Origin of the sequence: Caulobacter sp. KR2-114, from assembly GCF_049446115.1 — a bacterium.
Classification (GTDB): Bacteria; Pseudomonadota; Alphaproteobacteria; order Caulobacterales; family Caulobacteraceae; genus Acaudatibacter.
Genome location: NZ_JBMSEC010000002.1, coordinates 1,208,308 through 1,262,432 on the forward strand (window position 1 = coordinate 1,208,308; position 54,125 = coordinate 1,262,432).

The window sequence follows — 54,125 nt, forward strand, 5'->3', positions numbered from 1 at the left end:
CCGGCGGTGATCTCCAGCCTGGACCTCACCGGCCCGTTCGCGACACGCACGCCCTGGCGGTTCGTGGCGACCCAGGGCCCCAAGGTCCCCGATCCCAACTTCGACGGCGAAACCGCGCCGGGGGCGGTCAGCCTCTGCCTGGCCAGGCCGTCCGGCGGGGCGTGCGTCGCGCCGCTGCCGAACCTGACCGACGCCTACTGGAACGCGCACAATCTGGATGACGCCCGCATCGTGCGCGCCGGCGCCACGCCGCTGCTGTGGCTGCGCACCTCCAGCCTGCCCGGGGCCAACGGCGACCAGGCGGTGCTGTACCAGCTGCTGGCCTATCGCCGCGCGGCCGACCGCTTCGAGCCGGTCTATGCGCTGCAGACCGGGCGCAACAACAACCAGGACGCCCGCTTCGTGACGCGCGGGCCGCTGGCCGGGGCGGTGATCTCGGCCGAGCCGACGCCGAACGCGCCGTTCGGCTTCTGGGTGACGGTCAGCCGGCTATCGCCCGGCGGCGGCGCCTTCCGTCCGGTGCTGCGCTATCGCAGCGCCACCCGCTATGGCGATGGCAACCCGCTGGCGGTGATCGATTCCGAGATGCCCAACATCCTGCAGCGCCTGGGCCTGTGGCTTCCCGGCCAGCCCCTGCCCCTGCCGGCCGGCCCCTGCCCGAAGCCGCGGCTGGTGAAGGGCGCGCTGTGGTGCGGCTGACGGCGGTTCTCCGCGGGAGCCCCCATCCCCGGATTCGCCGGTACTTCCCCCAGAGGGGGAAGAGAACCGTTCTCCTCCCCCTCTGGGGACCCTCTGGGGGAGGGGGACCCCCGAAGGGGGTGGAGGGGGCCGCCGCCGCCGCTGGCCGACGCGGCGTTGGCCGTGGCAGGATCGCCGCCGATGAGCGCCGCCCCCGATGACCCGGACCCGATCCGCATCGCCTTCGAGACCGAGGTGATCGAATGGCGCGGGCCGGCGCCGTTCTTCTACGCCCCGGCGCCGCCGGACGTGGCGGCCGAGCTGCGGGCGGTGATGCGGGCGGTGACCTATGGCTGGGGGATGATCCCGGTGGAAGCGCAGGCCAACGGGGTCGCCTTCACCACCGCCCTCTTCCCGAAGGACGACACCTACCTGCTGCCGCTGAAGGCCGCCGTCCGCCGCCAGGCCGCCATAACCGCCGGCGACCACGTCGCCGTACAGCTGACCCTGGCCGCGCGGCGGGGTTAGCGCCTCAGGCGCCCGCCGCCGCTCGCCTCGACAGGGCGAGTTCGCGGCTCCAGCGGTAGAACTGCGGGATGTCGTACGGGTGCGGACCGTCCAGGGCGCCGTCCCACATGCGCCGCTGCGCGCCGATCAGGTCGCCGCCGTAGACGTGCAGGCCGAGCGTCGGGGTGGCCAGGGGGTTCTCGATGGCGTGCACCACGGCCTCGCCCAGCAGGATCGCCTCGCCGGCCGGCACGCGGCGCCGGTTGGCCTCGGCCAGCGGCTGGCCCGCGCCGGCCTCGCGGTAGAAGGTGTTCACCTCCTCGCCCTGGTAGATGCCCACCACCGCCCACATGGCGTGGTCGTGCGGGATGGTGACGAGGCCGGGGGCCAGGGTGACGTTCAGCACCGTCAGGTCGTCGGCGCGGTGCAGCGGCGCATCGAGCGCGCCGACGCCGGGGGTCAGCGGCTGCACCGCCGCGGCGATGCCGGCGGGGTCCGCCAGCGCCTCGCGCATCCGCTCCAGCACCCGCGCCGGCCCGTGCGGCCCCGCCGCCAGCCGCCGGCAGTCGTCGACGAACGCCGCAAGCTCGAAGGTCGCCGCCATAGCCATCTCCCTGGGGCCGTTCTCCCCTAACCGGCGCCGCTGCGGCGGGCCGGCCTGTGAGCTTGGCCCCCGCTTAAGGCGCTGGCAACAGATAGCCATCTGGATACCCGTCTTGACACCGCGCCGGATCGCATCAATAGATAGCCATATGGATACCTATCAACCACAGCCCCTGCCCGCGATCTTCGCCGCCCTGGCCGACCCCACGCGCCTGGCGGTCCTGGAGCGGCTGGCGCGCGGGCCGGCGTCGGTGTCGGACCTGGCCGCGCCGCACCGCATGGCCGGGCCGTCGTTCCTGAAGCACCTGAAGGTGCTGGAGGGCGCCGGGCTGGTGACCAGCCGCAAGGCCGGCCGGGTGCGCACCGTCGCCCTGGCGCCGGCCGCGCTGCGCGACGTCGAGGCCTGGGTCGACGCCCACCGGGCCGCCTGGGCCCGCCGCCTCGACGACCTGGGCGACTTTCTCGAACGCAAGGACGACCGCACATGACCGAGCACCGCGAATTCACCCTGCAACGGCGCTATGGGCGCCCGCGCGCCGAGGTCTGGGCCGCCTGGGCCGATCCGGCGCTGAAGGCCGCCTGGTTCTCGCGCGGCGAGCACAGCCTGGACTTCCGGGTCGGCGGCGAGGAGCGCGGCGTCTCGCACGACGCCATGGGCGAGCACGTCAACGCTGGCCGCTATTTCGAGATCGACCCCGGGCGGCGCATCGTGCTGGCCTATTCCATGGCCCTGAACGGGCGGGTGCACACGGTCTCGCTGACCACCATCGTGCTGGAGGACGACGGCGAGGCCGGCACGCGGCTGACCTTCACCGAACAGATGTGCGTGATGCCGCCCAGCGACGGCGCCCCCGGCCGCCAGCAGGGCTGGGGCGTGCTGCTGGACCGCCTGGGCGAGACGCTGGCGCGTTAGAGGCGCCCTACCCTAGCGGTACAGCCAGTCCGCCGGCAGGCCCAGGCGCACGCAGGCCTGGGCGGGCGGGGCGTTGCGCAGGCACAGGCGGTCGGCGGCGCGGGCGGCGGCGCGGACGAGCGCGGCCTGGGCGGGTGAGAGACCGGGTTCGCGCCACAGCGCCAGCCCCCTCGCCACGTCCGGCGGGATCAGGTCCACCGCCGCGCGCACCAGCAGGGGCTGCAGCGGCCTGGCCAGCCCGGGCAGCGCCGGGGCCTGGCGCATGATCTGCAGGAACTCGGCCACCACCGGCGAGGCGGTGAGCGCCGAACGCATGGCGGCCAGCTGCGCGGCCCAGTCGACCTGCGAGCGCGGCGCGCCGACGGCGCCGTAGAGCCGCGCGGCCGGGGCCGACTCCGCCCAGGCGCGGTCGCGGTCGGCGGCGGACAGCGGCCGCACGAAGCGGTGGTAGGCCTCGGCAAAGCCATAGCTGGCCGTGGCCTGCACCCAGTCCAGCAGCGCCGGGTCGCTGGCGGCGTAGGCGCGGCCGTCGTCGGCCAGGCCGGTGATCTTGGCGTGGCGGCGACCGACGGCGGCGATCATCGCCTCGGCGCGCGAGCGGGCGGCATAGACGGTGACCATCGCCGCCAGGCCGGTGCGCCGCAGCCGCGCCACCGGGTCGGTGCGGAACGTCGTGTGGTCCCACACCCCGGCGCGCACGCGCGGCTCGGCCAGCTCCAGGATCACCGCGGCGACCCCGCCGATGAACAGGCCGACCGGGTTCTTGAACACCCGCCACGACACCGCGTCCGCCGCCACCAGGGCCGGCTCGCCCACGGGCGTGGCGAAGTCGGCCGGCGGCATGCCCTGCGCCTGCAGGAACCCGGCCGCCATCGCCTCGACGCGGGCCTGGATCGGCAGCGGCAGGGTCAGGGCGCTCATCCGCGCAGCACCGGCTCCCCGGTGCGGGGGTTGCTGAGGGTGACGTTCTCGCCGGCCTGGATCGCCCACGCGCCGCCTCGCCGGGTGAGCACCAGCAGCAGCAGGGTGTCCACCTGATGCGGCCCGGCCGGGTGGGCGGGGCCAGTGGCGAGGCGGCTCCAGAACTGCACGATGGCGGCGTCCTCGCCCAGCGGCCGGACCTCGATCGGCTCGTTGGTCAGGGTGGAGTCGCGATAGACGGTCTCGTGGATGCCCCGGTGCAGGGCGACGATCGCGTCGCGCCCGCGGGTGAAGGTGGCGAAGCGGTTCACGAAGGTGGCGTCGTCGTGGAACAGCGCCCCCAGCGCGGCCATGTCGTGCGCGTTCCAGGCGTCGGCGAAGGCCTGCGGCGCATCCTCGGGTCGGATCATGGGGGCCATGCCGGCCAGCATGGCAGGCCTGCGCGCGCGTCGCCAGCGGCAAGGCCGGAGCGGCCCCTCACCTTCCCGATCGCGGCGCGATCGGGCCCCTTCCTCTCCCTCGAGGGAGAGGAAAAACAACCTTGCGGCCTTCCTAAAGAGACTCCTCTCCCTTCAGGGAGAGGAAGGGGCCCGCGCCCGCAGGGCGTGGGAAGGTGAGGGGCCGCGCCAGCGGTCGCGGTGGCCCCCCTCCCCTCCACGATTTTGTCCCGGCCGCCTGCGTGGCTATACGTAAACCCATGAACACTGAACCGGACTGGAGTCTGTTTCAGAGCTTCCTGGCGGTGGCCGAGGAAGGCTCGCTGTCGGCGGCGGCGCGGCGGCTGGGGCTGACGCAGCCGACGCTGGCGCGGCACGTCGACGCCCTGGAGGCGGCGGTCGGCGCGGCGCTGTTCCTGCGCACCCAGCGCGGCCTGTCGCCCACCGAGGCGGCGGTGGGCCTGATCCCCTACGCGCGGACCATCGCCGCCAACGCCGCGGCCTTCGTGCGCGCCGCCGCCGACGGCGCCGGGCGGGTGGAGGGCGCGGTGCGGATCAGCGCCAGCGAGATCATCGGCGTGGAGCTGCTGCCGCCGGTCCTGGCGGGCCTGCGCCGCAGGCACCCGGCGCTGGCCATCGAGCTGAGCCTGACCGACGCCCTGGACGACCTGCTGCGCCGCGAGGCCGACATCGCCGTGCGCAACGGCGCCCCGCAGCAGGACGTGCTGCTGGCCCGCCGGCTGCCGTCGATCCGCCTGGGTCTGTTCGCGCATCGCGACTACCTGGCGCGGCGCGGGACGCCCGCCGACCCGGCGGGGCTGGCCGGGCACGAGCTGATCGGCTTCGACCGCGAGACCCCGTTCATCCGCGCCCTGGCCAGCGGCCTTCCGCAGTTCCGCCGCGCCGACTTCGCCCTGCGCGTCGATTCCAACCTGGCGCAGCTGGCGGCGATCCGCGCCGGCCTGGGGATCGGCCTGTGCCAGGCCGGCGTCGCCCGGCGCGATCCCGCCCTGGTGGCGGTGCTGCCGGAGGCGGTCGGCTTCGACATGGAGACCTGGGTGCTGATGCACGAGGATCTGAAGTCCAGCCCCCGCTGCCGGGCGACGTTCGACGCCATCGCCGACGGCCTGACCGCCGCGATCGAGGGCTGACGCCCTCCCCCGGGCGCCGCGAAGAACCGTCCGCGCCCAGCTGGAGCCCCCTCCACCGCCTTCGGCGGTCCCCCTCCCCCAGTGGGGGAGGAGAACCGTTCTCTTCCCCCACTGGGGGAAGTCCCCGCGAAGCGGGGGATGGGGGCTGCCGCGCAGGACCAGGTTCGTTGTTTTCCGTATATCGACGCCACGTATTCCCGCAATTTTCTACACCACCGGAAAGGCGCATCCCTGTCGCCGAGGCTGGCGTGGGCCGGCGATGGCGGAGAGCGGTGATGGGCGAGGATCTGACGGTGGTGTTCGGGGCCGGCGCGGTGGGCGGGCCGATCGCGCGGGCGCTGCTGGCGCGGGGCCAGCGGGTGCGGGTGGCGCAGCGCACGCAAGGCGCGGGCCTTCCCGAGGGGGCCGAGTTCATGGCCACCGACATCCTGGACGCCGCGGCCGTGGCCCGGGCGGCGGCCGGGGCGCGGCAGGTGGTGCTGTCGGTGGGCTTCGCCTACGACAGCCGGCTGTGGCGGCGGGTGTGGCCGGCGACCATGGCCAATGTGCTGGCCGCCTGCGAGGCCGCCGGCGCGCGGCTGGTGTTCATCGACAACCTCTACCAGCTGGGCCCGCAAGCCGCGCCGCGCACCGAGGCCATGCCGCTGAGCGACCGCGGCGACAAGCCGGCGATCCTCAGCCAGGTCACGCGCCAGTGGCAGGCGGCCGCCGGCCGCGGCCTGAAGGTGGCGGCGCTGCGCTGCCCGGACTTCTACGGGCCGGGGGTGGACGTCTCGCACATCGGCGCCACCGGCTTCGGCCGCGTGGCTGCGGGCCAGCCGGCGATGCTGATCGCCCCGCCGGACACGCCACACGACTTCGCCTATGTGCCCGACATCGTCCGCGCCGCGCTGGCGCTGCTGGACACCGGCGACGACGCCTATGGCCAGGCCTGGAACGTCCCCTGCGCCCCGACCCTGACGCCGCGCCAGATCCTGGCGCTGGGCGCGCGGGCGATCGGCGCGCGGCTGAGGGTGGCGGCGATCCCGCTGTGGACCCTGCCGGTCCTGGGCCTCGCCGTCCGCTTCCTGCGCGAGGTGAACGACGTGCGCTTCACCTTCGACCGGCCGTACGTGGTCGATTCCGGCAAGTTCCAGCGCCGCTTCGGCCTCGCGCCGACGCCCTATGCCGAGGGCGCGGCGGCCACGGCCCGGGCCTATGCGACCGCGGCGGGTTGAGAGGCGGCGCGGCCCCTCACCTTCCCGATCGCTGCGCGACCGGGCCCTCCCTGCAGGGAGAGGAAGGGGCCCGCGCCCGTCAGGGCGTGGGAGGGTGAGGGGCCGCGCCGGCCTGGCCGGTCAGGCGCTCGCCGCCTCGGCCTCGGGCGCGAACAGCCAGCCGGCCAGGGCCCAGGCGGCCAGGGCGCCGGCCAGCTGAGCGGCGATGAACGCCGGCGCCGACGACGGGGCGATGCCGGCGAAGGTGTCGCTGAGGCACCGGGCCAGGGTCACCGCCGGATTGGCGAACGAGGTCGAGGCGGTGAACCAGTAGGCGGCGGTGATGTAGAGCCCCACCGCCGCCGGGACGAAGCCGGGCCGGAAGCGCAGGGCGCCCAGGATGGTCAGCAGCAGGCCGAAGGTGGCGACCGCCTCGGACAGGGCCTGGCCGGGGGCGTCCCGCAGCTTGGCCGACACCTGCCACAGCGCCTCGCCGAACATGGCGTGGGCCAGCAGCACCCCGGCCACAGCTCCCGCCGTCTGGGCCAGGACATAGCCGCCCGCCATGGCCGGCGACAGCTCGCGGCGCAGGGCGAACACCAGGCTGACGGCCGGATTGAAGTGGGCGCCGCTGAGCGGGCCCAGCACGCCGATCAGCACCACCAGCGCCGCGCCGGTGGCCAGGGTGTTGCCCATCAGGGCGATGGCCACGTTTCCGCCGGCGTGCCGCTCGCCCATGATCCCCGAGCCGATCACCACCGCCAGCAGCAGCGCCGTTCCCAGCGCCTCGGCGGCGATCCGGCGTCCCGCGCTCACGCCGCCCCCGCCGGCGGCGCGGCGGCGGCGGGCTCATCCACCGACCGGCCGATCTCGCCCAGGCGATGCTGCAGCGACATCCGGTCCAGGGTGTCCATCGGCAGGTTCAGGAACAGGCCGATGCGGTTGTGCAGCATGCGGTAGGTGTCGGCGAAGGCGACGCCGATCTCGGCCGGCGAGCCCTTGGCCCGGGCCGGATCGGGCACGCCCCAGTGGGCGCTGATCGGCTGGCCGGGCCAGATGGGGCAGACCTCGCTGGCCGCGTCGTCGCAGACGGTGAACACGAAATCCATCTTCGGCGCGCCCGGCGCGGCGAACTCGTCCCACGACTTGGAGCGGAAGCCCTCGGTGGGATAGTCCAGCCCCTTGAGCAGGGCCAGGGCGTGCGGATTGACCACGCCGGTGGGCATCGATCCGGCCGAAAAGGCGCGGAAGCGGCCGCGGCCGTAGCGGTTCATGATCGCCTCGGCCAGGATCGAGCGGGCCGAGTTGCCGGTGCACAGGAAGAGCACGTTCATCGGGGGCTTGCTCGAGGTGAGGTTGGTCGCGGTCATGGTTCCACCGGGCAGCAGCGCGTCCCCCGCTCGGCGATGGCCGCCAGCGGGGCGCAGATTTCGGGTTCGCCGGCGCAGCAGTCGTCCATCAGGAACGCCAGCAGCCCGGCCATCCGCCCGTAGGCGGCGCTGTAGATGATCGATCGGCCGTCGCGCCGCGAGGCCACCAGCCCGGCGCCGGCCAGGATGGCGAGGTTGCCGGACAGGGTGTTGGGCAGGGCGCCGGTCGCCCGGGCGATCTCGCCCGCCGGCAGGCCCTGGGGCCCGGCGCGGACCAACCGGCGGAACACCTCCAGCCGGCCCTCGTGCGCCAGGGCCGAGAGGGCCACGACCGCCGCGGCGGGGTCCATGGACTCGACCGCGGCAGGCGCCGCGGGCGGCGCGATCGGGGCGGCCAGCGCCCCCTCGCCGCTCATGCCGGCGCGCCGCAGCAGCCGCCGGAGGCCGGGGCGGCGGCGGTCACGGCGGCAGGCGCGGCGGGGGCGGGCTCATCTTCGCCGTACTGCGTCGCCTCGCCGAAGGTGTGGAAGGTTTCCCAGCGCACCCCGGCCGGGTCGCTGACCCAGCTCTTGTCCGAGCGGGCGTAGCAGCAGGTGGCGCCGCTCTGGTCGAAGGTCGTCTCGCCCGCCGCCTTCAGCCGCCCGGCCAGCTCGGCCAGTTCGGCGGCGCCGTCCACCTGGATGCCGACGTGGTCGATACCCACCGCCCGCTCGCGCTGCGAGATGGCGAAGTTCACCTTCGGGTCCTCCAGCATCCATTTGGCGTAGTCCGGCTTCACCACGCTGGGCTGGGCGTCGAACAGGGTGGCGTAGAAGGCGATCGCGCGGTCCAGATCGGGGACGCTGACGTGCAGGTGCAGGCGCTTCATGGGGTTACCTCCCGCGGCATGTGTCATATCGATACTTCGGGAAATACCGAATAGTCAAGCGTCAACATTGGGCAGGATCGCCTGATGCCGGGGAAGCTGGACTGACGGAGCGGCGGCGGCGCGCGTGTCACGCGCCTTTCGTTGACGACGGGAAAACCTCGCCCGTAGATAGCGTCGTTACGGCTGCGTTTCGGGTCTGCAGGGCTGATGTAGCTCTGGCGCGTCTCCAGACGGCCGTGTCGGGGGGACGCATGCAGATCAACATCACCTGGGACGCCAGCGCCGCCAACGCGCCGGCCGGGTTCAAGGCCGCGGTGCAGGCGGCGGTGAACTATCTGGAGCAGACCCTCGCCGCGCCGATCACGGTGAACATCGCCTTCGGCTGGGGAGAGGTGGGCGGCCAGAGCCTGGGCGCCGGATCGATCGGCGCCAGCCTGTCGTCGGGCATCGACCTCAATTACGCGGATTTCCGCAGCGCGCTGTGGGCCAACGCCACCACCGCCGACGCCCTGGCCGCGGCCAAGGCCCTGCCCGCCTCCGACCCGACCCACGGCGGAACCTTCTTCATCGCCACGGCCGAGGCCAAGGCGCTGGGCCTGGTCGATCCCACCGACAGCCAGATCGACGGCTACGTCGGCCTGGATTCCACCACCGCCTTCACCTTCGATCCCAACAACCGCGCCGCCTCCGGCCTGGTCGACGCCATCGGCGCGCTGGAACACGAGATCACCGAGGTGCTGGGCCGCACCTCATTCCTCGGCTACCAGCCGGGCGACGGCTCCAGTGTCTACGGCGCGCTGGACCTGTTCCGCTACACAGCCCCGGGCGTGCTCAACCCGTCGTCCGCCACCGGCTCATTCTCGGTGGACGGCCAGACCCTGCTGCTGCCGTTCGACAACCCGGTCAACGGCGGCGACTCCGGCGACTGGAGCCAGACCGTCACCGGCGACGCCTTCGACGCCTTCGGCGGCCCCAACGAGGCCGACCTGATCTCCGCCACCGACCTGCGCCTCATGGACGTGCTGGGGTATCATCCGAACAGGAACACCCCGCCGACCACGCCCACGCCTGCCGGCGGCGCAGGCAGCGGCCTGACCGTCAGCCAGGACACCACCCTCGCCCAGGGACAGACGGCCTATGTCACCAGCGGGCCGGCCATCTCGATCTCTGGCGGCCCGTCCTTCACCAACGCCGGAACGATCGAGGTCATCACCGTCAACAACGGCGACGTGCCGGTGGGCATTCTCGACAATTCGGGCAACTTCGGCGTCCCGACGGTCAAGAACGCAGCCACCGGCGTCATCTACGTCGAGTCGACGACCGCCGCCGGGGTGGCCTTCGGCTACCAGGGCGGGTACCCGTCCGCGCCGTTCGAGAACGCCGGCCTGATCCAGGTGGTCTCGCTGCAGGGCGCGGCGGTCGGCGCCAAGAACGAAGCGTCCGAGACCTTCACCAACGACGCCACCGGCAAGGTCATTGTCTGGTCCGCCTACGAGGCCGACGGCATCAACATGGGCGGCGGCCTGATCAACGCCGGCCTGATCGACGTCACCGGGGCGCACGCCCTGGGGGTGCGCGGCGGCGGGCTGAACAACTCCGGGACCATCCGGGCCACCAACACCGGCGGCTGGGGCAGCATCGCCGTATCGATCGAGCCCTCCTCCGGCCAGTTCCAGTACGTCAACAGCGGCGTGATCCAGGGCGACTACGCCTTCTACGTCGACCCCAGCGACATTTCCCCGTACTTCGCGCCGCCCATCACCATCACCAACTCCGGGACCATCGTCGGGGTGACCGTCCTCGGCATCGGGACGGCGCAGATCCACAACACCGGCATGATCGCCGGCGCCATCTTCTACGGCGACCAGAACAGCACTTACGACGGAGCGGGCGGCAAGCAGATCGGCGGCATCTACCTGGGTCGCGCCACCAACACGGCGCATCTGGGGAATGATGGCGAAACCGTCTTCGGCGGCGGGGGCGCCGACACCATCACCGGCGGCTCCGGCGACGACGTGATCGTCATCGCGCGCGGCGCCAACGTCATCGATGGCGGCGGCGGCTTCAACACCCTGTCCTTCGCCGACTCGGCGGCGGGCGTCCTCGTCGACCTGGGCGCCGGAACCGCCTCGGCCGGCGGCACGGACACCATCTCCAACATCCAGGCGGTGATCGCCAGCGACTTCACCAGTACGCTGAAAGCCGGATCGACGGCCGCCAGGCTGGTGGGCGGCGCCGCCTACGACACCCTGATCGGCGGCGCCGGCGGGGACACCCTGGTCGCGGGGACTGGCGGGGCGGTGATGACCGGAAACGGCGGCGCCGACACGTTCGTCTACGACGCCGGCGACCACCAGGTGGTGATCACCGACTTCAAATCGGGCGTCGACCACATCCAGGTCTACGACTACGCCCACGCCGCGTCGGTGCAGCAGCAGGGGGCCGACACCCTGGTCACCCTGGGGTCGGGCGACACCATCCTGCTCAAGGGCGTGACGGCCTCGGCGCTGACCGGCGGCGATATCGTCTATTCGGCCGGCCCGCCGCCGCTGACCTCCACGCTGCCGCCGGCCCCGCCGGTGTTCGGCACGACGGCGGTCACCGTGGACTCGGCGCTGACCATCCACGCGGACGAGACCCTCAACCTGGCCATCACCCCGACCAATCAGTTCGCGCTGATCGATACGGACACGCCGAGCAGCAACTTCTCGGTCCAGCTCAACTCGATCGACAACTTCGGCGTCGTCGACATCACCGCCAGCGGGACCGTGGACGCCGCGGGAATCTTGGTCGACCCCACGACGCTCAAGGGGTCGGCCATTTTCATCAACGAGGCCGGCGCCAGCTTCCTGGTCACCGGGGTCCAGAGGACCGCGCGGGGCGTCTACGGCCAGGACGCCTCGCCGGACGTGACCAACGCCGGGCTCTTCCAGGTGAAGGCGACGGGATCGCTGTTTTCCGCTTATGGCGTCGACACCTGGGACACCAACTTCAAGTTCAACAACACCGCCAGCGGGGTGTTCAAGGTCCAGTCCGACGGCGCGGCCTACGGCCTTTATCTGAACAACGGCGGGACGATCGAGAACGACGGGCAGTTCACCGTCGACGGCTTCGGCGCAACGGGCATCTACATCGACGGCGCCGAGGGCCACACGATCACCAACGAGGGCGTGATCACCGTCACCGGCTCGGGCGCCAGCGGCGTCGTCGTGGCCGGCCTCTACAGCATGACGACGACGCTCAACAACAGCGGCACGATCACCGCGAGCGACGCGATCACCGAGGTGCTCGACGGCAACAGCGCCAACCAGGCTCCGTTGCTGGTCATCAACAACAGCGGCCAGGTCAACGGCGACATCCGCTTCGGCGCCGGCGACGACCAGTTGCACAACACCGGCAAGATTGCCGGCGCGGTGTGGTTCGGCGACGGCGTCATCACCTACGACGGCGGCGGCGGCACGCTCACCGGCCCCATCTACCTCGGCGCAGGGACCAACAAGGTGACCCTGGGCGCCGACGGCGAGACCGTGGTCACCTCGGCCAAGGGCGGGACGAGCACCCTCACCGGCGGCGCCGGCGACGACGCCTTCTTCACCGGGGCCGGGACCAACGCCATCGACGGAGGCGGCGGCGTCAATACTCTGTCGTTCGCGGCCGCCGGCGGCGGGGTGACGGTGGACCTGGGCGCCGGGACGGCCACCGGCGGCGGCGTCAGCGACAGCTTCAGCCATATCCAGCAGGTGGTCGGCTCGCGTTTCGGCGACACGCTGAAGGCCGGTGCGACATCGGCCACCCTGATCTCCGGCGCCGGGTCGTCGACGCTGATCGGCGGTGCGGCGGCCGACGTGTTGGTGGCGGGCGCCGGTGGCGGCACCATGACGGGCGGCGGCGGCGCCGACACCTTCGAGTTCGCCGCAGGCGATCACCAGCTGGTGGTCACCGACTTCGGCGCCAACAACGACCAGGATGTGCTGAAGGTCTTCGGTTACGCCCAGGCCCAGTCGATCGTCGCCCAGGGCGCCGACACGCTGATCACCCTGTCGGCGACCGACAGCATCCTGCTGAAGAACACGGCGCCCTCCGCCCTGACCGGCGCCAACCTGGTGTTCTCAACCGGGACGCCGCCGTCGGGCCCCACGATCCCGTCGTCCCTGCCCCCACCCGTCGGGGGGACCACGGTTTCCTTCATCGCAGCCTACAAGGTCCAGGCGGGACAAACGGTGGCCATCAGCGCCGACGTGGGCTTCGACGACAACGGCCAGCAGTCGGCGAGCGGCTTCCCCGACCTGCATAGCCTCGACAACGCCGGTTCGATCACCGTCACCTCGGCCAACGCCATCGGCCTGTCCTGCCGCGGCGGCGGACCTTCCAGCGGCGCGGTGTTCACCACCGAAGCCGGCGCCAGCCTCACCGTCGTCGCCACCAATGGCGAGGCCGACGGCGTGCGGGCGCTCTCCGGGATCGTCGACGTCGTCAACAAGGGAACCTGGAACATCACCGGCACAGGCTACGCCTTCGCCGTGGCCGGCGGCGGTTATCCCTGGAACTTCCTCAATGCCGCCTCGGGCGTGATCCACGTGTCGGGCGGCGGGGCGGCGCAAGGCCTTTCGGCGCAGGGCGGAGGCCTGCTCGAGAACGACGGCGTGCTCACGGTCCATTCGAATTCCGGCTCGGCCATTGGCTTCCAGATCGTCAGCTTCCTCAGCGCCGGTGGAAAGACCGCCAGCATCGTCAACAAGGGCGTCCTGACCGTCAGCACCGACAACGCCTCGGCGCTCGACGATGGCATCCGGGTGGTGGGTCTTGGGCCCTACGGCGCCCAGGTGATCGACAATTCCGGAACCATCACCGCCGCCCGCGCCATCGTCGAGGCCGATCCCGTCTCCCAGGGACCGAACGGCTATCCGCTCCAGATCATCAACTCGGGCACGATCAACGGCGACATCGTGCTCGGCACGGCGAGCGGGACCGTCAGCAGCACGGGGAAGATTGTCGGCAACATCTACGCCTACGACGCCAGCGAGAACATCGACCTGAGGAACGGCGTCTTTCAGGGCGACATCTTCATCCAGAGCGGCGTCGCGGCCAGCTACACGGCCACGGACACCATCTTCACCGGGGCCGCCAACACCACCGTGCACGTCCAGAAGGCCGGCTACGGCGCCAACCTGAAGCTTTCGGTGACCGGCGGCGGCGGCCAGGTGGCGATCCAGTTCGACGAGGCGTCGACGGCGGCGAGCTGGTCGTTGAACAACGGGGTCTGGACGGTGAACGCCGGGACCGACGGGACGCTGACCCTGACCGGGGTGCAGACCCTGGTGTTCACCGACAAGACCATCCCGCTGGGCATCCAGGCGCATGCGCCGCCGCCGTCCGACTTCAACGGCGATGGCCGGTCGGACGCGCTGTTCCTGGGCGCGGGCGGGACGTTGGCGACCTGGCAGCTGAACGACGCGGCGATCGCCTCGGGCGGCGGGACGCTGGGGTCTCCGGGGTCGGGCTGGCGCTATGTCGGCTCGGGAGACTTCAACGGCGACGGCAGGGCCGACGTGCTGTTCGCGAACGCCGCGGGGAGCCTCGCCACCTGGCAGCTGAACGGCTCGGCGATCATCGCCGGCGGCGGGAGCCTCGGCAGCCCCGGCGCGGGCTGGAGCGAAGTGGGCATCGGCGACTTCAACGGCGACGGCAAGTCGGACGTGCTGTTCCAGAGCGCGGCGGGGATGCTGGCGACCTGGGACCTCAATGGGACCAGCATCGTCGGCGGCGGGAACCTGGGCTCGCCGGGGGCGTCGTGGGCGGTCAAGGCGGTGGCGGACTTCGACGGCGACGGCAAGGCCGACATCCTGTTCGAGAACGCGGCCGGCCAGTACGCCGTCTGGACGATGCACGACACCACCATCGCCCAGAGTGCGCAGCTGGGCTCTCCGGGGTCAGGCTGGAGCTTTGCCGGGACCGGGGACTTCAACGGCGACGGCAAGGCCGACATGCTGTTCGAGAACGCCTCGGGCCAGTACGCCAGCTGGGACCTGAACGGCGGCTCGATCGTCGGCGGCGGCAACATCGGCAATCCCGGCAGCGCCTGGACCCTGGTGCAGATCGGCGACTTCAACGGCGACGGCAAGTCGGACCTGATGTTCCGCAACACCGACGGGACCCTGGCCACCTGGGACTTAAACGACACCGCCATCGTCGGCGGCGGCACGGTGGGCAATCCGGGGAGCGCCTGGACGCCGATGGGGATCAACCACGGCCAGGGCTTCGCCGACCTGGTGTTCGCCAACTCGAACGGGACCTGGGCCACCTGGATGATCAACGGCGGCCAGATCGTCGGCGGCGGGACGCTGGGAACCCCGGGGAGCCAGGCGACCCAGGTGCTGGGCGACTTCAATGGCGACGGGAGCCGCGACGTGGCCTTCCAGGGCGCCAACGGATCGGTCTCCACCTGGCTGACCGACGGGGCGCACGTGATCGGCGGGACCAGCCTGGGCAACCCCGGCGCCGGCTGGACGCTGGTCGCCTCGGGCGACTTCAACGGCGACGGCCAGTCGGACCTTCTGTTCCGCAACGCCTCGGGCCAGCTGGCCACCTGGGACCTGCACGGCAACGCCATCGTCGGCGGCGGCGCCCTGGGCTCGCCCGGCTCCAGCTACGTCTTCGAAGGGGTCGGCGACCTCAACGGCGACGGCAAGGCCGACATCCTGTTCAGGAACACCACCACCGGGACCTATGCCGCCTGGCTGATGAACGACACCCAGATCGTCTCGGGCGGCGACATCGGCAATCCAGGCGGCAGCTGGAGCTTCAAGGCCCTGGGCGACCTCAACGGCGACGGCAAGGCCGACATGCTGTTCGAGGACGCCAGCGGCGAATACGCCAGCTGGGACCTCTCGGGCACGCAGATCATCGGCGGCGGCGACATCGGCGCCCCGCACGGGACCTGGAGCTTCGCCGGCCTGATGGACCTCAACGGCGACGGCCGCGCCGACATCCTCTTCCAGGACGCCTCCGGCAATCTCGCCAGCTGGACCCTCAACGACAACCACATCACCGGCGGCGCCACCTTCGGCGCCCCCGGGGCGGGGTGGCATCTGATCGGATAAGGCGGCGCTTCGCCCGCCCCGCCTCAGCCCAGGTTCACCCCGGCCTTGGCCAGGTCGCGGAAGCAGCGGCGCAGGTTGGCGAGGTTGCGGTCGGCGCCGCCCGCGCCACGGCGGCCGGCCAGGGCGAACGCCGGCACGATCACCCCGCCGGACTGGCGGCGGCAGCGGCCGTCGGCGATCATCCGGTTGACGCGCCGGCGCACGGTCTCGAACGGCAGGCCCAGGCCCGTGGCCACCGACAGGATGCTGACCGGCCGGCGCAGTTCGTCCGGCGGCGGCTCGTGCGCCGGCCAGGCCGCCTGGCCGTCGCGCCCCAGGTGGCCGACGTTGGCGGCGACGATGGAGTGGAAGATCAGGGCGTCCAGCACGCTGCCGTCGTGCAGCTCCATCAGCAGGCGGACGGTGCGCAGCACATAGTCCATGGAGATGCGGGCCGCCGCGCGCGCCTCGCCCCGGCCTTCGGTCTCGGCGTCACCCAGTGAAGTCATCTGGGGGGTCGCCATCTGGGAGGGCGACATCTGGGGCGTGGCCGGCTGGGCCTGGCCTTCCCCCGCCGGCTGCGGATGCGTGTTTCCGATCAAGGCCTTCGCCGACTCAACGCCGTCGCCTCCCCACGTCCCTAAGTGCGCCAGATCACCCCGTTACGCCAGCGCTCCCCTACCCAGACGACGCAGGGCGGCGCCGGCCACACAGGGCTCGCCCACGAACGCCCGGGCTGGAGGCCGCCGGGCGAACCATGCTTCACTGCGCGCGCTCTCTGGACAGCCCCCGTGCCCGCCTCGCCCCCCCTGCCCGCCTCGCCCGCCGATCCCGCCGCCGCCGCCCGCCCCCTGCGCGCCCGCGCCCTGCTGCTGGGCGAGCGGATCGACACCGCCGGGCTGGAGCGGGGCGACGCCATCTCCACCGCGCCCCTGGCGCTGCAGCTGGAAGAGGGCCTGCTGGTGGTGTTCCGCTATGGGGTGGTGGTGAGCGTCGGCCTGGACGCCCTGGCCGAGGACCGCGTGCTGCGCGACATCACCCCGCGGGTGCAGGGGCCGCTGGGCGAGCGCGAGGAGGAGGGCGTGGAGATCGTCGCCGCCGCGGCGCGCGACGAGGGCGTGGGGCCCGACGGGGTGGTGCGGCTGGCCGACCTGGCGCCCGAGCGGCTGCTGCTGGTGGCCGACGCCCTGGCCAAGAGCACGGTGCTGGCCAGCTACGAGCGGCAGATGGCCGGGGTGTTCGACACCCTGGAGCCCTGGGCCGAGGAGCTGGCCCGCGGCCGCCGCCCCGCCGCGCGTGGGCGCATGACCCGGCTGGTGGGCGAGGCGCTGCTGGTGCAGCACCGCCTGGCCGAGCGCGTCGCCGTGCGCGAGAAGCCGGAGATCCTCTGGGACCGCCCCGACCTGGAGCGGCTCTACGCCCGCCTGGCCGTGGAATACGAGCTGATCGACCGCTCCGACGCCCTGCAGCGCAAGCTCGATCTGGTGGGCGAGACCGTCACCGTGATGACCGACCTGATCGACACCCAGCGCTCCCTGCGCCTGGAATTCGCCGTCGTCGCCCTGATCGTCGCCGAGATCGTGCTCAGCCTGGTGCAACTGCTGAAGGGCTAGGCCACCGCGGCCAGAGAGAGGAAGATCAACCTCGCGGCCTCCCCAGAAAGCCCCCTCTCCCTTCAGGGAGAGGAAGGGGCCCGCGCCCTTCAGGGCGCGGGAAGGTGAGGGGCCGCGCCGCTCTTGGCCGCGGGCCCGTCCGGGAACAGCACCGCCAGGATCGCCAGCGCCCCAGCCCGACGTGCGCCCGGGCGACAGCACCCTTCCCGCCTCGTCCGGCTCCGGCGACCAGTGAGGCGGTAACAGCGCCACCGCCGGGGTGTACGCCGCCTGCGCCGCCGGCGGCGCGCTGGACGCGCGCAGCCAAGTGATCAGGGCCATGACCATGGGGGTCGGCGCGGCGCTGATGGAGTACTAGGCCGTCGACCCTCACGTGGGCTTCTTCGCCAACCACGACCTAGACGGCTACGACATCCCCGCCCAAGCCGACATCCCCCGCCAGGACGAACATCATCTTCCTGGGACGAGACCGACCCCACCTCCTCCCGCCTGAAGGCCAAGGGCATCGGCGACCTCGGCATCTGCGGTGTCGCCGCCGCGGTGGCCACCGCGGTCCACAACGCCACGGGCGTGAGGGTGCGGGACTATCCGCTGACGGTGAAGACGGGGGCTGGGGTGATGCGGAAGTCTGGGTTGGGCTCATTGCTGCCCTCAGGAAGGTCTCCTTATGGCGGCGACGGGCAGGCGGCCCGCGGGTAGCTGAGTGCGCGCCATCTGGTGCTCACGCTTCTGCGTTGCGGGTCAGGTTCTGCACGATGAAGCGAGCGCGATATAGAAGCTCGTCGAACGTGAGGATTTCCGGCGCGCGAATGTTCCGCCGGTAGAGCTCAAAACAGGCGATTTTGTCGTCGTTGCCGCGTAACTCCTTTGTATCGCCGATGATGAGGTAGCTCCGGGGCTCGACCGAATAGGCAGTCTCACCGGTATCGTTGCCGTCGTCGTCCTTCAGCGCGACACGGAACCGTTTCCGGGCGAACTCGAACGTAGTCTTCTGGACCTGAGTGACCGCATTCGACACCTCAGCTGATACGCCCCAGCATCCCGGCCGGTAGGCGTCGCCACGGCGCAATAGCTCCGTCGTGTCCTTCTTGATCTCCACGAACACGAACTGACTCACTTCGGCACGGGTGCGCATGAGCGCGTCGGCGGTCTTGCCCCGCTGATCAAACTCGCTGCCAGTAGTCCGGGCCATCAGCGTGTCGGCGGCGCTGTCGAGCGACACGTAGTGGAGACCGTGCCCGAAGATCCATTGGTTCGCCTCAAAGAACGCCTGCCACTCTTTCTCGGGAAGGTCGGTCCCCATGCGTTGCTGGAATTCGGCCAGCGCCCGCCGCTTCGCGGCTACGGCGTAGATGTCTTGATGAAGCTCAGGTGTCCGGGCGAGTTCGCGGACCAGTTCGGCACCCTTGGAACTGCCGAGTAGTGCCCCCAGCGCACCGATGTTGACGTTATCAAGAGATATTCTGGCCTTCCTTGCCTCGCTCAAGTTCAGGTTTGAAATGATTGAGAGGAATTCTTTTATCTGAGCGAGTTGGAAGTGATTGACATGAATGTGACTGTCCTCGCGCCAGCCGTACCTCTGGTGGAACGTGAGCTTCGTGATCTTGAAGGTCCCGAAGTCGCTCCGGTCATGCACCCAGAAGGCTGAGACGGCGACCTTGCATCGGATGGTGACGTCGATTTCGCCGATCACCTCCTCGCCTTCGGCCGCGATAGAAGCGTAGACGCCGTTCTTACCCGGATGAGTGTACAGCTTGTCAGGCAGGTAGTTGGCTAGGAATGCTGCGTCTTCCGACATGCGGTCAGACCCTCTTAGGCACCAAGATGTGCTCAATCTCACAACTTTGGGGAATGACGACCACATAGCCGATCGTGAAGGGCATAGGCGTCTTGTCCGTCCACATCGCACCGACAATATGGGTCAACCGCGTGCCGGTGTAGAGTCTCGCCCCAAGGTGCTCAAACTCCACCAAGTTCTCGTCGAAGCTTTGCGTGGCGGACAGTCGGTCGGCGTGGCTTAGCTCTGACCATATGTCGCCGTAGTCCCGCAACAGGTCGAACAGTGCGGCGTCGGCCTCCTTGACCTCGGGCGGCAACCCGTTCTCGCAATTGAATAGGTATGCCTCCGATGTTCCGATGAGTTGTCCCAGGGCTTCGCCGTTGTGCACGGGCGTGGCCTGGACCTTTATGTGATCGGGAAACTGCTGCTGCTGATCGTGCTCCGACAGGCGTTCAAGGAGCCTGTGAACCTCGACGACAAACGTCGGGTCGTCGAACACGTCCAGGTTCTCGTACCCGAGACCCCGCGCGAGGCTGCGGCGTGTCGTGACGCTCGTCGGGCGGCCAGCTTCGATCCGCTGAATGGTTCTCGTCGGCAAGCCCGATGCCTCCGCTAGCGCTTCTTGCGAAAGGTGGGAGGCGGTGCGGATGCAGCGGGTCCAGGAACCCAGGGTGGCTGGTGAGAGAGTTTGCGCGTCAGCGGCCATGACTACCTCCTTCGGTGCCACCGCAACTTATGGGCATATTGGGAAGCGCAACACGACAGGACCCCGACACCGCAACGACAGGCGGTCCGGAGGTCCTCATCTTCCGGAGCAGTTCCAAGGTAGGCAACTAGCGCTAAACGAAGGGGCCGTCTCTTGCGAGACGGCCCCCGTTCAGGTCAGCCGGACAATCGCGGCGCACCACGAGGCCAGCGAGTGGAAGGACCACTCAAGGCCAAGGCGGTACACGGTACCGTCCGGCTTGCTGACCGCGATAGCGAACAGAAGCGACAAAAGCTTCTCTCCTCTACCTGGCACCGTACCTTCCAAAGCCGAGTAGGTGCCTTAGGCCAGCGGTGAGGGTGGTTTTCGGAGAAAGCCTCAGTGGCCCATCCCTCAAGGCGCTTCGGCTTTTACGGTGGCGAAGGACTGCTCCGCCGTTGACGTGGAGATGGTGACGCTTGAGCAAGCGTCAAGGGCCGCGTCTCGTGCCGACGTGAACGTCCGCTCCTGGCGCGACTGCAACGCCATACTTCGTGGCCGGGTGCCTGTATTCAGATTTGACAACCAAAGGGTGTTGTTGGAGTCCTCGGCGTGTGGGCGGCGGCTCACCCGTCGGGCACTACTCTTGAGCGAAATATCTAATGGCTTACCGCTGGACCATGCATCGTTTTGTCGATGGCAAGGGTAACGATAGAAGCGGTCCGAGTCCCTTGAGCCTTTGGTGGTTGGCGCGCGCCGCTGCGGAGGAGACGCTCCAGGGGAGTCCGCTTACGGCAAGCTGGTTGAAGCTTTTTCGCGGGCACCTCAGCTCAAGTGAGACCTATTGGCTCCAGTGGTCCGAGGACATGGCGCAGAGTGCCGAGCTGCGGCGGGCCTACTCGGGGCTTTACGGGCGCTTCGCCGCACGGGCGCTCTTGACTGCGCATCTGGGCATCGGTCGGTTCATCTCGCTGAAGCGGGAAGGCATCGAGGTGCCGAAGTCCATCAGCGTCAAGCGCATATCGAAAGGCGATATCCCGGATTGGCTGGCCTGGGACGATCGCGCCCAGCAGCACGTCCTCTGCGAGGCCAAGGGAAGTCTGACCGCCAACGACTTCCTGGCTGCGGGGCAGCCCAAATGCGTCAAGGAAGGTAAGGATCAGTTTCTTCGAGTGCATTGCACCGATCCGAACGGGCCAGTCTATCCCGCGCGCTGGGTGGCCGCGAGCCGCTGGTCAACGGACCGGCGTAGCGGGCAGGCGGCCAGCCTACTTTGGGATCCACCGACCGATCATGAACCAGTGTCGGAGGAGATCAGTAGGAACCACCGTGAGGCCATTACCCGCGCCTGGTTGGATAGCCTGGCGCCCGGCCTTGGCTGGCGCGATGCGAACGAGCTGCTCGCTGATCAGCGGGCGGCTAGCGCGATCACAGTCCGTGCCGAGCCGGGCGAGATCCCGGACGAAGAGGACTGGCCAGAAGTCGGTGACATGCCGCTCGCGAAGGTGTCGGCTGCTCAAGCTCGCAGCACTGAGATGGAAAAGGTGATCACGCGAGTCGTGTCTACTCTGTCGTCGGACGACGTATACCGCGAGGACTGGGTGTCGGCGGGCCGTCCACCGGAGCCCAAGGCCTTGGAGGCGCAATACCTATCGGCACTAGTCACTCCGTACGGAGTCCGGCCGATCCGCGGGGCGTCAGACGTCGACGAGCTGCGTACTGCGCAGGATCGGGCGCAGCGGCGCGAACAGCCCGCAATGCTTGTCGGAATACCACTGGGCTTGGACCCAGCGGCCCGGCTCTCTGACGCGCTGTGGATGGACGGAGGGGGTATCGCAAGGACTGGGGACCTGGCCGTCTTCGATCTCAGGCGTATCGAGATCGATGCTCATGGGATTTCCTTGGCCTGACAGGCCGGCGCTGCGTTTCCGCTTTGCTTTGCAACATGAAATTTGTGCCGTGAGTTCGACGTCGGATGTCCGGGTTTCCGCAACCACCCAACTTCCGCTCCTGGCGCATAGTCGCCACGCCCGTTAGCGCCGCCCCCTCACCCGCCCTCCGCCGCCACCGTCTCGTTCCATGCCCGCGTGTCGTGGCACGCGGCCATCGCGCGCTGGTAGCCGTCCCGCGCCGTGGCGCGGGCGACGTAGGCGCGTTCGGCTTCGGCGAAGGGGTAGCGGACGTTGCGGCGGGCCAGCTCCAGGGCGTAGACCACCGAGATGTCGGCGGCGGTGAAGGCCTCGCCGGCCATCCAGGGGGCCTCGTCCAGGCGCCGTGAGACGAGGCGCAGGCGGGTCTCGAACACGCCCATCGCCTGGCGCGCGCTCCAGTTGTCGCGCTCGGCCGCGGGGGCGATGTTGCGCGCGCCGCTGACGAAATAGATCGAGGCGGCCAGGCCCGCCTCGCCCAGGTGCAGGAACTGCTGGTAGGCGGGGAAGGCGTCGTCGCCGGGCGCCGGCGCCAGGGGCGTCGGCCCATGGCGGGCGATCAGGTATTCCATGATCGCCACCGACTCGACCATCACCACCGGCCCGTCCTGCAGCGCCGGGATGAAGCCCCCGGAGTTGATGGCCATGAACTCCGGGTCGTTCTCGGCCCCGGCCAGCAGGTCCACCCGCCGCAGGCGGTAGGGCAGGCCCATCTCCTCCAGCAGCCAGACGACCCGAAAGCCCCGACCCTCGCCCCAGACGGTGATCATCGGCGCGCCCTCTCGCCTGCGGATGAGCGCAAGTCGTCGCGCGAGATATTCGGGAATACAAGGCGCCTGGGGACGTCCGCCGCCGGGACTGCTGTCAGCCGACGGCAAGAGCGAGGCGCAACGAAGGCGCGCGTTCCGCCTCCCCTCGCCTGCGCGACGCCGCGCCGCTAAGCTTGAGCGCGGACGCGACGGGGGGCGCTTGAGTGAAGGCTGTTTTCGACGTGAAGCCGGGCTCCGGCTACGACGACGACATCACACGTCGCTACCATTTTCCCGCCCGTAGTAACTACGTGAGCGCGGCCCGGGAGGCGATCGGCGACTGGGTGCTGTATCGCGAGCCCCAGCGCAACGGCGGGCGCCGCGCCTATATCGCCACCGCCCGCGTGATTGCGGTCGAGCCGGATCCCGACCTTGCCGACCACCAGTATGCCTATGTCGCGGACTATCTTGAGTTCCCCTCGCCCGTCCCGTTCGTGCGCGACGGCCGGTACGCGGAGGCCCCGTTGCGGGCGATCCCCGACGCCAGCCGCGTTGGCCAGGCGTTGCAGGGCAAGTCGATGCGGCCGATTTCCCCCGAGGATTTCAATGCGATCGTGGAGGCCGGCCTGAGTGAGACGCTGGCGCCCGAGAACGCCATCCGCCTGGGGCTCGATCTGCCCGCGGCCGACTTCCCTGCGCCGTTCGAGGGCGGGCTGGCCGAGCCGGTCGATCGGCGGATCGAGCGGTTGCTGGTCAACCGCAAGGTTCGGGACGCCAACTTCCGGCTGGAGGTGTGCCGCGCCTACGACGACCGCTGCGCGGTCACCGGCCTTCGGATCGTCAACGGCGGCGGCCGGGCGGAAGTTCAGGCCGCGCACGTGATGCCGGTCGCCGAGGGCGGACCGGATGTGGTGCAGAACGGCATCGCCCTGTCGGCCACCGTCCACTGGCTCTTCGATCGCCACCTGATCTCGATCGGCGAAGATTACCGGCTGCTGGTCGCGCACAACCGCGTGCCGGGCGAACTGAGGGGCCTGTTCCGGCCCGAGCCCGAGGGCTTGCATCTGCCGACGGACCGCCGCCTGTGGCCCAGCCAGAGGTATCTGGCGCACCACCGGGAGGCCTACGCGTCGGCGGCGCACTGAGGCCGCCTCCACCCGATCCCCCCTACCCCGCCGGACATCGACGCAGGCCTTGAGCCCGTCTGGAAACGCCGCCTGATTTTCTGCAACCGCATCTGTTTCAGAATGCGCGCCGGGCTTCCTATCTCCTGCGTCCAGATTGTCTGCGAGGAGTTCGAGCATGGGCCAGGTTGAACGCAAGGGCCGGTTGGACGGCAAGGTGGCGCTGATCACGGGCGGCACCACGGGGATCGGCGCGGCGACCGCGCGGCTGTTCCAGGCGGAGGGAGCGACGGTGGTGGTCACCGGGGCCAATCCGAAGACGCTGGAGGCCGCCCGCGCCGAGCTGCCCGGCATCGAGGTGGTGCTGTCCGACCAGGGCGATCCGGCCGCCTCGCGGGCGCTGGCCGACGACGTGGTGGCGCGCCACGGGCGCATCGACGTCCTGTTCGTCAACGCCGGCATCGTCTCGTTCCAGCCGCTGGAGGCGGTGACCGAGGCGGACTTCGACCGCCAGTTCGACATCAACGTGCGCGGCGCCCTGTTCGCCGCCCAGGCGGCCGCGCCGCACATCCCGGCGGGTGGCAGCATCGTCTTCACCGCCTCGACCGCCGCCTCGGCGGGGATGGCCGGGACCAGCGTCTATGCCGCCAGCAAGGCGGCGGTGCGCTCGCTGGCCCGCACCCTGGGCGCCGAGCTCGCGCCGCGCGGCGTGCGGGTCAACGTGGTCAGCCCGGGGCCGATCGAGACGCCGATCTTCGGCAAGTCCGGCCTGAGCGCCGAGCAGGTGGAAGGCTTCAAGTCCGACATCGGCGCGCGCGTGCCGCTGGGCCGCATCGGCCGGCCCGAGGAGATCGCGGCGACGGTGCTGTTCCTGGCCGCCGACGCCAGCTTCATCACCGGCGAGGAGATCGTCGCCGGGGGCGGGCTGGTGGTGATCTGACGCCGCGCCGCGCGAGCGGCCGGGCGGCTCGAACCCCGGTGGCCCGGCGGCCTGGACGCCAGTCGCCTGATACCCTGGCGGCTTGACGGGCGCGGCGATCCTCCGCTCTGTGGGCCTTCACCGAGGCGCCCCAGGGGGATCCGAGCATGGCCGCCGCCGCTTCCCCCGCGCCCGTCGCCAGCGCCGGCCCTGGCCCCGACCCTGGCCACGGCCCCGCCGCCGAGCCACGCCCCTCGCGCATCGCCATCCTGGCGGCCACCATCGGCTGCGGGCTGGAGTTCTACGACTTCATCACCTTCGCCTTCTTCGCCGTGCAGATCGGCGCGGCGTTCTTTCCGTCGGGCGACCACTACCTGAGCCTGATGGGGGCGCTGGCGACGTTCGGCGCCGGGTTCGTGGCGCGGCCGGTAGGCGCGCAGGTGCTGGGCGGCCTGGCCGACCGGGTGGGCCGGCGGCCGGTGATGCTGCTGAGCATGAGCCTGATGGGGCTGGCGATCACCGTGCTGGCGCTGACCCCCGGCTATGCCCGCATCGGCCTGGCCGCGCCGGTTGTGGCGATCGCCGCGCGGCTGGTCCAGGGGTTCGCCCTGGGCGGCGAGGTGGGCGCCTCGACGGTGTACATGGTGGAGGCCGGCGCGGCGGCGCGGCGCGGCTGGAACGCCAGTTTGCAGGGGGTGGCGCAGTACATCGCCTCCACCGCCGGGGCGCTGGTGGGGCTGGCGGTCAGCGCGGCGCTGAGCGAGGCGCAGGTGGCCAGCTTCGGCTGGCGGCTGGCGCTGCTGCTGGGCGCCAGCGTGGTACCCTTCGCCCTGGCCGTGCGCCGGGCGCTGCCGGAGACCGGCGGCGCGGCCGTGCAGGCCCCCGCCTTCGCGCAGGCGCAAGCGACCACCGGAGCATCGGCGATCGGGGCGCGGCCGGACACGGCGCCGGTGAAGGGGGCTGGGACCGGGGCCGGGCCTTCCCTGCGCCAGGTGGTCTGGCTGGGCGGGGCGATCATGGCCAGCGCCACCATCGCCACCTACATCTTCGACTACACCGCCACCTTCGGCGAGACCCAGCTGCACATGTCGACCCGCACGGCGATGGCCGGCCAGCTGGCGGCCAATGCGGTGGGCATCGTCGGCTGCCTGGCCGGGGGTTGGGCCAGCGACCGCTGGGGCCGCCGGGCGCTGCTGGTCTGGCCGCAGGCGGCGTTCTGCGCGCTGATCGTGCCCGCCTTCGTCTGGCTGCTGGCGGAGAAGTCGCTGACGGCGCTGGTGACGGTGAACCTGGTGCTGGGCTTCCTGTCGAACCTGATCACCGGGCCGCTGCTGGCGACGCTGACCGAGAGCCTGTCGCCCGGCCAGCGGGCGCGGGTGTTCTCGCTGGTCTACGCCGTGCCGATCGCCCTGTTCGGCGGCACGACCCAGCTGGTGGTCACCTGGCTGCTGAAGGCGGCCGGCACGCCGATGGCGATCGCCTGGTACCTGATGGCGGTCAGCGTCGCGGGCCTGGTGGCGATGCTGGCCCTCCCGGAAAGCGCGCCGCGAGGCCGCGTGGCGGTGGCGGCGGCGGAGGCGTGAGGGGGCGTGAGGGGGCGGCGCGTGCGCCCGATTGACCCCGGAACTCGGCACCCCGGGCAAGGGGCGAAGCCCCGCAGACCCGGGGCCAGCGGCTCCGGTTCCCGGACGACATCCAGCTTGACGACGGCCCGGCCGGCCCCGGCTCTCCGCTACGCTGCGGCCGGGGTGACGAGGGTTGGGCGCGGGTTTGAGCCGCGCAGGCGCCGCTCCGCCCGTCCCTGGCTCGCGAAACCCCAGCCTCAGCCCAGTTCCCCCTGCAGCTGGGGGAACACCTTGGCCACCTTGCCCAGCAGGTAGTCGCCGTAGGTTCCCTCGAAGGCGTGCACGCTGGCGCCGTCCCAGCGGTCGGCGCGGTCGGCGGCGATGCGGGCGGCGGCCTGGCGGGCGTCCTCGGCGGCCGCCTGCGGAAGGGGCCGCATCGGGGCCAGGAAGTCGGGGTCGAAGAACAGCGGGAAGCTCAGCCGGTCGTGGCCGCTGGTGTTGGCCACCCGGTGCGGGGCCGAGCGGAAGCGCCCGCCGGTCAGCCGCTCCAGCATGTCGCCGACGTTGACCACCAGCGTCCCGGCCACCGGCGGGGCGTCCAGCCAGGCGCCGCCGGGGGTGCGGACCTGCAGGCCGCCGTGCCGGTCCTGGGCCAGCAGGGTCAAGAGGCCATAGTCGGTGTGCTCGCCGACGCCCCAGCTGTCCTCCCAGTCGAGGCCCTGGCCCGCCTCGCCGGCCGGCGCCCTGGCCGGATAGTTGAAGACGCGGAACAGCACCGTGGGCTCGCCGGTATAGGCGCGGGCGAACCAGCCGGGCTCCAGCCCCAGCGCCAGCGAGACCGCCGCCATCAGCCGCGCGGCCGCGGCGGAGGCCTGCGCCATATAGGTCTCGACCGCCGGCCGCAGCCCGGCCGGGCGCGCGGGCCACAGGTTGGCGCCATGCATCGGCAGGCCGGCGCGCACCCGCGGGTGATCGGCGGCCAGCTCGCTGCCGAAATAGATCCCCTCCTTCAGGTCGGGCCGGCCGGAGGTCAGTTCGCCGCCGGGGGGGAACCAGCCGCGCCAGGCGCGGCCGCCGCGGACCATGGCGATGGCCGCCTTCTCCGCCGCCGGCAGGGCGAAGAACGCCCGGCTCTCGCGCTCCAGCGCCGCCAGGGTCTCCGGGAGGACGCCGTGGCCGGTGAGGTAGAAGAAGCCGAACGCCTCGCACGCCTGGCCCACCTGCGCCGCCACCCGGGCGTGGCCGGCGCCGTCGGCGGGGTCGAACAGGGCGGCCATGTCGATGCTGGGCAGCTGGGTCATGGGCCTTGGCTCGGGGTGTTCGGCGCGGTCCTGCGGGTCAGCGCCGGGGCGGGCGCGCAGCATGCGCACGCCGCGCGGACAGCTCAAGGGCCGCTGCCCCCTTGGCGTGGCCTTCCCCGGCCCCTAGGCTGCCGGCCCGTAACGCAAGGCCGCTTGCCCATGGCCCGCCTGTCCCGCCCCGCCACCTTGGCCGCGATCCTGAGCCTGGCGCTGGCCGCCGCCGGCGCGACGAGCGCGCAGCCGCGGCAGGTGAACCTGACCACCGATTCTGCGCCCGGTTGGCTGCCGTCCGAGGATCTGGAGGCGCAGGCGCGGCAGGCGGCGGCGGACTACCTGGCCGACGAGGACGCCGGGCGCTATCCCCAGGCCTACGCCCGCCAGAGCGAGGCGCATCGCCAGCGGCTGTCGCTGGACGACTACCAGCGCATCGCCCAGGGTATGGCCGGCCAGACCGGCGCGGTGATCGAGCGCCACGTGACCACCATCACCTGGACCAAGGACCCGGCGCATGCCCCGGCGCCGGGCGTCTATGTGGCCATGGATCTGGAGGGCCGCTACGCCAAGGCCGACCGCTACTGCGGCTACCTGGTGCTGTACCAGGCGCCCGAGGGCGGGGCGTTCACGGTGATGCGCGAGGAGAGCAACATCCTGGCCAACGACACCGCCCAGTCGCTGGGGCCCGCCGCGGCGGACGCGGCCTGGGCGCGCGAGTCGGCCAGCTGTCCCAACTACCGGGCGCCGGGCGCGGGACAGGCCGCCACCACCGCTACCGCCTCGCCGCCGATCCCCGAGGCGGGCCACGACACCATCGGCTATCCCACCGTCGAGGCGGCGCTGAAGGCGCTGCACGCACGCCCGGGCGTGGTGTTCTCCAGCCAGAAGGGCTGGACCATCGCCACCGAGGAGGCCGCCCATACCTTCTGGTCGTTCCCCCCGCCCGGCCACCCGGCCTATCCGGCGGCGGTGAAGCGCTGGCTGGAGCAAAAGGATGGGGCGATGGTGCTGCGCATGGCGGTGCACTGCGAGGCGGCCAAGGCTCCCTGCGACGCCCTGGTCCACGCCTTCGAGCTGATGAACCACCAGGCGGTGACCGGAACCGGACCGTAAGGGGCGGCGCGGGCGACGCCTTGCACGCGCCGGCGCGGCGCGGCAAGCATCGTGGTTGCAAGAGCGATTCCTCTCACCTTTTCGGAGTATGGCGGCATGAGCCTGGGCCGCTTTGCCGACATGCCGGCGCGCGTGGCGCGGCTGCCCGTGGACCATCGCGGCTTTCCCGTGCCGTGGTTCGTCGCGTGGCGGGACGGGGCGCCGCAGTTTCCGGTGATCGACGCGGGCAAGCTGGCGCTGGCCTGGACCGCGGAGCGGTGCTGGGTGTGCGGCGAGGCGCTGGGCGCCTGGCGCGGCTGGATCGTCGGGCCGCTGTCGGCGCTGGAAGGCGCCACGCCCGAGCCGCCGTCGCACTGCGACTGCGCCGGCTTCGCGGTGACCGCCTGCCCGCACCTGGCCAGCGCCGACGCCCGGTTCGCCGAGAACGCTGACGCCGCGCCGGGCCACGTGGCCCAGGCCAACGTCTCGCGGCTGCGCACCGACGCCACCGGCATCTGGGTCACCCGCGGGCGCGGCGCCACGGCGATGCGCGCCGGCGGCGGCGTGCTGTTCCGCCTGGAGCCGCCGCAGCGCCTGGAGTGGTGGGCCCGCCGGCGCCCGGCCACCGGCCAGGACGTGCGCGCCGCCCTGGACGCCGCCCTCCCCGTCCTGCGCCGCACCGCCGAGGCCGAGGGACGAGCCGCGGCGCTGGAGGCGCGCATGCGCTGGCTGCAGCGCTGGACGCCGGCGGACGAGGTCGCGGCGACGCCGGCGCCGGGCTGAGGCGCGGGCGAGGCGCGGGCGAGGCGGCGGGGTCTGCCCCAGGTCGGGAACGGCCCAACTGACGGTGCTGGCTTCAAGACGCGGCGCAGCGGCGCGGCTCTGCTGCGCCATCGCGCAAGGAGCCTGCCCATGACCATCGCCGAAACCGCCGCGACCGCGCCCGCCACGACCGCGCCGCCCGGCGCCATCGACTACAAGCTGGAGGTGCTGGTGATCCCGGTGACCGACGTCGACCGGGCGGCGGCCTTCTATGCGCAGACGCTGGGCTGGCGGGTGGATGCGGACCTGCGGCCGCCGGGCGGGCGGATCCTGCAGGTGACGCCGCCGGGATCGCCGGCCTCGGTGATCTTCGGCACGGGGCTGACGCCGGCCGCGCCAGGGTCGGCCAAGTTCCTGCACCTGGTGGTGTCGGACATCGTCGCGGCGGATGCGGCCCTGCGGGCGCGCGGCGTCGCCACCAGCGGCCCGTTCCACGACAAGGCCGGCGGCTTCAACCGCTTCGACCCCGCCGCCCGCGCCCCCGGCCCCGACCCGGAGCGGCGCACCTACGCGTCCTACGCCAGCTTCGAGGACCCCGACGGCAACCTGTGGGTGCTGCAGGAGATCACCAGCCGCTTCCCCGGCCGCATCGAAGGGGGCGCCACGACCTACGCCTCCCCCGCCGACCTCGCCGCCGCCCTGCGCCGCGCCGCCGCCGCGCACGGCGAGCACGAGGCGCGCACCGGCGGCCACGACGAGGGCTGGCCCGACTGGTACGCCGCCTGGCTGGCCGCCGAACAGTCCGGCGCGGAGAAGCCGGCGTAGGGGGGTGGGTATCGCCCCTTCCGCCCTCCCCCGAAGTGGGGAGCGACAGGCGGCGCAAGCCGCCAGGGTGGGGAACGCCTGCCGGTATTGCGAGAATCCGGGAGTCCGTGCGCGCCGCGGACTCCCCCACCCTGATCGCTCTCGCGATCTGTCCCTCCCCACTTCGGGGGAGGGAGGCGCGACTGTCCCTCACGGCTTCGGAAGCGCGGAATCGACGCGAATCCAGGCCGCTTGCACAACCGTCGCATAAATGTTGATATGTGATCACACATATCACTTGCGCGGGGAGTCGGGGGATGCGGACGAGGGTGCGGGACGGCTTGTTGGGAAGCGTGGCGCTGACGGCGGTCGTGCTCGGCGCGGGCGCGCACGCCCGGGCCGCCGAGGTCAATGGCGCGCCGGCTTCGGCGGCTGACGGGACGGCCACCCTGGAGGAGGTGGTGGTCAGCGCCGAGAAGCGCTCGGACCGGGCGCTGGACGTGGCCTCGTCGGTCAGCGTGGTCGGCGCCCAGCAGCTGGAGAGCCGCGACCTCTCCACCATGCAGGACTGGGCGACCACTGTGGCGGGGCTGAACTTCTCGTCGCGCGGGGCGCCGGGCTTCACCCAGGTGATCCTGCGCGGGGTGACCTCCGGCTCGCAGCAGACTAGCCCGGCGGTGGGCGTCTATGTCGACGACACCCCGTTCGGCACCGCCAGCCCGGCCGGCACCTCCAGCCTGCAGCCGGACATCGACCCGTCGGACGTGGCGCGCATCGAGGTGCTGCGCGGCCCGCAGGGCACGCTGTACGGCGCCGGCACCCTGGGCGGCATCATCAAGTACGTGACCCGCGCGCCCGACGCGACCGCCTACAGCGCCCACGCCAGCGCCGGCTTCAAGGGCGTCGACGGCGGTGGGACCGGCTGGGACGGGCGGCTGACCGTCAACGCCCCGATCGTGCGCGACAAGGTCGCCCTGCGCGCCTCGCTGTTCGCCCGCCAGGACCCCGGCTACATCACCGATCCGGTCGACCACCACGCCAACGCCAACCTGGGCCGGGTGACCGGCGGGCGCGCCGCGCTGGGGCTCTATCCCACCGAGGACCTGAGCGTGCGCCTGAGCGTGTTCGCCGAGAACGCCAGCGCCCACGCCACCGGCGGCGTCGACCTGGACCCCAACACCCTGAGACCCCAGCTGGGCGACCTGACCAACGGCCGGGTGACCGACGACTATTTCCGCGCCAAGTACCGGATCTGGGACGCGGCGATCAGCTGGAAGGTGGCAGGGCTGACCCTGACCTCGTCCACCAGCTACGGCCAGATCCGCTCGCACGCCCTGTTCGACTTCACCCCGGCGTTCGGCTTCATCGTGCCGCTGTACTCCGGCGGCGCGATCCCGGCCGGCGACATCCTGGGACCGCAGAACTTCTCGTCCAACAAGCTGACCGAGGAGGCCCGCGTCGAGGGCCGGTTCGGCCAGGCCCTGACCTGGCGGATCGGCGGCTTCTACACCCACGAGGACCTGCTGGCGGCGACCCAGGTGCTGGGGGTCAATCCCACCACCTTCGCCCCCCTGCCCTCGCTGTTCGGCACGCTGTCGAACGCCACCTCGCCGGCCACCTACCAGGAGGAGGCGGTGTTCGCCGACGGGCGCTGGACGCTGAGCCCGGCGTTCGAGCTGTCGGCCGGGGTGCGCTATGCGCACAACCACCAGACCTCCTCGACCACCGCGGTCGGCCTGCTGGTCTCCGGCTCGGCGCCGACCACGCCCCAGACCACCGCCGGCAGTTCGTCGGAGGGGGTGGTGACCTACCAGGTGTCCGGCAAGTGGACCTGGGCGAAGGACCAGATGGCCTATTTCCGCGTCGCCAGCGGCTATCGCCCCGGCGGGCCGATCGCCCTGACCCCCACCCAGCTGGCCGCCAACGTGCCCTCGAAATACAATGCCGACCGGGTGACCAACTATGAGCTGGGGACCAAGGGCCTGTTCTGGGACGGCCGGCTGTCGGCCGACGCGGACCTGTTCTGGGTGGACTGGTCGGACATCCAGCTGCCCACCCTGATCGGCGGCTTCAACGTGCTGTCGAACGGCGGCGGGGCGGTGAGCAAGGGGCTGGAGGCCAACCTGGCGTTCAAGGCCACCCGCGAGCTGACACTGGGCCTGCGGACCGCCTACACCAACGCCCACCTGACCACCGACGCCACCGTCGCCGGCTACAGGCGCGGCGATCCACTGCCGGCGGTGCCCCGCTGGGACATCTCCGCCGACGCCGACTGGCGCCACCCGCTGAACGACACCCTGACCGGCGCCCTGGGCTTCAGCGTCAAGTACAATTCCAGCCGCCAGACCGGCCAGTCGCAGAACGCCCTGAACCCGGTGCGCATCCTGCCGGGCTTCGCCACCGTCGACCTGCGCGCCGGCCTGGAGTGGGGTCGCTGGGCGGCCACCGTCTATGTGCGCAACGTCGGCGACCAGCGGGCCTACACCAACGGCGGCTTCCTCAAGGCCGTCGCCAGCCAGACCGTGCCCTACCAGGCCATCGTCATCCCGCCCCGCACCTTCGGCGCCACGCTCAGCGCGAGCTTCTGATCCGCGCCCGGAGGCCCCCTCCACCGCTTCGCGGTCCCCCTCCCCCAGAGGGGGAGGAGAACGGTTCTCTTCCCCCTCTGGGGGAAGTACCGCCGAAGGCGGGGATGGGGGCTCCAGCGCAGAACCACTCTTTCCTGCCCCAAGGACCTCCGGCCCCATGCCCCACCCCTTGCGTGTCGCCATCGTCGGCCTGGGCGGCGTGGGGCGGTTGCACCTGATGGCCTACGCCGAGGCGCAAAGGGTTCGCGTGGTGGCCGCCTGCGACCTGGACCCCGCCGCCGCAGCGCTCTGTCCGCCGGAGATCAGCTTCCACCCCGACGCGGCGGCGATGCTGGCGGCCGAACGGCCGGAGATCGTCGTCGTCGCCACCCCGCCGGCCAGCCATGCGGCCCTGGTCGAGCTGGCCGCCGGCGCCGGCGCGCACGTGCTGTGCGAAAAGCCCCTGGCGGTCAGCCTGGCGGACATCGCGCGCATGCGCACGGCCTGCGCGGCGGCGGGCGTGCAGCTGGCCTACGGCGCCTCGTACCGCTTCCTGCCGGCGATCCGCCGGGCGCGCCAGCTGATCGCGGCGGGGGCGATCGGCGAGGTGATGCTGATGCGCGAGGCGGAGATCGGCGGCGCGGGGCCCGCCGCTCGCGTGGTGCTGGGGCCACAGCACTATCCGCCGGGCGGGCCGGGCGGCTCGCCGATGGGGCTGGTGGACCACGGGGTGCACCTGATCGACATCCTGCCCTGGCTGGCGGGCAGCCCGGTGGCCAGCGCGGTGGGGCGCGGCAACGTCTCCGGCCAGCCGCCCGGGCCCGAGCACCTGACCCTGACCCTGGCCAGCGGCGCGGTGGGCCTGCTGGCCTATGACGAGGGGACCTGGTCCACCGCCCTGCCCGCCGAGGGCGGCTTCAGCCTGGGCGGCGGCTGGGGGCCGGGCGGCTATGTTCCCGGCGGCGGCTGGAACCCGGCGCCCGGGGCGATCCACGTGCACGGCGCGGCCGGCGCCCTGCGCATCCACCACTACGCCCACGCCCTCTACCTGACCGACGCCGCCGGGGTGCGCCAGATCCCCCTGGACGGCCGCCCCGCCCCCCACCACTTCGCCGACCAGATCGACGCCTTCGCCGAGGCCCTGGCCGCCGGCCGCGCCCCCGACGCGGGGCTGGACGACGGGGAACAAGCGCTGCGGGTGCTGCTGGCGGCGTATCGGTAGGGGCGGCGCCAATCTTGTCGCGCGTCGGAACCCCTCACCTTCCCGATCGCTGACCGCGATCGGGCGTGGCTTGCGTCAGCAAGGCGCGTGGGAGGGTGAGGGGTTACCCGCCCTACCCGGCCATCCGCTTCAGCATGGTCTCGCGCGATTCCCCCAGGTCGGCGGCGATCGCCGCGCGGGCGGCGGGGCCGTCGCGGGCCTCCAGGGCGCGGATGGCGGCGTTGTGGTGGTCGAAGGGGGCCAGCTGGTTGTTGATCATCGGGCCGATCTGCAGCCACAGGCTCTCGATCAGGTCGATCAGCTGGTCCAGCCCCGACAGGCGGTAGATCTTGAAGTGGAAGCGCCAGTTGGCGTCCACGTACTTGCGAACCGCGCCGGCCTGCTGGGCGGCCTCCATCTCCGTCTCCAGCGCCTTCAGCTCGGCGACGTCGCGATCGCCGATGTGCGCGGCGGCCTCCTCGGCGGCCAGGCCCTCCAGGGCGATGCGGATCTTGTAGATCTCGGCCACCCGCTCGGCGGTCAGCTGCGGCACCGCGATGGTGCGGTTGGGCCTGGCTTCCAGCGCCCGTTCGGTGATCAGCCGCCGCACCGCGTCGCGCACCGGCATCGGGCTGGTGCCCAGCGCCTCGGCCAGGCTGCGGTAGGACAGCACCTGCCCCGGCTGCATCGCCCCGGCCATCAGCGCCCGGCGCAGCTCGTCGTAGATCCGCGCATGCATCGGCGCGTCCTGCTCGATCGCCGTCAGCTTGATCTGTGCCGCGCGCCGCGCCATGCCGCCATCCTGGACTGTCCGCAAGTGTCACCCAGGATTACGAGATCACAGATATGATGGCAACGGCGCGGGCGGTGGCGCGAGCCCCCATCCCGGCCTTCGGCCGTACTTCCCCCAGTGGGGGAAGAGAACCGTTCTCCTCCCCCGCTGGGGGAGGGGGACCCCGAAGGGGTGGAGGGGGCTCCAGCGAAGACCCGCCCTACCCTGCCGCCCGGCGCCAGCGCAGCGCGGCGGCGAAGGCGGCGTGGAGGTCCAGGGCGTCGCGGGCGCAGTCCCGCGCCAGGGTCAGGCGACCCTCGGCCTCGGCCAGCATGGCCGCGCGGCCCCAGGCGGCGATCAGCGCCTCGGCGTCGTCCAGCGGGACCGGCCGGCCATCGCGCTGCAGCACATCGCCGCCGACACCGGCAAAGCGCGGGGCGCTCATCGCACCCCCGCCATCAGCGCCCGCTCGCCATCGGCGGTGAGGCACAGGGCGTCGCTGACCGCCTCGCCCAGCACCTCGGCCAGCTGGTTCACCGGCGCGCGGCCGCGGGGGGCGCCGCGGGTCAGCACATCCAGGACACCGGCGCGGGCGAACGCCTGCTCGGCGGCCGCGCGCAGCACCAGGCCCAGCCCCACCAGCGCCTCGTGCTCGGCGTCGAGATCGCGCTGCCGCACGCCGGGCGGGACCTGGACGGTGTGGCCATCGACGGTAACGAGGGTGGGCATGGCGATCTCCTGATGTCGAGACTCCGGAGATTACCATTGGTAATGTCTCGGCGCAACTGAAAATTACCGCGGGTAATTCTATGACTGAGTAACGGCCGGTGACGCCGATGATTCGTCGAGCGTCAAGGCGGTGGCGCGAGAAACCTGGGGGCAAGCGCACAGGTTGAAGCCGCCGTTAGTCCGCCCTCCCCTTCATGGGGAGGGACAGGCGGCGAAGCCGCCAGGGTGGGGAACACCTGCCGGAGCACAGGCCAATCTCGTAAGCGGGTGGGCGGCTTCTGAGTCCCCCACCCTGATCGCTTTGCGATCTGTCCCTCCCCGCAAGGGGGAGGGTGGGCGATCTGTCCCTCCCCGCAAAGGGGAGGGTGGGCGATCTGTCCCTCCCCACGAGGGGCGGCGCGAGGCCCTTACCGCCCGCCGCTGCTCTTGATCAGGGCGACGATGGCGTCGGCCAGGGCTTCCTGGCGTTCGCGGTCAAGCGGCCGCAGGGCGGCGACCACCCGGTCCGTGGGCGTGGGCTCATCGTCGCCCGGCGGGCGATCCTCCGGCAGCCAGGGCTCGCCCTCGCCGGTCAGCAGCCATTCCCACCGCACCCGGTACTTGCGCGCGAAGCGGGCGGCCGACTGGTGGTCCAGGGCGATCGACTTGGACGCGTGCGGCGGACGCTCGTAGGCGCGGTAGGTGCCGGCCTTCATGCCGAGCGACTCCGCCGCCGCCTCCGCGCTCTCGAAGCCGCGGCGGCGACGCGCCCACTGGATGCGCTGCCAGGTCTCCAGATCGCGCCAGGACCGATCGTTCGCGGGGTCGTCCATGGCTGGACGCTACCAGAAGTGACGTTACCACGAGGAATATCGCGCTTGCGCTGCGTCGTTACCCATGGTAATCATTGGCCATGGCTTCGGTAACGCCCTTCCGATCGCAGGCGCCCTGAGACGCGCTCCCCTCGCCGGGGCCCCTGCGGGCGCGGCGGCGGCCTCCCTCCCCCGCCGCCGCGCCACCTCTTCCTGTCCTTCGGAGGGTCCCTGACCCGCCCGTTCCCCGCCCGGCGCCCCCCGTCGGACCCCTTCCCCACCCGGGGAAGGACGACCGCGCGCGACCGCGACGCGGCGGCGGGGATCGGCGCTTCCCCCCTCAGATCCCTGGAGCTTCCCATGAGCGGCCTCATCTGGTCGAAATTCTTCTGGAACGACTGGCGCGCCGACCCCGCGCTGCGGCTGTGCGGCTATGCCGCCCGCGGCCTCTGGATCGACATGCTGTGCCTGGCGGCGGCCAACGAGCCGGTCGGCCTGGTGGCCGTGGGCGCGCGCGGCCTGGACGCGGCGGCGATCGCGCGGATGACCGGCGGCGATGCGGCCGAGGTCGAGACCCTGCTTTGCGAGCTGGAGACGGCGGGGGTGTTCTCGCGCGACCGGCAGGGCCGGATCTACAGCCGGCGCATCACCCAGGACGCCCGCAAGGCCGCCACGGCGCGCGCCAACGGCCTCAGGGGCGGCAACCCAAGCCTTTGCCCGACTTCGACAAATCCCCCGTCGGATAACCCCGCGCCACAACCGCGCGCCAACCCCCATGAGCCAGAAGCCAGAACCAGGGTGGGAACGCCTTCCGGCGTTCCTAACCCTGGTTGCGGGCGTCGCGCCAAGGCCGCGGCCGGCAGGACGGTCGACGGCGAGCGCGCCGATGGCTCGCCGCCGCCCGTCCCCGCGACAGGCTCGACGGGGTGGCGCGGGCCGGCGGAGATCTGGGCCCTGGCGGCCGGCCGCTTCGGCCCCGAGTACGCCGCCTCCTGGCTGGCCCCCTGCGCCTGGCAGGCCGAACCCGAGCGCGCCATCCTGGCGCGCACGGCCCTGGCGGCCGAGCGCCTGCGGCGCGACTTCCGGCGCGAGCTCGGCGAGATGGGCGTGGCCGTGGCCGTCGCCCGGCGCGCGGCGTGAGGGCGGCGGCGATGACCAGCAAAGCCCCCTTGCCCGCGCCCGCCGCCCCGCCGACCCTCCCGCTCGCGCCGCCGCCAGCCCCGCCGCCGGCGCTGCGGGTGGCCTTCATCGACTGGTTCGGCCTCAGCCCGTGCGAGGCGGACGTGCTGGCGGTGCTGTTCGCCGCCCGCGGCGCCTGCCTGAACGCCCCGCGCCTGGCCGCGGCGGCGGGCAGCACGCCTGGGGCCATCTCGGTGCATCTGGTGCAGGTCCGCCGGGCGCTGGAGGCCGAGGCGGTGGACCATGTGCCGGGCGCCGGCTACTGCCTGACGCCGGAGGGCCTGGCCGAGTGCCGCGACGCGGTGCGCGCCGTGGCCGAGGAGCTGGGCGCGGCGGCGGAGGCGTCGTGAGCCCGGCCGCCGACGCCCCCCTGGCCAACGCGCGCCACGAAGCCTTCGCCCAGGCCCTGGCCCGCGGCGTGACCCCCAACGCCGCCTATGCCGCCGCCGGCTATACCCCCGGCAACCGCAACGGCGCCCGGCTGAAGACCCAGCCGGCGATCGCGGCGCGGGTGGCGGCGTTGCAGGCGGAGGCAAGCGGCGCGGGCCCCCTCCACCCCCTTCGGGGGTCCCCCTCCCCCAGAGGGGGAGGAGAACCGTTCTCTTCCCCCACAGGGGGAAGTACCGGCGAAGCCGGGGATGGGGGCTCCAGCGGAGAGCCGGCGCCCGCCCTCACCCTCGCGCGGGTCACCGAGGCGCTGCTGCGGCTGGCGGCCAAGAACGAGGCGCTGGAGTCGGCCGCCGGCTATTCGGCGGCGCGGGCGGCGCTGATGGATGCGGCGCGGCTGAATGGCCTCCTGGTGGAGCGGGCGGAGGCCGATCTCAGCCTGCGCCTGATCAGCGACCGGCCGCTGACGGCGGAGGAATGGAGCGCCCTGCACGCGCCGCCGGCCGTCGCGCCCGCCGGGCTGGACGACGACGGCGAACGGGATCCATGAGCCGCCCGCTCACCGACGCTCCGGGGCCGCACCCGGTGGTCGCCTGGGCCCCGCAGCCGGGGCCGCAGACCGCCTATGTCACCAGCCCGATCTTCGAGACCGTCTATGGCGGCGCACGGGGCGGGGGCAAGACCGACGGCAGCCTGGGCGACTGGGCGATCCACGCCGCGCGCTACGGCCCGGACGCGATCGGCCTGTTCGTGCGCCGCACGCGGGTGGCGCTCGAGCCGACCATCGAGCGCGCGCGCCAGCTGTTCCGCGGCCTGGGGACCTATCAGGAGCAGAAGTCGCGCTTCGTGATGGCCAGTGGCGCGGTGCTGTACTTCCGCCACCTGGACCGCGACGCCGACGCCGACGCCTTCCAGGGCCACAGCTACACCCGGGTCTACGTCGAGGAGCTGACCCAGTTCCGCGATCCCAGGCCGGTGGAGAAGCTGAAGGCTGCGCTGCGCTCTGCCGCCGGCGTGCCGGTGGGGTTCCGCGCCACCTGCAACCCGGGCGGCCCCGGTCACACCTGGGTCAAGGCGCGCTACATCGATCCCGGCCCGTGGCGGCGGGTGGACGAGCGCTTCCGCGACCCGTTCACCGGCGCGCAGACGGTGACCAGCCGGGTGTTCATCCCCGCGCGCCTGTCCGACAACCCGCAGCTGCTGCACAGCGACCCCGGCTATGTCGGGCGCCTGTACCTGGCCGGATCGGCGGCCCTGGTGAAGGCCTGGCTGGAGGGGGACTGGGACGTGATCGAGGGCGCGTTCTTCGACGGCTGGTCGGCGGCGCGCAACAGCTGCCGCCCGTTCGCCGTACCGGAGGGCTGGACCCGGTTCCGCAGCTTCGACTGGGGTTCGGCCAGGCCGTTCAGCGTCGGCTGGTGGGCGATCGCGCCCGACCCGATGGTCACCGCCGAGGGGGTGCGCATCCCGCGCGGCGCCCTGCTGCGCTACCGCGAGTGGTACGGCCTGGGCGGGCGGCCGAACGAGGGGCTGAAGCTGACCGCCGAACAGGTGGCGCAGGGCATCCTGGCCCGCGAGCAGCCGGGCGAGGCGATCGCCTATTCGGTGGCCGACCCGGCGATCTTCGCCGAGGACGGCGGCCCGTCGATCGCCGAGCGGATGTGGAAACAGGGCGTCGCCTTCCGCCGCGCCGACAACGCCCGCGTCGCCCAGGGCGGCGCCGTCGGCGGCTGGGACCAGATGCGCGCCCGCATCCAGGGCTGGGCGCCGCTGCCGCAGACCCAGGCCGCCGCCGCGGTCGCGGCCGCCGCGGAACCCGCCGTCGCCCTGGCCCACGCGGCCCAGGCGGCGGCGCTCGACGAAGGCGCCATGCTGCTGGTGTTCGACACCTGCCGCGACTTCATCCGCACCGTGCCGGTGCTGCAGCACGACCCCGCCCGCCCCGAGGACCTCGACACCGAGGCCGAGGATCACGTCGCCGACGAGACCCGCTATGCCTGCATGTCCCGCCCCTGGTCGCGCCGTATCGACCCACCGGCCCGGACCCGCGCCCCCAAGACCCTGGCCCAGATGACCGGCGACGACTTCCACGCCCTGATGGACCGGCGGACGGAGACGTGGGGGTGAGGCGTGGCGCCGGCGCATCCTGCGGCGCCTTCGATCCAGGGCGCTGGCCTGGCGGCGCCAATCGTGGTTTCAACGCCGGGTGGCGCCGCCTGGCGCAGACGTGCAGGTGTCGGGGGCGTGGCGGTGCAACTGGAGACGCAGATCCGGGTTGGCGAGGCGGCCAGGGCCGGGACGATGGTCGCCCGGCGATGGGGCGGCGGTGGCGCGGCGGCGATCCTGGTCTCGCTATGCGTCGCCGTGGTCGGCATGTCGGCCGCCAACATGGCGGTGCGCGCTGCTGGCGCCGGCCTGGGCCTGTCGCATGACCACCTCAACCTGGCGGCGCTGATCGGCTCCCTGGTTGTGGGTCTGGGCGTGGCCCTGCCCATCTCGACGCGGATCCTGCGCGCCGTCGCCAAGTGGCGGATGGCGCGCGGAGGCGTGGTCGGGCCCTTCCCCGCCCGCTACGAGCTGACGGACGACGCCTTCATCTACACCCTGGGCGAGATCACCCGCACGGTGCCCTGGCGCGTGACGTCCGAGCTGCTGCTGGCCCGGGGCTGGTGGGTGCTGATGGCCCAGGCCGAGCCCCTGTACCTGCCGCGGCGCGCCTTCGCCGACCCGGCGGCCGAACAGGCCTTCGTCGGCGAGATCCTGCGACGTCTGCCGCCGGCCGCACGCGCCCGCAGCGCCCGGGCCATGGCGGCGCTCGGCGCCCCGACGCGGTGACGCCCCGATGTTCCGACTGAGTTGCAGCCGTGACGATTCCTGCCCTAGGATTGCACGATCATCGTGCCACGGGGAGGCGCACGGGTGCTGATCGCACACGGAATAAACACGCGCCGGGGATGGCCGCCTAGCCGGGCTTTCGGGCTTTCGACCGGGGCGCTCCGATCCTAGTGTCCGATGGTGAGCCGCCCTGGCCGTGGCAGGCCGAGCCCCGAAGGTCGCCGCCAACGCTGGCAGGGAACCCCGAGGCTGCCGTCGCTTTCGGTCTGGCGGACGACCTCGACGGCCTGATGGACCTCACCCGTATGATCGCCGCCGTGATCCCGGACGACATCGACTGCACGGCGACCTGGACCGTGCCGTCCAGGGGGCGTTGCGTGCTGGCGATCGACCTTCCCGAATGGAAGCTGCAGCAGACCTTCCACCGCCTGCCGCACGGCCTGGAGGTGGAGTTCGATATGCTGGTGCTGGCGGCGACCTCGCGGCGCCGCGGCTTCACCAAGCGGCTGATCCGCAACCTGGCGATCGCCTACGCCCGTCTGCGGGTCGCGTACATCAAGGTGCTCGCCAACCACATCGACGGCGCGCTCGTCTGGGCCAGGCTCGGCGCCCAGCCGCTCGACGCGGAATATGAGCGCACCCGGCTGCTGGAACGCCTGGTCAACGACCACGAAACTCTGGGCATCGCGGTCGAGTATCTGGAAGACCTGTACCGCACGATCGAGCGGACGCCGGCGCCGTCCTTGATGCGCCAAGTGGCCGCATTCGAGGGCGAAAAGGGTGAACCCCTGGGTGAAATGCTGCTAAGAAACCACGCTTGGCAGGCGTATTGGGATCCGCGCGACCCCGACCTCTACAACCATCTCAAGGACGTCGTCGGATGAGCCACAAGATCCTGCGCCCCAGCAAGACCGCGACTCCCGTCGGCTTTGTCGATGCCCTCGGCGCGGACCAGGCCTCCCTCAAGGTCGAGGCGGTCGTGATCAAGGCGAAGGCCATGTCGGCCCGCGAGGCGGCGGCCCTGAAGAAGCGGTTGCGCGACCGGCTGATGGCCACGGCAGGCAAGTAGGCGGTCAGAGGCCCGGCGATCGCCGCGGTCAGTCGGCCGGCGGCCTGGACGCCCCTTCCCGCCGTCGCTGCCGAAGGCGGTCGGCGAGCGCCTTCAGATCACCCGCGCGCCCGGCGACGATGCGAACGGGCTCGACGGCAAGCGACCGGTGGTCGGCGCCCAGGGCGTCGACGAACCCTTCCGGAACGGCATGCAAGGTCGGACGCAGACGGTTTCTGTTCATCGCAAACAAATCCTGGCCGCTCATTGCGATCCGGCGCGACCCTCCAGGCAGCGCTGCAGCTATCCGAAGGAAATTTCAGGCCCTAGACCTTGGGCCTGCTTCCGGATGTCCGGATCCGTCGGCGCTTCTGCACTGGTCGGGACGTGGGGGCGCGAGCCCATGGCGACAAGGATAGTTGCGATGATTTAATGGGCGGCTAATCGCTCAGACCGCCCGGAGGCGGGCGCCGTCCCCTTCAGGTCAGCAGCCGGCCGCCGTCCACCACCATCACCTGGCCGGTCGTGTAGGTGCCGCGCATCAGGTAGAGGTAGGCCTGGGCGACCTCGTGCGGCTGGGCGCCGCGGGGGATCAGCTGGCGCTGGGCGAGCTGGGCCAGCAACTCGGGGCGCGGGTTGGCCCAGCGCTCGGTCAGGGTCAGGCCCGGGCAGACGGCGTTGACGCGCACCGGGGCCAGGTCGACGGCGAGGCCGCGGGCCAGGTGCTCCAGGGCGCCGGCGAAGGCGCTGGTGATCGCCCCGCCCTTGTTCGGCCGGTGCGCCAGCACCCCGTCGGTGAGGGTGATCGAGCCGCCCTCGGGGATGTGCGGCGCGGCGTGCTTGATCACCCGCAGCGCGCCCCAGAACCGCACCCCCAGCGCCGCCGCCAGGGCGTCCAGGTCGGTCTCGGCCAGCGGCCGCGGGGCCATGAACGCGCCCCAGTCGCCGGCGGTGAACACCAGGTGGTCGAGGGCGCCCAGCCGCTCGAACAGGGCGGCGCAGGCGACCTCGTCGCGCACGTCCAGCACCGCGCCGGCGACCTGCCCCTGGCCGGCGGCGGCGCCCAGCGCGCTCACGGCCGCCTCGACGTTGCCCGCCTGGCTGGACACCACGGTCACCCGCGCCCCGTCCTCCAGCGCCGCCTCGGCGACGGCCAGGCCGATGCCGGCGCTGCCGCCGACCACGACGACGTGCTGGCCCTTCAGGGTCGGGGTGGGCATGGGCATTCCTCTCTCGCGTTGCAGCGCGACAAGGATGCGCCCGCCCGCGGGCCGGGAAAAGCCGGGGCCTCTTACCGGTATGGCGACTAACAGGCTGCGGGGGACGCCCGCCTCCCGGGGCGGCGATGCCCGCTGACGCTTCAAGTACAGCCGGGCCGGCGCGGCCCCTCACCCTCCCACGCCCTGACGGGCGCGGGCCCCTTCCTCTCCCTGAAGGGAGAGGAGTCTCTGTGGGAAGGCCGCGACGTTGCTTTTCCTCTCCCTCGAGGGAGAGGAAGGGGCCCGATCGCGCAGCGGTTGGGAAGGTGAGGGGCCGCGCCGGCCTCGACACCCACCCACCATGTTGCTATTTTGTTCCCTCAACATCCCACCCGACGGCCATGCCCATCCTCAAGCCGCGAACCCGCCGCGCCAGGGCCCTGCGCCGCAATTCGACCGACGCCGAGCACCGGCTGTGGGCGGCGCTGCGCAACCGGCAGCTGGGCGGGTTCAAGTTCCGGCGGCAGGTTCCGATCGACCGCTATTTCGCCGACTTCGCCTGCGTGGAAGCCCGGCTGGTGGTGGAGGTAGACGGCGGCCAGCACGCGGCGCAGACGGCTTACGATGCGGCGCGCACGGCGCGGATGCAAGCGCTGGGCTGGCGGGTGATCCGCTTCGGCACGCCGGAAACCTTCCACAACGTCGAGGGCGTGGCGCTGGTGATCCTGGCGGTCCTGTTCCCGGACGGGCCCGAGGCGAAGAGCGGCGCGGCCCCTCACCCTCCCACGCCCTGACGGGCGCGGGCCCCTTCCTCTCCCTGAAGGGAGAGGAAAAGATCGACGGCGGTTACACGGGTGAATCCTCTCCCTCGAGGGAGAGGAAGGGGCCCGACCGCGAAGCGGTTGGGAAGGTGAGGGGCTGCGCCGCCCCCTACCCCGCGAGGTAGGCGTCGGTGTCGATGTCGGCCAGGAGGCCCGGCCCCGTCGGAGTCCAATCCAGGGCGGCGCGGGTGTGGGCGCTGCTGGCGGGGGCGTCCATGCTGGCGAACAGGGTGAACCAGTCGAAGTGGGCCGGTGCCTCCTCCGGGGTGCGGGAGACGACGGGCAGGCCCAGGCGCCGGCCGATCACTGCGGCGATGTCGGCCATCGGCACGCCCTCCTCGGCCACCGCGTGCCAGCGGTCGCCGGCGGCGCCCTTCTCCAGCGCCAGGCGATAGACCTTGGCCGCGTCGTCGCGGTGCACGGCCGACCAGCGGTTGGCGCCGTCGCCGACATAGGCCGCCGCGCCGGCCGCGCGGGCGAAGTCGATCAGCCGCGGCACGAAGCCGTGGTCGCCGGCCCCGTGCACCGAGGGCGGCAGGCGCACGACCTGGGCCCGCACCCCGGCCTCGACCTGGGCCATCGCGGTGGCCTCGGAGGCGCGCGGGTAAATCGGCGAGACCGGCGGCGGGCTGTCGGCCTCGGTGGCCGCGCGGCCCGGCGCCAGCAGCGCCACGCCGGAGGTGGCGATCAGCGGCCGGCCGGAGCCCTTCAGCGCCGCGCCGATGGCCATGATCGCCTGGCGTTCGTCCTCGCTGTTCTGGGCGAACTTCGAGAAGTCGTGGTTGAAGGCGGTGTGCACCACGCCGTCGCAGACGGCGGCGCCGGCCGCCAGGCTGGGCAGGTCCTCCAGGCTGCCGGCGTGCGGCTCGGCGCCGAGGGCGCGCAGCTGGTCCGCCCCGGCTTCGGAGCGGGTCAGGCCCAGGACCCGGTGGCCGTGGGCGATCAGGTCGCGGGTGACGGCCGAGCCGACCCAGCCGGTGGCGCCGGTGACGAAGATACGCATGCGAAATCTCTCTGGATGGGGGGATGGCGAGCCGGCGAGGCGGCCCGATGCGGATCAGGTTAGGCGCCGCGCCCCGAACGATCTATGCTTGCACGTCCGCTTTTTCTTCGCGATCGTTCGGCCGTTATGGATCCCCTGTCCGACATCCTCGCCCTGCTGAAGGTGCGCTCGTTCGTCTCCGGCCGGCTGGAGATCGGCGGGCGCTGGTCGTTCGGCTTCGGCCCGCACGAGGGCATCAAGTTCCAGGCGATCACCCGCGGCGAGGGCTGGCTGGTGGTGCAGGGCGAGGCCCCGGTGCGCATCCGCGCGGGCGACTGCTTCCTGCTGCCGCGCGGGCGACCGTTCCACATGACCTGCGACCTGGACCTGCCGCCGGTGGACGCCATGAGCCTGATCCCGGCCAACCGCGACGCCAGCGGCCTGACCCGGATGCAGGGCGGCGACGACTTCCACTCGTTCGGCGGCTATTTCGACCTGGACGGCGACCACGCCGGCCTGCTGCTGGCCGAGCTGCCGGCGGTGGTGCACGTGCGCGGCGAGGCCGACCGCGCCGACCTGCGCTGGTGCCTGGAGCGCATGCGCCGCGAGATGATCCAGGCGCAGCCCGGCGGCGCCCTGGTGGGCCAGCAGCTGGCGATGATGGTGCTGGTGCAGGCGCTGCGGCTGCACCTGGAGGACCGCATCGCCCAGGCGAAGGCCCGCGGCGCAGGGTCCGGGGCCGGGGCCGGCGCCGCAGGCGACGCGCCCGGCTGGCTGACCGCCCTGGCCGACCCGCAGGTGGCCGCCGCCCTGGGCGCCCTGCACGCCGAGCCGGCCCGCCGCTGGACGCTGGAGGCGCTGGCCGCCCAGGCGGCGATGTCGCGCACCGTGCTGGCGACCCGTTTCAAGGCCCTGGTGGGGGCCGCGCCGATGGCCTACCTGGCGCGCTGGCGCATGACCCTGGCCGCCAGCCGCCTGGCCGACGGGGCCGAGAGCGTGGGGGCCATCGCCCTCTCCCTCGGCTACGAGTCGGAGAGCGCCTTTTCCACCGCCTTCAAGCGCCACATGGGCCGCGCCCCGCGCGCCTGGGCGCGTGGCCGGGCGCTGGCGGCGTGAGCCTGGCCGCCGGGACGACGACGCCATTGCAAGGGAGCCGACCATGCGCCTGATCGACCTGCTGGCCCGCCCGGACCTGCTCGACGACGACGACGGGGCGATCTACGTCGCCCGGCCCTGGCGGCCGGAGGCCGAGGCCCTGGTGGTCAGCCCGGCGCCCGACGGGACCGAACCGATCAGCCTGGAGGGGACGCCGCTGGAGTACTTCCTGGAGACCTACCTGGCGCACGAGTTCCTGGAGGACTTCGCCGAGAGCGACGCCGGCGCCGGCGCCGATCCGCGCCAGGCCTGCGAGCGCCTGATCCGCTACGCCCAGGCCGACGCCTGAGGCCGGGCAGCTGGGGCCGCGCAGCTGCGGCCAGCTGGGGACATGATACCTATCCCCTCGCAACCGCTGCCACGCCCCCTCCGGGGATAGGTATCGTGTCCCCAGCATCCCCAGCATCCGGGCCGGTTCCCTCCATGCAGTTCTTCGTCCCTGGCATCACGGATCGGCAGGAGGCCGAGGCCTTCTATCTCATCCTCAGGCGCCTCGCCGTCGAGGCGCACGGCCGCATGACGGAGCGCCGGATCCGCAGCCTGTCCTTCACGCAACGCGGCGCCTTGCGCACCATCAGCGTCGGCGAAACCGACCCGGCCACGGGCGAGCCCTGCGTGGCGATCTTCGAAGGCGCGGGAAGCCCGCTGTATTTCGTCTATGTCGAGGGCCCGATCAGAGGAAACGGCAAGCTGGTCACCTCGCCCTACCTCGTCGAGGTGTTCGCGACCTAGGCTGTGAGGATGCCTGGAACACCGCTGGCCGATGCCGAGAACCTGGACGTCGCCGATGTCCGCGTTGGGTGGAAAGTGGACGTTCGTCCGACTACGATTGATAGCCCGACCGGGTTTTGCCTGTTTCAAGTAGCTGGCTCGTTGCACCCCCACACCGTCCATAACACACCGTTGACTGAGCGAGTGCCGATGTGAAATCGCCGCGACTCACTATGTTTCAGAGTCTTCTGCTAATCACGTCAGCCATATTACTGATCGGGGTGACGGCGGCGTACTCTTACAATCAACTGCGGCGAGGCAATCTCTGCCTGGACGGTCCGGAGCAGTTGAATGACCGAAAGAAGATGGAAATTGCCGCAGACTATTTGGCTCATCGAACCAGCATACAGATCATTACAGATGAACCTTCCCGCGTACGCCTTGAATCGGATCGCGCGACTCCATACGCGTCCGGGCGAGCGCTGATGAGTCAAAATCCCAATTGCTGCCAGGTTGGAAGCAGTGAAGACTTTGACTTTCCAAAGGTTGAGGGCGCCTCCTACTTTAGGATTGCGTATCGTGTGGAATATTTCGATGATGCCGGCATTCGCCGCCAGGCGGACACAGTGGAAACCGTAGCAGTTACGCGCTGCGGCACTGTAGTCAGCAATCACTAAACGGTTTGGAGTGACCTGCTGACCCGCGGGAATTGTCTCTGCTTTTCGGGTCGCCAAGTCGGCGCCGCCCTCATGACGTCCGCAACGGGGTCGTTTGCCGCCGCGGGCTAGGGTCCAGGAATCGGACCTAGTGCAGCGTCTGCTTTGAGCGCACGTCCTATGGGCGACAATCGACCCAAGTCAGACCTCAGCTCTGCGCGCGAGCGGCGTGGCTGGCAGGCACGATAGACGTCGGCACGTCGCTGATCGACTGGAGCGCCATGTTTGAGGCACGTCTGACCACCTCTTCGTCGGAAAGCGCTTCGTCGGACTCCGCGATGAGCCGATACGCTCCTAACGGGTCAGGGCAACCCGCACAAAAGTCAGTGACCTTCTGCTCTAGCCCCTCTTGGGTGAGACCGTGCTGCTTTGGGTGCGAGATTATCGCCATGAGGTTCAGCAACTCCGGCACACTCAACAATCTATCCGCCATGTTCCCATGCCCACAGTGTCGATGCGGAGGCACACTTTGACCGCGCCTTTGCTGCTGGCGCAACGGCGCCTTTCCACCCTTCGCTGACGCTCGCCAGGTCCGCTTGTGGCGGGTGCGACGGCCAACCGGCTGAACGTCCGCTTGTCGCGTCGGCTCCATGGGCGATAACCGACCCGTTGCGGACTCTCGCGCGGGACGCGATAAGCGCCAAACGCCACCACCCGGCGAACCTCAAAAGCACTTATGCCCTTTACAGTCATCCTGCTGCCCGGCGACATCGAGGCCTCTTTCCCAGCCTATACGGTCGCGGTCGAAGAGTCGGTGCGGGCGACTGGCGGGCGCATGGGCCCCGGAGGGGTCGTGCGCCTACCCGATGGCGGAACGTTTGTCTTCGAGAACGATGACTTTCAGCTGACGGCGCTCAGTCCAGACCTCTGTCGGGTCATTTTCGACACCGCTGTTCGCACCAATACCTTCATCACAAATGGCGGCGGCGGCGCCGACCTTGCGCCGCTCAACGTCACGGGGTCGACGCCGAAGACTCCGACCGACTTGGGACGGACCGTTCCCATAGCCGGCCCTGCCGCACTCTGTTCAGTCTTGCAAGGTCGCTTGGCGCGGTGGGACCGATGGATGACCCGTGCGCGCAAGGACAGAATCATCGGACTGGATGACCAGTACTTTGAGCCGCCGCCCAGCCCCGGCGACGAACCCCGGCTCCCGAGCGATACATCAGGTGTCGCCGCCCGCTGCGAGAGCCAGGGCCGTGAGATGGCTGCCCGGCTCGGTTGGAAGTTCGTCCGCAGTATCGTCACGCGCAATGATGACTGGGGCGTCGTCTGGCGTGCGGACGTCGCGCCGGAGGCGGACCCTTCGACTTGGATCCGAGAATCCTGTTGGCTTCGCCACGGTCCAGGCGGCCAAACGAGTTACGGCGTTTCCAGCCGTCCTCTGCGGATGGTCGATCAGTCGCAGTCAATAGGGCCGTTGCCGACAAACTAGGTTGGGCGCGCGCGCCTGCCTTCTGTCGTGCATGCGACCACCGCCTCGGTCGGTTCTCGCCCTCTGGGATGGCGCCACAAACAGACGTCCGGCAAAGTGCTCGCCTCAGCTTGAGCCGAAAGTCCGGGGCGCAGTCTGCGTGCGACATCTTGGGGGGATTGATGCGCTATCGGCACCTCTAACTTGATGTGGTCGAACTCTGGCGATCCGGCACGCGGCCTACAATCCGATGCTGTCTGGGGGGCTGCCAGGAGCGACCAATATCAGAACCAATTCTGACCCAACCTACGGCGGCGTGTTTATAAACAGGCGCTTCGTTCGGAGTAGGCATTGATCGATCTGCACCACCCCATTTGCGGCACCTCAGCCCCCCTGAAGCATCCGCGAGGCTCTTGGGCTCTTCATCGGAAGATGCAGGCATGCGTTGGCCTTGTTGTGATTGTTGGCATGTTGGCGTGCAGCACTTCCAATGCGGAAGCGCAGTGCCCCGCCTCTCTCCCGCGGCTTGGTTTGTATCCTGCGCGCCTCGGATGGAGCGCCAGGAAGTACGCACAGGTTCGAAGGCTCGATGTCAGATGCCCTGAATACAATCCAGCATTTTGCTGGTCTCAGGATGGGAGCGACCACCTCTACGGATTCGGAGTCCAGGGCCAGGATATTCCACGGCTCAGCTTCGAAATGGTCAAAGGCAAGCTGGGTGACGATGCAGGCTTCGGCGCAAGCTTTGGTGATCCGCGAAACAGGGTAGAGCAGCTGATCGCCGCGCAGGTCGTAAAACACGCCGACATCCACGGCAGATCGACTTGGATCGGGGTTCGTTGTCGGCAAAATGGTTTGAAATATTTGTTCGTTCTGGCCTTCGACGCAAGCGGTGTTCTGACTGACGTGGGCTTCTCCGATATTTCCAAGTTGCTAGAAGCAGAACAAACACGTCCGACTGCCGGTCCGTTCTAGGGACCAGGCTGCCTTCTGCTGCTGTGGCGAATGTCTGAGGTAGACGACCACGGGCGTTCGCGAGGCGATCAAGTTCCCGGTGGTCATGAGCGCACCGACGAAGTTGAATGCGATTGCGGCGAGGTCATTGACCACAGCGACCCCAAAGATAGTTCCCCGCACGCCGCGGGTGAGTTCGAAGCTTCGCCTAAGTGCTTCCAGGGGACCGAGGCCTTCAGATACCAGCGCGGGAACAGCCACCGCGCTGGCGAGGCCGAAGATCACCCCCGGCACAATGAGCAGGAGCAGCCCAAGGCTGGACGCGGTCGCCGACAGCAGGGCCAGCAAACACAGTGGAACGGTGCGCCGCAGCCAGCGCAAATCGGATGAACGGCCCGACGCTTCGCCTTTCAACTCGTCCAACAGCACCCCGCACATCCAGCCGGTCGCCAAGAACCAAACGAGTTGCGGGACCAACGCGGCGGGCAGGTCGATTGCCAATCTCGCGATGGTGTCTGATGGGGGTGGCTGGTTGAAAATCCAGCTATAGATCGATGAGCGCTCAAGGCCGATCCAACCGAGGAGCGCGTTTGGAAACCCACCGCAAACAACGGCGACCAACGCGAACGCTGGAAGGTGCGGCGTCAGCGCGTTCACGGCCCGTCGGATCGTAGGGCCAACTTCAAACGTCGCCGCTTCGATAGTGGTCATCCGCTCCCCCGCGCGGCTCGTTCAACCACAGGTATCGGAGGCCAGCCGTGGCTGACGGTCCCCATGATCAGGTATCGCGTCCCGAGATTCCCTTGGAATCCCCCAGCCTCCCGGAGGCTTCGCCTATCCCGCCCAGCCCCAGGCCTTGACCAACCCGGCCATGGCCGCCTTCCACGCCGGCGAGAAGTATAGCACCGAGGCGATGGCCTCGCCGCTCCACAGCACCGCCGCGCCCAGCAGGGTCGAGCGCAGCACTCGCCGGCGCGTGATCAGGTCCCAGGCCAGCATGGCGATCAGGAGCAGCGCGGTCCCCCAGTAGTAGGTCGCCCAGACCGCGAGCGGATTGGGCGGCGTGGCGCTGACGAGGTTGGTGGCGATGCGGCCGGGCCCGACGTCGGCCAGGGCGACGGCCGCCAGCACCATGAAACGGCTGTGGTCGGCGCGGTTCCGGCGCGTCGCCACCCCCAGGGCCGTGCAGACCGCGAAGGCGAAGACGTCCTGGAACTCCTCGCCCAGGAACTGCGGCGCATAGTCGGGGTGGCCCACCTGCCGCGCCATGTCCACCATGGCGGCGACCACCCCGAGGGGGACCATCGCCACCGACACCGCCACCACCGCCCACCCCAGCCGGCGGTGAAGCCGCACGTTCGACGTCTCGGCCAGGTAGACCTGCATCGACACCAGGCCCAGCCACGCGACGCTGACCGCGCCGTGCAGCGCCAGGGCGAGCGGCGGCGCCGGCTGTTCGTGCATGAAGCGCCCGAAGTCGGCCCCGAATCCAAACAACGCGAAGGTCCAGATCCCCAGGATCCAGACGAGCGTGACCTTGCGATCGGCCACGGCGGGCATAGTTGCGGCAGACATGGTTCCCCCCACATGCCTTCGACTTCGCGGCGACCCGAAGTCGACCTCTCCCCAGCCGGCGGACATGCCCGCCGCCGGCAAGCTTGAGACTAGGCAGGTATTGGATGGGGTGGAAGGCGCAATTGGCAGGGCGCGGCGGGCAAGCTCGGCGGGGACACGATACCTATCCCCTGGCCGGGGCGGGCGGCGCGCCCGGGGGCGGTTCGGGGGATAGGTATCGTGTCCCCTCTCCCCCGCGCCCTCCCCGCGGCGCCGCTGCTAGTCGTCGAAGCCGACGAACACGGTGGCCTCGGCCACCGACTTGCGTTCGGAGACCACCGCGTTGGCCGGGAAGCTGTCGTCCGGCCAGCCCAGGGCGATGCTCTTCATGATCACCTGATCCTCGGCGATGCCGGCGCATTCGCGCACCACCGGCGACTGCATGATGCCCTGGCTGTTGATCACCGCGCCCAGGCCGCGCGACCAGGCTGCGTTGACCAGGGCGGTGGCCACCGCGCCGCAGTCGAACGGCGCGTCGTCGCTGCCGTGCAGCACGCGGTCGTAGGTGACGATGATGCAGACCGGCGCATCGAACTGGCGAAACCCCCGCAGCACCCAGTCCTGGCGCGCCTCCTTGTCGTCGCGGGCGATGCCCATGGCGCCGAACAGCTGCTTGGCCACGCCGATCTGCCGCTCGCGGTGCTGGCCGGTGAAGGCCTCGCCGATGCGGAACTCGCGCGAGTGCGGCACGCCGGCCAGGTTGCGCTCGGTGTTGCCGGCGCGGATGCGGTCCAGCGGCTCGCCCGAGATGATGTAGAAGTTCCAGGGCTGGGTGTTCATCGACGACGGCGCGCGCATCGCCAGGCCGATGATCTCCTCGATCAGCGCCCGGGGCACGGGATCGGGCTTGTAGCCGCGGATGCTGCGGCGCCCGAGGATGACGTCGTCGAACTGCATGAAGGACCTCCCGGATCGCTCTTGGCGTTTTCAAACACCTGTTAGCCGCCAGCGAGACAGGAATCCACCGCCGCGGGGCTGGCGGGGACACGATACCTATCCCCGAGCGCGGCCGCCGCCGCTCCTTATGGCGAACCAGGGGATAGGTATCATGTCCCCGTCCCTCACCCGCACGCCGCGTCGATCAGCATCGCCGCCACGGGCCTGGCCTTCAGCGCCGCGTCGGTCAGGCCCCGGACCTGAGCGCTGACGATGGCGCCTTCCTTCAGCAGGGCCAGCTGTTCGGCCAGGGCGTCCGGGTCGGCGGCGCCGGCCTGGGCGGCCAGGGTCTTCAGATAGTCGACGATCAGCCGCTTGTGCTCGGCGCTGGCGCGGTGCGCGGGGTGGTCGGCGGCGTCGAACTCGGCGGCGGCCTTGATGAAGGCGCAGCCGTGGAAGCCCAGCGCGGCCATGGCGCGGCCGTTGAACCAGTCGTCCAGGGCGTCGAACATCGCCAGCAGCCGCCCGCGCGGGTCCGGCGCGGCGCGCTCCATCGCCGCCATCAGCCAGTTGCGGAACACCTCGTCGCGGCGGCGCAGCGCGGCCAGCACCAGCTCGTCCTTGGAGCGGAAGTGCTTGTACAGCGTCATCTTCGCCACCCCGGCCTCGGCCAGGATGCGGTCGATGCCGGTGGCGTGGAAGCCCTCGGTGTAGAACAGGCGCAGCGCGGTCTCGACCAGGTCGTCACGGCGGGATGGGGCGGGCATGGCAGCCTCATAAGACAGAACGGTATGTACATTTAGCGACGCTGGCGCAGGGGTCAAGGGCGCGGTAACGGCGGCGCTCCGCTGGAGCCCCCTCCACCCCCTTCGGGGGTCCCCCTCCCCCAGTGGGGGAGGAGATCGATTGCTCATCTTCAACGAAAAGGCACGCCAGGAAGGTTTCTCTTCCCCCTCTGGGGGAAGTCCCGGCGAAGCCGGGGATGGGGGCGGCCGCCCCAAAATAGTCGATTGACCAAGACAGACCGGTCTGTCTATATTCCCGTCATCGACACCGCCTCACGCCAGCCGGAGCCCCCCCATGACCGACACCGCCCCCGCCCCCACCGTCCTTCGCCCGCCGTTCACCCGCGAGACCGCCCTGGCCAAGGTGCAGGCCGCCGAGGACGCCTGGAACTCGCGCGATCCGGAGCGGATCGCCCTGGCCTATACGCCCGACACCCGCTGGCGGAACCGCAGCGAGTTCCTCACCGGCCGCGAGGCGGTGAAGGCGTTCCTGAAGCGCAAATTCGCCCACGAGCTGGACTACCGTCTCGCCAAGGAGCTGTGGGCCTTCGGCGGCGCCCGCATCTCGGTGCGCTTCGAATACGAATGGCGCGACGGCGCCGGCCAGTGGTGGCGCAGCCACGGCAACGAACAGTGGGAGTTCGCCGACGACGGCCTGATGGCCCGGCGCGACGCCTCCATCAACGACGTGCCGATCCGGGCCGACGAGCGCCGCCTCGGCGTCTCGCCCCCCTGACCCGCCCGGCCGGCGGACACAAGCCCCCCGGCCGCACCCCACCTCGATCTCCCGCCGAGCGGCCCCGATCCCCAACGGGCCGAGCGAGCGGCGGCGCGCGCCCTGCGGTCCGGCCAGGCGCGTCCGCTCCCCCCCCCAAGGCCGGACCCGAAAAAGGAGCCACCCCATGACGCTCGCCACCCCGAAGGCGCCGCCCGGACGCGCCAACCCGCCGCCTCGGCGCCGCCGCGCCGCGGCCCGCCTCTCCACCGCCCTCGCCAGCCTCCTCACCCTGACCTTCGGAGCCACCGCCATGACCACCCCCGCCCTCGCCCAGACCGCCAACGCCGCCAGCGCCAACGCCACCGCCGACGCCCCGCAGGACCCGGCCACCGACACCCGCCTGTCGCCCGTCGTCCGCGCCTTCGTCAGCCAGCTGAACAAGGATCCCAGCCCGTTCTGGACCCTGCCGGGGCCGCAGGTGCGCGCGGTGCTGACCGGCCTGCAGAACCAGACGCCCGTGGACGTCTCCGGCGTCAGCATCACCGAAAAGGTCATCTCGCAGGACGGCCGCAGCGTGAAGCTCTACGTCGTGCGCCCTGACGCCGCCGAGGCCCGCCCGCCGGTGGTGCTGT

At 71.2% G+C, this 54,125-nt stretch carries 56 protein-coding genes (2 of these 56 only partly in view); 32 read left to right on the top strand and 24 right to left on the bottom strand.

Annotated elements, in window-relative coordinates; translation table 11 throughout:
* Both ACO2Q3_RS11980 and ACO2Q3_RS11985 read left to right on the top strand, forming a co-directional pair.
* Nucleotides 1-699: the 3' portion of a hypothetical protein gene (locus ACO2Q3_RS11980; RefSeq protein WP_423306818.1), read on the top strand. The gene continues 114 nt to the left of window position 1, outside the view; the window shows 699 of its 813 coding nt (coding positions 115-813); the start codon falls outside the window, past its left edge; it ends in the stop codon at nt 697-699.
* A gap of 180 nt (nt 700-879) precedes the next feature.
* Nucleotides 880-1,206, top strand: coding sequence for a DUF1905 domain-containing protein (locus ACO2Q3_RS11985; RefSeq protein ID WP_423306819.1), 327 nt, complete (start codon nt 880-882; stop codon nt 1,204-1,206).
* A 4-nt stretch (nt 1,207-1,210) separates the two neighbouring features.
* Here the strand turns inward: ACO2Q3_RS11985 and ACO2Q3_RS11990 are convergent, their stop codons facing one another.
* Complete coding sequence (locus tag ACO2Q3_RS11990) at nt 1,211-1,789, bottom strand: hypothetical protein (RefSeq protein ID WP_423306820.1); 579 nt, start codon at nt 1,787-1,789, stop codon at nt 1,211-1,213.
* A 148-nt stretch (nt 1,790-1,937) separates the two neighbouring features.
* Here ACO2Q3_RS11990 and ACO2Q3_RS11995 point away from each other — a divergent pair, with 148 nt between their 5' ends.
* Both ACO2Q3_RS11995 and ACO2Q3_RS12000 read left to right on the top strand, forming a co-directional pair.
* Nucleotides 1,938-2,276, top strand: a complete 339-nt coding sequence (locus tag ACO2Q3_RS11995; protein WP_423306821.1) for an ArsR/SmtB family transcription factor — start codon at nt 1,938-1,940, stop codon at nt 2,274-2,276.
* Nucleotides 2,273-2,701 (top strand): SRPBCC domain-containing protein, encoded by a 429-nt coding sequence (locus ACO2Q3_RS12000; RefSeq protein ID WP_423306822.1) that lies wholly within the window; start codon nt 2,273-2,275, stop codon nt 2,699-2,701. The genes ACO2Q3_RS11995 and ACO2Q3_RS12000 overlap by 4 nt, the downstream gene beginning before the upstream one ends.
* 12 nt (nt 2,702-2,713) lie before the next feature.
* On the opposite strand, the gene ACO2Q3_RS12005 is transcribed toward ACO2Q3_RS12000, so the two are convergent.
* Nucleotides 2,714-3,622, bottom strand: coding sequence for an oxygenase MpaB family protein (locus tag ACO2Q3_RS12005; RefSeq protein WP_423306823.1), 909 nt, complete (start codon nt 3,620-3,622; stop codon nt 2,714-2,716).
* The gene (locus ACO2Q3_RS12010; RefSeq protein WP_423306824.1) at nt 3,619-4,032 is read right to left on the bottom strand and encodes an SgcJ/EcaC family oxidoreductase; all 414 of its coding nucleotides are present in this window, start codon (nt 4,030-4,032) and stop codon (nt 3,619-3,621) included. The genes ACO2Q3_RS12005 and ACO2Q3_RS12010 overlap by 4 nt, the downstream gene beginning before the upstream one ends.
* A gap of 287 nt (nt 4,033-4,319) precedes the next feature.
* Here ACO2Q3_RS12010 and ACO2Q3_RS12015 point away from each other — a divergent pair, with 287 nt between their 5' ends.
* Both ACO2Q3_RS12015 and ACO2Q3_RS12020 read left to right on the top strand, forming a co-directional pair.
* Nucleotides 4,320-5,210: a LysR family transcriptional regulator gene (locus ACO2Q3_RS12015; protein WP_423306825.1), complete on the top strand. Its 891-nt coding sequence runs from the start codon at nt 4,320-4,322 to the stop codon at nt 5,208-5,210.
* Between the two features lie 275 nt (nt 5,211-5,485).
* Nucleotides 5,486-6,427 carry an NAD-dependent epimerase/dehydratase family protein gene (locus ACO2Q3_RS12020; RefSeq protein ID WP_423306826.1) on the top strand — a complete coding sequence of 314 codons (942 nt, stop codon included), beginning with the start codon at nt 5,486-5,488 and terminating at the stop codon, nt 6,425-6,427.
* Between the two features lie 120 nt (nt 6,428-6,547).
* On the opposite strand, the gene ACO2Q3_RS12025 is transcribed toward ACO2Q3_RS12020, so the two are convergent.
* The 4 genes from ACO2Q3_RS12025 to ACO2Q3_RS12040 form a co-directional block, all read right to left on the bottom strand.
* Nucleotides 6,548-7,222, bottom strand: coding sequence for an aquaporin (locus tag ACO2Q3_RS12025; protein ID WP_423306827.1), 675 nt, complete (start codon nt 7,220-7,222; stop codon nt 6,548-6,550).
* Complete coding sequence (locus ACO2Q3_RS12030) at nt 7,219-7,776, bottom strand: arsenate reductase ArsC (RefSeq protein WP_423306828.1); 558 nt, start codon at nt 7,774-7,776, stop codon at nt 7,219-7,221. The genes ACO2Q3_RS12025 and ACO2Q3_RS12030 overlap by 4 nt, the downstream gene beginning before the upstream one ends.
* Complete coding sequence (locus ACO2Q3_RS12035) at nt 7,773-8,126, bottom strand: ArsR/SmtB family transcription factor (RefSeq protein ID WP_423306944.1); 354 nt, start codon at nt 8,124-8,126, stop codon at nt 7,773-7,775. Before ACO2Q3_RS12035 ends, ACO2Q3_RS12030 begins: the two co-directional genes overlap by 4 nt.
* Nucleotides 8,127-8,188: 62 nt before the next feature.
* The gene (locus ACO2Q3_RS12040) at nt 8,189-8,644 is read right to left on the bottom strand and encodes an ArsI/CadI family heavy metal resistance metalloenzyme (RefSeq protein WP_423306829.1); all 456 of its coding nucleotides are present in this window, start codon (nt 8,642-8,644) and stop codon (nt 8,189-8,191) included.
* A 251-nt stretch (nt 8,645-8,895) separates the two neighbouring features.
* Between ACO2Q3_RS12040 and ACO2Q3_RS12045 the strand changes: the two genes are divergently transcribed.
* Nucleotides 8,896-15,744, top strand: coding sequence for an NF038122 family metalloprotease (locus tag ACO2Q3_RS12045; protein WP_423306830.1), 6,849 nt, complete (start codon nt 8,896-8,898; stop codon nt 15,742-15,744).
* A 23-nt stretch (nt 15,745-15,767) separates the two neighbouring features.
* Here ACO2Q3_RS12045 and ACO2Q3_RS12050 read toward each other — a convergent pair whose 3' ends face one another.
* Nucleotides 15,768-16,232, bottom strand: a complete 465-nt coding sequence (locus ACO2Q3_RS12050; RefSeq protein WP_423306831.1) for a hypothetical protein — start codon at nt 16,230-16,232, stop codon at nt 15,768-15,770.
* Between the two features lie 282 nt (nt 16,233-16,514).
* Between ACO2Q3_RS12050 and ACO2Q3_RS12055 the strand changes: the two genes are divergently transcribed.
* The gene (locus ACO2Q3_RS12055) at nt 16,515-17,336 is read left to right on the top strand and encodes an RMD1 family protein (RefSeq protein WP_423306832.1); all 822 of its coding nucleotides are present in this window, start codon (nt 16,515-16,517) and stop codon (nt 17,334-17,336) included.
* Between the two features lie 721 nt (nt 17,337-18,057).
* On the opposite strand, the gene ACO2Q3_RS12060 is transcribed toward ACO2Q3_RS12055, so the two are convergent.
* Together ACO2Q3_RS12060 and ACO2Q3_RS12065 are read right to left on the bottom strand one after the other, a co-directional pair.
* Nucleotides 18,058-19,134, bottom strand: a complete 1,077-nt coding sequence (locus tag ACO2Q3_RS12060) for a Shedu immune nuclease family protein (RefSeq protein WP_423306833.1) — start codon at nt 19,132-19,134, stop codon at nt 18,058-18,060.
* A 4-nt stretch (nt 19,135-19,138) separates the two neighbouring features.
* Nucleotides 19,139-19,822 carry a helix-turn-helix transcriptional regulator gene (locus tag ACO2Q3_RS12065; RefSeq protein ID WP_423306834.1) on the bottom strand — a complete coding sequence of 228 codons (684 nt, stop codon included), beginning with the start codon at nt 19,820-19,822 and terminating at the stop codon, nt 19,139-19,141.
* A gap of 845 nt (nt 19,823-20,667) precedes the next feature.
* Here ACO2Q3_RS12065 and ACO2Q3_RS12070 point away from each other — a divergent pair.
* A complete protein-coding gene (locus ACO2Q3_RS12070; RefSeq protein ID WP_423306835.1) occupies nt 20,668-21,711 on the top strand; it encodes a hypothetical protein in 1,044 nt (347 codons plus the stop codon).
* Between the two features lie 137 nt (nt 21,712-21,848).
* Here the strand turns inward: ACO2Q3_RS12070 and ACO2Q3_RS12075 are convergent, their stop codons facing one another.
* Entirely contained in the window at nt 21,849-22,499 is a 651-nt protein-coding gene (locus ACO2Q3_RS12075) for a glutathione S-transferase family protein (RefSeq protein WP_423306836.1), read from the bottom strand.
* Nucleotides 22,500-22,702: 203 nt separating this feature from the next.
* Between ACO2Q3_RS12075 and ACO2Q3_RS12080 the strand changes: the two genes are divergently transcribed.
* From ACO2Q3_RS12080 to ACO2Q3_RS12090, 3 genes are all read left to right on the top strand, one after another.
* A complete protein-coding gene (locus ACO2Q3_RS12080; RefSeq protein ID WP_423306837.1) occupies nt 22,703-23,623 on the top strand; it encodes an HNH endonuclease in 921 nt (306 codons plus the stop codon).
* Between the two features lie 157 nt (nt 23,624-23,780).
* Nucleotides 23,781-24,542 carry an SDR family oxidoreductase gene (locus ACO2Q3_RS12085; protein WP_423306838.1) on the top strand — a complete coding sequence of 254 codons (762 nt, stop codon included), beginning with the start codon at nt 23,781-23,783 and terminating at the stop codon, nt 24,540-24,542.
* A gap of 146 nt (nt 24,543-24,688) precedes the next feature.
* Nucleotides 24,689-26,104 carry an MFS transporter gene (locus tag ACO2Q3_RS12090; protein ID WP_423306839.1) on the top strand — a complete coding sequence of 472 codons (1,416 nt, stop codon included), beginning with the start codon at nt 24,689-24,691 and terminating at the stop codon, nt 26,102-26,104.
* A 239-nt stretch (nt 26,105-26,343) separates the two neighbouring features.
* Here the strand turns inward: ACO2Q3_RS12090 and ACO2Q3_RS12095 are convergent, their stop codons facing one another.
* Nucleotides 26,344-27,474: an isopenicillin N synthase family dioxygenase gene (locus ACO2Q3_RS12095; protein WP_423306840.1), complete on the bottom strand. Its 1,131-nt coding sequence runs from the start codon at nt 27,472-27,474 to the stop codon at nt 26,344-26,346.
* A 72-nt stretch (nt 27,475-27,546) separates the two neighbouring features.
* Here ACO2Q3_RS12095 and ACO2Q3_RS12100 point away from each other — a divergent pair, with 72 nt between their 5' ends.
* The 5 genes from ACO2Q3_RS12100 (at nt 27,547) to ACO2Q3_RS12120 (ending at nt 33,828) form a co-directional block, all read left to right on the top strand.
* Nucleotides 27,547-28,494, top strand: a complete 948-nt coding sequence (locus ACO2Q3_RS12100; protein ID WP_423306841.1) for a DUF4019 domain-containing protein — start codon at nt 27,547-27,549, stop codon at nt 28,492-28,494.
* Nucleotides 28,495-28,590: 96 nt separating this feature from the next.
* Nucleotides 28,591-29,256 carry a hypothetical protein gene (locus ACO2Q3_RS12105; protein ID WP_423306842.1) on the top strand — a complete coding sequence of 222 codons (666 nt, stop codon included), beginning with the start codon at nt 28,591-28,593 and terminating at the stop codon, nt 29,254-29,256.
* A 129-nt stretch (nt 29,257-29,385) separates the two neighbouring features.
* Nucleotides 29,386-30,060: a VOC family protein gene (locus ACO2Q3_RS12110; protein WP_423306843.1), complete on the top strand. Its 675-nt coding sequence runs from the start codon at nt 29,386-29,388 to the stop codon at nt 30,058-30,060.
* Nucleotides 30,061-30,356: 296 nt separating this feature from the next.
* The gene (locus ACO2Q3_RS12115; RefSeq protein WP_423306844.1) at nt 30,357-32,627 is read left to right on the top strand and encodes a TonB-dependent receptor; all 2,271 of its coding nucleotides are present in this window, start codon (nt 30,357-30,359) and stop codon (nt 32,625-32,627) included.
* A gap of 157 nt (nt 32,628-32,784) precedes the next feature.
* Nucleotides 32,785-33,828 carry a Gfo/Idh/MocA family protein gene (locus ACO2Q3_RS12120; RefSeq protein WP_423306845.1) on the top strand — a complete coding sequence of 348 codons (1,044 nt, stop codon included), beginning with the start codon at nt 32,785-32,787 and terminating at the stop codon, nt 33,826-33,828.
* A gap of 112 nt (nt 33,829-33,940) precedes the next feature.
* On the opposite strand, the gene ACO2Q3_RS12125 is transcribed toward ACO2Q3_RS12120, so the two are convergent.
* The 4 genes from ACO2Q3_RS12125 to ACO2Q3_RS12140 all read right to left on the bottom strand — a co-directional run bounded on the left by ACO2Q3_RS12125 (nt 33,941) and on the right by ACO2Q3_RS12140 (nt 36,120).
* Nucleotides 33,941-34,600, bottom strand: a complete 660-nt coding sequence (locus ACO2Q3_RS12125) for a GntR family transcriptional regulator (RefSeq protein WP_423306846.1) — start codon at nt 34,598-34,600, stop codon at nt 33,941-33,943.
* A 199-nt stretch (nt 34,601-34,799) separates the two neighbouring features.
* Nucleotides 34,800-35,024, bottom strand: coding sequence for a hypothetical protein (locus ACO2Q3_RS12130; protein ID WP_423306847.1), 225 nt, complete (start codon nt 35,022-35,024; stop codon nt 34,800-34,802).
* Nucleotides 35,021-35,308, bottom strand: coding sequence for a hypothetical protein (locus tag ACO2Q3_RS12135; RefSeq protein WP_423306848.1), 288 nt, complete (start codon nt 35,306-35,308; stop codon nt 35,021-35,023). Before ACO2Q3_RS12135 ends, ACO2Q3_RS12130 begins: the two co-directional genes overlap by 4 nt.
* 407 nt (nt 35,309-35,715) lie before the next feature.
* The gene (locus tag ACO2Q3_RS12140; protein ID WP_423306849.1) at nt 35,716-36,120 is read right to left on the bottom strand and encodes a hypothetical protein; all 405 of its coding nucleotides are present in this window, start codon (nt 36,118-36,120) and stop codon (nt 35,716-35,718) included.
* Nucleotides 36,121-36,459: 339 nt separating this feature from the next.
* On the opposite strand from ACO2Q3_RS12140, the gene ACO2Q3_RS12145 reads away from it, so the two are divergent.
* The 7 genes from ACO2Q3_RS12145 (at nt 36,460) to ACO2Q3_RS12175 (ending at nt 41,569) form a co-directional block, all read left to right on the top strand.
* Complete coding sequence (locus tag ACO2Q3_RS12145; protein ID WP_423306850.1) at nt 36,460-37,239, top strand: hypothetical protein; 780 nt, start codon at nt 36,460-36,462, stop codon at nt 37,237-37,239.
* A gap of 11 nt (nt 37,240-37,250) precedes the next feature.
* Entirely contained in the window at nt 37,251-37,628 is a 378-nt protein-coding gene (locus ACO2Q3_RS12150; protein WP_423306851.1) for a hypothetical protein, read from the top strand.
* A complete protein-coding gene (locus tag ACO2Q3_RS12155) occupies nt 37,625-38,215 on the top strand; it encodes a hypothetical protein (protein WP_423306852.1) in 591 nt (196 codons plus the stop codon). Before ACO2Q3_RS12150 ends, ACO2Q3_RS12155 begins: the two co-directional genes overlap by 4 nt.
* Entirely contained in the window at nt 38,212-39,792 is a 1,581-nt protein-coding gene (locus ACO2Q3_RS12160; RefSeq protein WP_423306853.1) for a terminase large subunit domain-containing protein, read from the top strand. Before ACO2Q3_RS12155 ends, ACO2Q3_RS12160 begins: the two co-directional genes overlap by 4 nt.
* A gap of 117 nt (nt 39,793-39,909) precedes the next feature.
* A complete protein-coding gene (locus tag ACO2Q3_RS12165; protein ID WP_423306854.1) occupies nt 39,910-40,500 on the top strand; it encodes a hypothetical protein in 591 nt (196 codons plus the stop codon).
* 170 nt (nt 40,501-40,670) lie between these two features.
* Nucleotides 40,671-41,384, top strand: a complete 714-nt coding sequence (locus ACO2Q3_RS12170) for a hypothetical protein (protein WP_423306855.1) — start codon at nt 40,671-40,673, stop codon at nt 41,382-41,384.
* Nucleotides 41,381-41,569 carry a hypothetical protein gene (locus ACO2Q3_RS12175; RefSeq protein ID WP_423306856.1) on the top strand — a complete coding sequence of 63 codons (189 nt, stop codon included), beginning with the start codon at nt 41,381-41,383 and terminating at the stop codon, nt 41,567-41,569. The genes ACO2Q3_RS12170 and ACO2Q3_RS12175 overlap by 4 nt, the downstream gene beginning before the upstream one ends.
* A gap of 28 nt (nt 41,570-41,597) precedes the next feature.
* Here the strand turns inward: ACO2Q3_RS12175 and ACO2Q3_RS12180 are convergent, their stop codons facing one another.
* Together ACO2Q3_RS12180 and ACO2Q3_RS12185 are read right to left on the bottom strand one after the other, a co-directional pair.
* Nucleotides 41,598-41,816 carry a hypothetical protein gene (locus ACO2Q3_RS12180; protein WP_423306857.1) on the bottom strand — a complete coding sequence of 73 codons (219 nt, stop codon included), beginning with the start codon at nt 41,814-41,816 and terminating at the stop codon, nt 41,598-41,600.
* Between the two features lie 211 nt (nt 41,817-42,027).
* Entirely contained in the window at nt 42,028-42,768 is a 741-nt protein-coding gene (locus tag ACO2Q3_RS12185) for an SDR family oxidoreductase (protein WP_423306858.1), read from the bottom strand.
* Between the two features lie 380 nt (nt 42,769-43,148).
* On the opposite strand from ACO2Q3_RS12185, the gene ACO2Q3_RS12190 reads away from it, so the two are divergent.
* Nucleotides 43,149-43,541, top strand: coding sequence for an endonuclease domain-containing protein (locus tag ACO2Q3_RS12190; protein ID WP_423306859.1), 393 nt, complete (start codon nt 43,149-43,151; stop codon nt 43,539-43,541).
* 136 nt (nt 43,542-43,677) lie between these two features.
* Here the strand turns inward: ACO2Q3_RS12190 and ACO2Q3_RS12195 are convergent, their stop codons facing one another.
* Nucleotides 43,678-44,571: an SDR family oxidoreductase gene (locus ACO2Q3_RS12195; RefSeq protein ID WP_423306860.1), complete on the bottom strand. Its 894-nt coding sequence runs from the start codon at nt 44,569-44,571 to the stop codon at nt 43,678-43,680.
* A 126-nt stretch (nt 44,572-44,697) separates the two neighbouring features.
* On the opposite strand from ACO2Q3_RS12195, the gene ACO2Q3_RS12200 reads away from it, so the two are divergent.
* The 3 genes from ACO2Q3_RS12200 (at nt 44,698) to ACO2Q3_RS12210 (ending at nt 46,437) form a co-directional block, all read left to right on the top strand.
* Nucleotides 44,698-45,666 carry an AraC family transcriptional regulator gene (locus ACO2Q3_RS12200; RefSeq protein WP_423306861.1) on the top strand — a complete coding sequence of 323 codons (969 nt, stop codon included), beginning with the start codon at nt 44,698-44,700 and terminating at the stop codon, nt 45,664-45,666.
* A 43-nt stretch (nt 45,667-45,709) separates the two neighbouring features.
* Nucleotides 45,710-45,994: a hypothetical protein gene (locus ACO2Q3_RS12205; RefSeq protein WP_423306862.1), complete on the top strand. Its 285-nt coding sequence runs from the start codon at nt 45,710-45,712 to the stop codon at nt 45,992-45,994.
* A 134-nt stretch (nt 45,995-46,128) separates the two neighbouring features.
* A complete protein-coding gene (locus ACO2Q3_RS12210; protein ID WP_423306863.1) occupies nt 46,129-46,437 on the top strand; it encodes a hypothetical protein in 309 nt (102 codons plus the stop codon).
* Nucleotides 46,438-46,685: 248 nt separating this feature from the next.
* Here ACO2Q3_RS12210 and ACO2Q3_RS12215 read toward each other — a convergent pair whose 3' ends face one another.
* Nucleotides 46,686-47,150, bottom strand: coding sequence for a hypothetical protein (locus ACO2Q3_RS12215; RefSeq protein ID WP_423306864.1), 465 nt, complete (start codon nt 47,148-47,150; stop codon nt 46,686-46,688).
* 658 nt (nt 47,151-47,808) lie between these two features.
* On the opposite strand from ACO2Q3_RS12215, the gene ACO2Q3_RS12220 reads away from it, so the two are divergent.
* Together ACO2Q3_RS12220 and ACO2Q3_RS12225 are read left to right on the top strand one after the other, a co-directional pair.
* Nucleotides 47,809-48,567 (top strand): hypothetical protein, encoded by a 759-nt coding sequence (locus tag ACO2Q3_RS12220; RefSeq protein WP_423306865.1) that lies wholly within the window; start codon nt 47,809-47,811, stop codon nt 48,565-48,567.
* A 330-nt stretch (nt 48,568-48,897) separates the two neighbouring features.
* Nucleotides 48,898-49,521 (top strand): hypothetical protein, encoded by a 624-nt coding sequence (locus ACO2Q3_RS12225; RefSeq protein WP_423306866.1) that lies wholly within the window; start codon nt 48,898-48,900, stop codon nt 49,519-49,521.
* Here the strand turns inward: ACO2Q3_RS12225 and ACO2Q3_RS12230 are convergent.
* The 4 genes from ACO2Q3_RS12230 to ACO2Q3_RS12245 form a co-directional block, all read right to left on the bottom strand.
* Complete coding sequence (locus ACO2Q3_RS12230) at nt 49,480-50,211, bottom strand: hypothetical protein (protein WP_423306867.1); 732 nt, start codon at nt 50,209-50,211, stop codon at nt 49,480-49,482. The two genes, ACO2Q3_RS12225 and ACO2Q3_RS12230, sit on opposite strands and share 42 nt — an antisense overlap.
* 123 nt (nt 50,212-50,334) lie before the next feature.
* Complete coding sequence (locus ACO2Q3_RS12235; RefSeq protein WP_423306868.1) at nt 50,335-51,075, bottom strand: hypothetical protein; 741 nt, start codon at nt 51,073-51,075, stop codon at nt 50,335-50,337.
* Between the two features lie 258 nt (nt 51,076-51,333).
* On the bottom strand, nt 51,334-52,011 hold the full coding sequence (locus ACO2Q3_RS12240) for a nitroreductase (RefSeq protein ID WP_423306869.1): 678 nt from the start codon (nt 52,009-52,011) through the stop codon (nt 51,334-51,336).
* Nucleotides 52,012-52,175: 164 nt separating this feature from the next.
* Nucleotides 52,176-52,757 carry a TetR/AcrR family transcriptional regulator gene (locus tag ACO2Q3_RS12245; RefSeq protein ID WP_423306870.1) on the bottom strand — a complete coding sequence of 194 codons (582 nt, stop codon included), beginning with the start codon at nt 52,755-52,757 and terminating at the stop codon, nt 52,176-52,178.
* 313 nt (nt 52,758-53,070) lie between these two features.
* Between ACO2Q3_RS12245 and ACO2Q3_RS12250 the strand changes: the two genes are divergently transcribed.
* Both ACO2Q3_RS12250 and ACO2Q3_RS12255 read left to right on the top strand, forming a co-directional pair.
* A complete protein-coding gene (locus ACO2Q3_RS12250) occupies nt 53,071-53,511 on the top strand; it encodes a nuclear transport factor 2 family protein (RefSeq protein WP_423306871.1) in 441 nt (146 codons plus the stop codon).
* Nucleotides 53,512-53,677: 166 nt separating this feature from the next.
* Nucleotides 53,678-54,125, top strand: the start of a protein-coding gene (locus tag ACO2Q3_RS12255; protein WP_423306872.1) for an alpha/beta hydrolase. 707 nt of this gene lie beyond the right edge of the window; the window shows 448 of its 1,155 coding nt (coding positions 1-448); its start codon is at nt 53,678-53,680; the stop codon falls past the right edge of the window.

Bases quoted from the DNA above. Each gene is read 5' to 3' on its own strand.
- ACO2Q3_RS11985 (WP_423306819.1), top strand. From the start codon at position 880: ATGAGCGCCGCCCCCGATGACCCGGACCCGATCCGCATCGCCTTCGAG.
- ACO2Q3_RS11990 (WP_423306820.1), bottom strand. From the start codon at position 1,789: ATGGCGGCGACCTTCGAGCTTGCGGCGTTCGTCGACGACTGCCGGCGG.
- ACO2Q3_RS11995 (WP_423306821.1), top strand. From the start codon at position 1,938: ATGGATACCTATCAACCACAGCCCCTGCCCGCGATCTTCGCCGCCCTG.
- ACO2Q3_RS12000 (WP_423306822.1), top strand. From the start codon at position 2,273: ATGACCGAGCACCGCGAATTCACCCTGCAACGGCGCTATGGGCGCCCG.
- ACO2Q3_RS12005 (WP_423306823.1), bottom strand. From the start codon at position 3,622: ATGAGCGCCCTGACCCTGCCGCTGCCGATCCAGGCCCGCGTCGAGGCG.
- ACO2Q3_RS12010 (WP_423306824.1), bottom strand. From the start codon at position 4,032: ATGATCCGACCCGAGGATGCGCCGCAGGCCTTCGCCGACGCCTGGAAC.
- ACO2Q3_RS12015 (WP_423306825.1), top strand. From the start codon at position 4,320: ATGAACACTGAACCGGACTGGAGTCTGTTTCAGAGCTTCCTGGCGGTG.
- ACO2Q3_RS12020 (WP_423306826.1), top strand. From the start codon at position 5,486: ATGGGCGAGGATCTGACGGTGGTGTTCGGGGCCGGCGCGGTGGGCGGG.
- ACO2Q3_RS12030 (WP_423306828.1), bottom strand. From the start codon at position 7,776: ATGACCGCGACCAACCTCACCTCGAGCAAGCCCCCGATGAACGTGCTC.
- ACO2Q3_RS12035 (WP_423306944.1), bottom strand. From the start codon at position 8,126: ATGGACCCCGCCGCGGCGGTCGTGGCCCTCTCGGCCCTGGCGCACGAG.
- ACO2Q3_RS12040 (WP_423306829.1), bottom strand. From the start codon at position 8,644: ATGAAGCGCCTGCACCTGCACGTCAGCGTCCCCGATCTGGACCGCGCG.
- ACO2Q3_RS12045 (WP_423306830.1), top strand. From the start codon at position 8,896: ATGCAGATCAACATCACCTGGGACGCCAGCGCCGCCAACGCGCCGGCC.
- ACO2Q3_RS12050 (WP_423306831.1), bottom strand. From the start codon at position 16,232: ATGACTTCACTGGGTGACGCCGAGACCGAAGGCCGGGGCGAGGCGCGC.
- ACO2Q3_RS12060 (WP_423306833.1), bottom strand. From the start codon at position 19,134: ATGTCGGAAGACGCAGCATTCCTAGCCAACTACCTGCCTGACAAGCTG.
- ACO2Q3_RS12065 (WP_423306834.1), bottom strand. From the start codon at position 19,822: ATGGCCGCTGACGCGCAAACTCTCTCACCAGCCACCCTGGGTTCCTGG.
- ACO2Q3_RS12070 (WP_423306835.1), top strand. From the start codon at position 20,668: ATGGCGCAGAGTGCCGAGCTGCGGCGGGCCTACTCGGGGCTTTACGGG.
- ACO2Q3_RS12075 (WP_423306836.1), bottom strand. From the start codon at position 22,499: ATGATCACCGTCTGGGGCGAGGGTCGGGGCTTTCGGGTCGTCTGGCTG.
- ACO2Q3_RS12085 (WP_423306838.1), top strand. From the start codon at position 23,781: ATGGGCCAGGTTGAACGCAAGGGCCGGTTGGACGGCAAGGTGGCGCTG.
- ACO2Q3_RS12090 (WP_423306839.1), top strand. From the start codon at position 24,689: ATGGCCGCCGCCGCTTCCCCCGCGCCCGTCGCCAGCGCCGGCCCTGGC.
- ACO2Q3_RS12100 (WP_423306841.1), top strand. From the start codon at position 27,547: ATGGCCCGCCTGTCCCGCCCCGCCACCTTGGCCGCGATCCTGAGCCTG.
- ACO2Q3_RS12105 (WP_423306842.1), top strand. From the start codon at position 28,591: ATGAGCCTGGGCCGCTTTGCCGACATGCCGGCGCGCGTGGCGCGGCTG.
- ACO2Q3_RS12110 (WP_423306843.1), top strand. From the start codon at position 29,386: ATGACCATCGCCGAAACCGCCGCGACCGCGCCCGCCACGACCGCGCCG.
- ACO2Q3_RS12115 (WP_423306844.1), top strand. From the start codon at position 30,357: ATGCGGACGAGGGTGCGGGACGGCTTGTTGGGAAGCGTGGCGCTGACG.
- ACO2Q3_RS12120 (WP_423306845.1), top strand. From the start codon at position 32,785: ATGCCCCACCCCTTGCGTGTCGCCATCGTCGGCCTGGGCGGCGTGGGG.
- ACO2Q3_RS12125 (WP_423306846.1), bottom strand. From the start codon at position 34,600: ATGGCGCGGCGCGCGGCACAGATCAAGCTGACGGCGATCGAGCAGGAC.
- ACO2Q3_RS12130 (WP_423306847.1), bottom strand. From the start codon at position 35,024: ATGAGCGCCCCGCGCTTTGCCGGTGTCGGCGGCGATGTGCTGCAGCGC.
- ACO2Q3_RS12135 (WP_423306848.1), bottom strand. From the start codon at position 35,308: ATGCCCACCCTCGTTACCGTCGATGGCCACACCGTCCAGGTCCCGCCC.
- ACO2Q3_RS12140 (WP_423306849.1), bottom strand. From the start codon at position 36,120: ATGGACGACCCCGCGAACGATCGGTCCTGGCGCGATCTGGAGACCTGG.
- ACO2Q3_RS12145 (WP_423306850.1), top strand. From the start codon at position 36,460: ATGAGCGGCCTCATCTGGTCGAAATTCTTCTGGAACGACTGGCGCGCC.
- ACO2Q3_RS12150 (WP_423306851.1), top strand. From the start codon at position 37,251: ATGACCAGCAAAGCCCCCTTGCCCGCGCCCGCCGCCCCGCCGACCCTC.
- ACO2Q3_RS12160 (WP_423306853.1), top strand. From the start codon at position 38,212: ATGAGCCGCCCGCTCACCGACGCTCCGGGGCCGCACCCGGTGGTCGCC.
- ACO2Q3_RS12175 (WP_423306856.1), top strand. From the start codon at position 41,381: ATGAGCCACAAGATCCTGCGCCCCAGCAAGACCGCGACTCCCGTCGGC.
- ACO2Q3_RS12180 (WP_423306857.1), bottom strand. From the start codon at position 41,816: ATGAGCGGCCAGGATTTGTTTGCGATGAACAGAAACCGTCTGCGTCCG.
- ACO2Q3_RS12185 (WP_423306858.1), bottom strand. From the start codon at position 42,768: ATGCCCACCCCGACCCTGAAGGGCCAGCACGTCGTCGTGGTCGGCGGC.
- ACO2Q3_RS12190 (WP_423306859.1), top strand. From the start codon at position 43,149: ATGCCCATCCTCAAGCCGCGAACCCGCCGCGCCAGGGCCCTGCGCCGC.
- ACO2Q3_RS12195 (WP_423306860.1), bottom strand. From the start codon at position 44,571: ATGCGTATCTTCGTCACCGGCGCCACCGGCTGGGTCGGCTCGGCCGTC.
- ACO2Q3_RS12200 (WP_423306861.1), top strand. From the start codon at position 44,698: ATGGATCCCCTGTCCGACATCCTCGCCCTGCTGAAGGTGCGCTCGTTC.
- ACO2Q3_RS12205 (WP_423306862.1), top strand. From the start codon at position 45,710: ATGCGCCTGATCGACCTGCTGGCCCGCCCGGACCTGCTCGACGACGAC.
- ACO2Q3_RS12210 (WP_423306863.1), top strand. From the start codon at position 46,129: ATGCAGTTCTTCGTCCCTGGCATCACGGATCGGCAGGAGGCCGAGGCC.
- ACO2Q3_RS12220 (WP_423306865.1), top strand. From the start codon at position 47,809: ATGCCCTTTACAGTCATCCTGCTGCCCGGCGACATCGAGGCCTCTTTC.
- ACO2Q3_RS12230 (WP_423306867.1), bottom strand. From the start codon at position 50,211: ATGACCACTATCGAAGCGGCGACGTTTGAAGTTGGCCCTACGATCCGA.
- ACO2Q3_RS12235 (WP_423306868.1), bottom strand. From the start codon at position 51,075: ATGTCTGCCGCAACTATGCCCGCCGTGGCCGATCGCAAGGTCACGCTC.
- ACO2Q3_RS12240 (WP_423306869.1), bottom strand. From the start codon at position 52,011: ATGCAGTTCGACGACGTCATCCTCGGGCGCCGCAGCATCCGCGGCTAC.
- ACO2Q3_RS12245 (WP_423306870.1), bottom strand. From the start codon at position 52,757: ATGCCCGCCCCATCCCGCCGTGACGACCTGGTCGAGACCGCGCTGCGC.
- ACO2Q3_RS12250 (WP_423306871.1), top strand. From the start codon at position 53,071: ATGACCGACACCGCCCCCGCCCCCACCGTCCTTCGCCCGCCGTTCACC.